The organism is Thioalkalivibrio halophilus, assembly GCF_001995255.1.
In the GTDB taxonomy this organism is placed as follows: domain Bacteria; phylum Pseudomonadota; class Gammaproteobacteria; order Ectothiorhodospirales; family Ectothiorhodospiraceae; genus Thioalkalivibrio; species Thioalkalivibrio halophilus.
The window spans coordinates 1-53,820 of sequence record NZ_MUZR01000010.1; the positions used below are offsets into that span (position 1 = coordinate 1).

The window sequence follows — 53,820 nt, forward strand, 5'->3', positions numbered from 1 at the left end:
CGCGCGCGAGGCTGCCCTGTCCACGGAGTCGGCGCGTTCGCGTGCCGCCGCCGGGGTCGGTTCGGTGGCGGAGGCGGCGGCGCTGGCGGTGGCCGGCGACGGGGCGCGCCTGCTGCTGCCGCGGCGGCTCTCCGCGCGGGCGAGCTGCGCGGTCGCGGTGCGCACGGTGAACGGGACGGACAAGCTTTTCGAGGAGGGATGATGACGGTTCATTTTGTCGGAGCGGGGCCGGGTGCGGCCGATCTGCTGACCTTGCGCGGGCGCGATCGTATCGCGGCCTGCCCGGTGTGCCTGTATGCCGGTTCGCTGGTGCCGGAGGCGGTGCTGGAGCATGCCCCGGAGGGGGCGCGCGTGGTCAACACCGCGCCGCTGACGCTGGACGCGATCATGGAGGAGATCGAACGCGCCCACGCGGCGGGCCAGGACGTGGCGCGCCTGCACTCCGGCGATCTTTCGGTCTACAGCGCGCTGGGCGAGCAGATCCGCCGGCTGGAGGCGGCCGGGATCGATTACAGCATCACGCCCGGCGTGCCGGCGTTCTCTGCCGCCGCCGCGACCCTGGGGCGGGAACTGACGGTGCCGGAGGTGGCGCAGTCGGTGGTGCTGACGCGCACGCCGGGACGGGCGTCCTCCATGCCGGAGCGCGAACGGCTGGCGAGCTTTGCCGCCACCGGGGCGACCCTGGCGATCCACCTGTCGCTGCACAATATCGAGACCGTGGTCGAGGACCTGCGGCCGCACTACGGCTGCGACTGCCCGGTGGCCATCGTCTTCCGTGCCAGCTGGCCGGACGAGACCGTGGTGCGCGGTTCGCTTGGGAATATCGCGGAACGGGCGCAGGCCCTGACCACGCGGCGCTCGGCGCTGATCCTGGTGGGCCCGGCGCTGGACCCGGGCGATTTCCGCGACAGTGCGCTGTACGACCCGGCGCACGTGCGCCGTTACCGCGGCATGGACGGGGACTGAACGCTGGATGCAGGATTGATCTGTATCAATCTTGTCCAGCATTGGTTCAAAAATACGCCCTTAAGAAGCGGCAGGTCTTTTAGACTGAGTCCATGTGGTGACGGTTTTCCGCCGGGCCGCATCCAGCCCAATAAGAAGGAGCGAACCATGCAGAAGAAGCGCATTTTCCGGGGCCTGCTCGTCTCGGCCTGTACGGCCGTGGCCCTGGGCCTTTCCGCCCCGACGTTCGCCGGTGACTACGACCAGTACCGCGACATGTTCGAGCCGCTGCCGGCCCTGCCGCCGATCCCGGCCGACAATTCCCTGACCGACGAGAAAGTGGAGCTGGGCAAGTTCCTGTTCTTCGAGCCGCGGATCTCCAGCTCGGGCGTGATCTCCTGCGCCACCTGCCACAACCCGGCGCTGGGCTGGGGCGACCGCATCCCGCGCGCAGTCGGCCACGACGGCCAGGTCGGCGAGCGCAACAGTCCGACGGTGCTGAACTCCGGCTTCTTCGAGGCCCAGTTCTGGGACGGCCGCGAAGATGACCTGGAAGGCCAGGCCCTGGGTCCGATCCAGGACGCCGTGGAAATGGCGATGCCGCTGGAAGAGGCGATCGCGCGTCTGGAGGAGTTCCCCGAATACATCGATATGTTCGACGCGGCGTACCCGGATTATGACGGCGACAACGTCGTGAACACCGATCACGTGGCCAAGGCCCTGGCCTCGTTCCAGCGCACCCTGAATACGCCGAACTCCGATCTGGACCGCTGGCTGGTGGGTGACGAGGATGCGATGACCGAGCAGCAGAAGCGCGGCATGGCCCTGTTCGCGGACAACGGCTGCGTGGCCTGTCATCGCGGCCCGGCGCTGACGGACTCGAACTTCCACCAGATCCAGGTGCCCGGTTCCGAGGACAAGGGGCGCTATCTGGTGACCGGGGAGGAACGCGACAAGTACGCCTTCAAGACCCCGACGTTGCGCAACGTGGCCCTGACCTACCCCTACATGAACAATGGCGAGACGGAAACGCTCAAGGAAGCCATTGAGATCATGGGGCAGGAGATGCTGGACACCGACTTCACGGAAGACGAGCTGGAAGACATCGAGGCGTTCATGCATGCCCTGACCGGCGAGATGCCTGATATCACCATCCCGGCCCTGCCGTGATGCACGGGGGGTCGCGCAGCGCCTGAGCGTTGATGCGAATCCCTGCATCGAAGCCCCCTCCATGCGTGGAGGGGGCTTTTTTGTGCGTTATGGAGCCCGTGTGGCCGTAACGGTTATTCGACGGTGATGGTGATCTCTTCGGAGACCAGTGGGGGATCGAAGCTGATATGGCGGTAGTCCATGAACAGGAGCTGCAGGGTGTGAGTCCCGGGCTCCAGCTCGATTTCCCCTTCGGTCTGGCCACCTCCGAAGTGGTGCTTGTGATCGGTGAATGGCAGGGAGGCGTCGAGATCAACCTCGTCCAGTGGTTTGTTCACGAGCAGGTGATGATGACCGGTGTCGTCGGCCTCCACACCAGCCGGAGCGATGCCCATGCCACGCAGGCCCATCTGGACGTGTACCGGGCCTTCCACGGTGTCACCGTCCTGCGGGCTGATGAAATAGACCTCGGCATCCTCCGGGGCGGCGATACGTTCGAGGTCGGCAAGGGCCCCGGAGGCCAGGGCCAGTCCGCCGGCCAGGAGGGCCAGGCTGGATACTCGGGGAAACGGGAAGCTTCTCATGGCAGTTCCTTGGATCCGCATTCGGGTCTGCTGGGGGTTCCATTCGAGTGTAGTCCATGAAAGGCGTATGGGGTCGGGTCGTTCTGCTACCCTAGGCGGCCCTTTTGACTACCGGAAGCGAGTGTTCGCGCATGGCCTTTCGTACCCGTTTTGCCCCCAGCCCGACCGGTTATCTGCACATCGGCGGTGCCCGCACCGCGCTGTTCTCCTGGCTGTACGCCCGTCACCACGGTGGCGAATTCGTGCTGCGCATCGAGGACACCGATCTCGAACGCAGCAGCGCGGAATCGGTGAACGCGATCCTCGAGGGCATGAACTGGCTGGGGCTGACCTATGACCACGGCCCGTTCTACCAGACCGAGCATTTCGACCGGTACCGCGAGGTGATCGACCAGCTCCTGGCCTCCGGGCACGCCTATCGCTGCTACTGCACGAAGGAAGAGCTGGATGCGATGCGCGAGGAACAGAAGGCACGCAAGGAAAAGCCTCGCTACGATGGCCGCTGCCGTGCGCGTACCGAACCGCGCGAGGGCGTGGATCCGGTGATCCGTTTCCGCACCCCGGACGAGGGCGCGACCGTCGTTGATGACATGGTGCGCGGCAAGGTAGCGTTCCAGAACAGCGAACTGGATGACCTGATCATTGCCCGCTCCGATGGTTCGCCGACTTACAACCTCACGGTGGTGGTGGACGACATGGACATGGGCATCAGCCATGTGGTGCGTGGCGATGACCACCTGAACAATACCCCGCGTCAGATCAATATCCTCAAGGCCCTGGGTGTGGAGCCGCCGCGCTACGGCCACCTGCCGATGATCATGGGCCCGGACGGCGCCAAGCTGTCCAAGCGCCACGGGGCGGTGTCGGTGATGCAGTTCCGCGAGGAGGGCTACCTGCCCGAGGCGCTGCTGAACTATCTGGTGCGTCTGGGCTGGGCCCACGGGGACCAGGAGATCTTTTCGCTGGACGAGCTGGTGCGGCTGTTCGATATCGAGGACGTCAATCAGTCGGCCTCGGCCATCAACCCCGACAAGCTGCTGTGGCTGAATCAGCACTACATCAAGAGCCTTGACCCCGACCATGTGGCGCTGGAGCTGGGCTGGCACCTGGGCCAGCTGGGCGTGGACCCCGCCGAGGGGCCGGAACTGCGGCAGGTGGTGCTGGCGCAGCGGGAGCGGGCGCGTACGCTGCGCGAGATGGCCGAGAACAGCGTGTATTTCTATCGCGACTTCGACGAATACGATCCGAAGGCCGAGCGCAAGCAGTTGACGCCGGAGGCCCGCGAGGTACTGCAAACCCTGCACGACGGCTTCAGTGCCCTGGGCGCCTGGGACAAGGAGGCACTGCACGAGGTGGTGCAGCATACGGCCGAACGCCTCGACCTCAAGCTCGGGAAGGTTGCTCAGCCATTGCGTGTGGCGCTGACGGGCGGTACTGTATCGCCTCCGATCGACGACACGCTCGTACTGATCGGGCGCGAGCGCTCGCTGGAACGGATCGAGCGGGCCATCGCGAAGATTTCCGCGCAAGCGGGTTGACAGAAAAAAGGGGTGTGGCTACATTACGCACCTCGCCGGTTACGGGGCCATAGCTCAGCTGGGAGAGCGCCTGCATGGCATGCAGGAGGTCGGCGGTTCGATCCCGCCTGGCTCCACCATTACGGCGAATGGCAGGATCAGCGATGCATCGTTTTGGAATGATCTCCATCTACGTTGGGCTGGTTTTGTCGATTGTGGGATTGTTCGGCGGTTTCGGGTTGATGTTTGCCGGTGAGCAGACATGGTCCAAGCCACTGGTCGCAATGGTCCCGCTGGGGTTCCTGCTGGTTTTCAACGGTGTGGTGACAACCATCCTGCATCGTCCGAAAGGCAGCCGCGGAAGTGAAAGGCCGCAAGGACCTCCTGACTAGTTTGCAACATGACGTTGCCTCTGCGTCCCCATCGTCTAGAGGCCTAGGACACTGCCCTTTCACGGCAGCGACCGGGGTTCGAATCCCCGTGGGGACGCCATATTCCGGAGGCCCGGATCCAGTACCGCTGGATCCGGGCCTTTTTCGTTCTGGTCCGGAATCGGAATCAGCCGCCGAAGATCTTTTTCTTCCAGCGCGACAGCCAGCCCCCTTCCAGGATCGGTCGGACATAGGGGACATAGTCGAGGTCATCGCGTTTGATGTGGTTCATCAACCACAGGCCCAGATCGGAGCGGATCTTGCGCGCCACGCCGAACGTGTCGTGCCCCTGTTCCAGTTCTCCGCGCAGCTTCTCGATGCGTGCGGCAAAGGCCTCGTGCACCTTGCGGTGGGCATCCAGGGCCGGGTAACCGGCCTTCTCCATCAGGCCCTCTTCGAACACCAGGTGGGACGAGGTGTAGTCGAGCAGTCCGTCCACCACCTCGCGCACTTCCTGTTCGTTCTCGGTGGCGATCGCATGTTCGGTCTGCTGCAGGTATTCGAAGATCCGCTTGTGCTGTTCGTCGATCACATCCAGGCCGAGTTCCAGATTGGAGCTCCAGTTGAGGCTGGTCATGGGGAACACCCTTTCCGATAGTGGAGAGATAACCCTCTACCGTGTAACAGAATGAGCCGGGTTGCGCATCGCAGACGGGATCCGGACCGCTTCTTTGTTGATCCGTGTCAATTGAAGGGGCGGCGGATGGGAAGGGCGAAAAAAAGAAGCCCGGCCGGAAGCCGGGCTCAAAGTACTGAAACAACCGTGTGACGGAGGGAGTCGGTTGTCTCGGTGTACCGGTCGGGGACCGGGTCAACACCATGCAGTGGCCACATCGTGACCGGGGTTACGGAAACACCCGTGGAGAGTTTTTCGTCACCACTCGTTAGCTGTGACGGGATAACCGGAGAGAGGTTCCGGTTGCGGGTGCGACATGCGATACAGTTCACGGTTTCTCTGGCGGTGAATCAATACGGAACGACGGACATGCGCGGACTGGAACAGATCCCCTGGCTTTACGATGGCTTCATGGTGCTGGCCGATGCGCTGGGCCTGCGTCGCTGGCGGATGCGCCTGGTATCCGGGGCCCGGGGACGGATCCTGGAGGTCGGTTGCGGAACCGGGCGCAATCTGCCGCTGTATCCGCAGGGGGCGGAAGTCATCGGCGTGGAGCCGGACTTCCTCGCGTTGCGGAGTGCGCGACGCCGCGCCCCCGGGGTGCCGCTGGTGGTGGCCCGCGCCGAGGCCCTGCCGTTCGTCGAGGGGCAGTTCGATGCGGTGGTATCCGGGCTGGTGTTCTGTTCGGTGCAGGATCCGCCGGCTGCTCTGGGCGAGGTGCGCCGGGTCCTGCGGGCAGACGGGGAACTGCGGATGCTGGAGCACGTGCGGCATACACGGCCGATGCTCGCCCGCATGCAGGACCGGGTGCAGCCGGCCTGGACCTGCGTGGCGGGGGGCTGTCATCCCAACCGGGATACCGAGGCGAGCGTGGAGGCGGCAGGGTTTGCCATCGATCCGCAGGATCGGGTCGCGCGGGGCGTGATGCGGCGGTTCACGGCGCGCCCGGTGGCAGAGGCAAAGATGGCCGGAGACGAGGCTCAAGGATGACCGGGACCTGCCGTTAGCGCCGGTGCGGGCGGTTTGTGTATTCGGAAGTGCCCGCCAATGCGAAGGAGGTGCCCATGGATGTCAATGCAGCGGTTTCTCAATCCGTGCAGCTGCAGCAGGCAAACCTGATGCAGCAGAAGGATATCGCGGTGATGAATCGTGCCATGGAGGCCGAAGAGGCTGCGGTGACGCAGTTGATCGAAGGCATGCCCGAAACTTTGGGGAATGCCGGTGTGCAGGCGACGGCCGGCGCGGCAGAGGCGTTGCCCGACAACGTCGGTACGCTGGTCAACACCACGGCCTGAAGGCAGTCTCGGAGACTCGGCTCGGGTCTCCGAATTTTCCCGGGCGGTTGCTGCGGGCAGCTACTGCCGCTGCGCTTCGAATTCGATGATCAGTTCCACCGTGTCCCCCACGATGTCCCGGATCAGACCGTAGTCCATGCCGAAGTCGCTGCGCTGGAATTCGCCCCGCATCGAGGCGCCCAGCACGTAGGGGCGGGAGAAGATGCCGCCCAGCGGAAACGGGTAGCGTCCGACCTTGTTGATGGTTACGTCCAGGGTGATCGGCCGGGTTTCGCCCAGCAGTTCCAGATCACCGGTCAGCTGCCCGCTGTCCTCCCCGGTGGGTTCGTAGTCCGTGGCGATGAAGCGCATCTCCGGATGGTTTTCCACGTCGAGGAAGTCATCGCTGCGCAGATGATCGTCGCGTTCCTCGTGGTTGGAGAACACGCTGTCGGTCTGTACCACGAAGTACCCTTCTCCCAGCTCGCCCGTGTCCGGATCGAACATGAAGGCCCCCTCGGCCTCGAGGAACATGCCGAGCACCCGGGCGTATCCGGCATGATCCACCAGAAACCCGACCGCGAAGTGCTCGGTGTCGATCTCCCATTCGTCCATCGCCAGGCTGGCGCCGGGCAACATCCACGCCAGGGTCAACAGGGCCGTGGCGGCCAGGGTGGGGAATCGATGGCTCATGGTGTCTCCTCCGGGGCCTGTGGGCGTGAACCGGACTTCTTCCGATACAGATAGACGATATCCACGGCAAATGAAACCGTCAGCGCGGCGAGGGCGAAGCCCGCGGTGGCGATGGCAACTGACGTCGAAACCGCCGGGGCGAGGGCGACCAGCAGGGCCGGGGTTTGCAGCACGCATACCGTCTGGCGCCGCCGACTGGGTGGCAGCTCCGCGCGCAGCCAGGGCAGTGCGCGCCCGGCCAGCACGAACAGATAGCGCATGGCCCCGATCGCCAGCACCCAGACGCCCGCGGGTCCGGGCTGCCACGCGAGCACGGACAGCGCGAGGATGAGTGCCGCGTCCAGCTCCATGTCGAAACGCGCGCCGAAGGCCGACGCGGTGCCGCTGCGTCGTGCCACCGCTCCGTCCACTCCGTCCAGCAACAGCACCAGCAGGGCGAGGGTCACGACCCAGGCCGGCAGCCAGTAAACGGGCAGGTCGACCGTTGGTATCAGGGCCAGCAGTGCGACCCCGCCAACCGGGGCGGCCAGGGCTGCGCGCACCAGGGTCACGCGGTTGCCGGGGCCCGGGATCCCGGACAGACCGTCCGCATGCGCGGCCCCCCGGACCAGCAGGGCCCACAGCAGCCCCCACAGGAAAGCGGTCGCCAGCAGCAGCGCGGGACCGATCGGTGTCAGGGTTGCGACGCCGATGGCAAGCAGTCCGGCGAGCGCCAGGTCGGCGGACCGGAGCGGCTTTCGCAGGGCGGCGGAGACGGACATCGGCGACCTTTCCTCGGTGGGATTGCGGCGGGTGGTGGAGACTCGGCACACTGCGGATTCCACATCTTCGGGAGCATGGCGCAGTGTCCCTCTGGTCGCGAAAGCCCGCATGAACCGCGCACGAGCCTTCTGGATTACAGCGCCCGGCGAGGGCGAGATCCGCGACATGGAACTGCCGCCTCCGTCCCCCGGGGAATGCCGGGTGCGAGCGCGTTATGGCGCGATCTCGCGCGGTACCGAGTCGCTGGTGTTCCGGGGCCGGGTGCCGCCGGATCAGTACGCCGCGATGCGGGCACCGCTGCAGGAAGGGGACTTCCCGGCACCGGTGAAATACGGCTACATCAGCGCAGGCGTGGTCGAGTCCGGCGGGCGTGCCGGCGAACGGGTCTTCTGCCTGCACCCGCACCAGGACCGTTACAACGCACCGGATTCCATGCTGGTGCCGATCCCGGACGCCGTCCCGGACGCGCGCGCGGTACTGGCGGCGAACATGGAAACGGCCGTGAACATCGTGTGGGACGCCGGGGTGGGTCCCGGCGACCGGGTGGCGGTGATCGGTGCGGGCGTGGTCGGGTTCCTGTGCGCCTGGCTGATCCGTGCGATCCCGGGCGCCCGGGTGGATCTGATTGACCCCGAGCCCGCGCGGGCGGAACCGGCGCGGGCGCTGGGGCTGACCCTGCACACACCGGCGGCGGCCCGCGAGACCCTGCCGGCCGCGTCGCGCGATGCGGTGATCCATTGCAGCGGTCAGGGCGACGGGCTGGTGCAGGCGCTGGAGCTGGCGGGCACCGAGGCCCGGGTGGTGGAGGCCAGCTGGTATGGCGATGCGCCGGTGAGTCTGCCGCTGGGAGCCGGGTTTCATTCGCGGCGTCTGGAGCTGCGCAGCAGCCAGGTGGGCCGTATCCCGCCGGCACGCGCCGCGCGCTGGGATTATCACCGGCGTCTGGCGCTGGCGCTGGAGCTGCTCGCCGATCCGGCGCTGGAGGTCCTGATCAGCGGCGAGGATCGTTTCGAGGACCTGCCGCGGGTGATGCCGCGGGTAGCCGGGCCCGAGGCCGCCACGACACTGTGCCATCGCATCCGTTATCCCGATCCCGACCCAGTGTGGGTCTGAACGAGCCCGACCGAATTACCAAGGGGAGACGCCCGCATGTACAGCCTGAATGTCCGCGATCACTTCATGATTGCCCACAGCTTCGCCGGCGAGGTGTTCGGTCCCGCGCAGAACCTGCACGGTGCGACCTACGTGGTGGACGTGACCTTCCGCCGGGCCGAGCTGGATGACGATGGTCTGGTGGTCGACATCGGCCGGGCCGGCGAGGTGCTGCGCAGCATCCTCGCCGAACTGAACTACCAGAACCTGGACGATCGACCCGAGTTCGAGGGGCAGAACACCACGACCGAATTCCTCGCCCGGGCGATTCACGGGCGCATCGCCACCGCCATCCACGAGGAGCGTCTGGGCGCTTCCGCACGGGGCCTGGACGCGGTCTGCGTGACCCTGCACGAATCCCACGTGGCCTGGGCCGCCTACGAGGCGGCTCCTTGAGCGAGGCCGCCGATCTGCGCCTGCTGGTTCCCGGGGCGCTGGATCAGCCCACCGGTGGCTACCGATTCGATGCGCGCATGCTGGCGGGCCTGCGCGAGCGCGGCTGGAAGACGGCAGTCGACGAGCTTCAGGGCGACTTCCCCGGACCTTCCGCGGACGCTGCGGCGGCGCTGGATGCGGCCCTGGCGGCGGCCCCCGACGGCCAGCGGGTGCTGGTCGACGGCCTCGCGGGCGGCGCCTTCCCCGAGGTGCTCGAGCGCCACGCGCAGCGGCTGCGTCTGCTCGCGCTGGTGCATCACCCGCTCGGGCTGGAGACCGGCCTGGAACCCGCGCGCAGCCGCGAGCTCCTCGCGCTGGAGCGGGCCGGGTTGCGAAGCAGCCGCGGGATCGTCACCACCAGCGCGTATACCGCCGACGTGCTGGCCGGATGGGGAATCGAGCGTCCGCGCCTGCGGGTGGTCCCGCCCGGTGTGGAACGTCAGGCGGCGGCATCGGGGCCCGGTCCCGGGGAGCCGCCCTGCCTGCTGGCGGTGGGGGCCCTGATCCCGCGCAAGGGGCAGCACCACCTGATCGCTGCGCTGGCCGGACTGACGGATCGCGCCTGGCATCTGGTGCTGGCCGGGCCGGCAGATCGTGACCCGGTATTCGTGCGTCGCCTGCGTGAACGGATCGAGGACAGCGATCTGCGCGACCGGGTCACCGTCACCGGAACCTGCGACGAGGCCGATCTCGATGCCTGGTTCGATGGCGCGTCGCTGTTCGTCCTGCCCAGCGAGTACGAGGGGTTCGGCATGGTGTATACCGAGGCCATGGCGCGCGGCCTGCCGGTGATCGCCACCACCGGTGGTGCGATCCCGTACACCGTGCCGGCCGCCGCGGGTGCCCGCCTGCCGCCGGGCGACGTCCCGGCGTTGCGCGCCGCGCTGACGGATTATCTGGAGCGCCCGCAGGCCTGGCTTGCCGCCGGGGCCGCCGGCCGGCGGGCCGCGCGGCAGATGCCCGACTGGCCCCAGGCGGTCGTCGCGATGGATCGGGCGCTGCGCGAGCTGACGCAGTGAGCGAGCACTTCGATCGCGAGTGGCTGGGCCTGCGCGAGCCCGTGGATCATGCGGCGCGCCCGGCGTCCCTGGCCGACGCACTTGCGGAGTGGGTGGTGCGGGTTCGGGGAGCGAACGAGGCACCGCTGCGGGTGCTGGATCTGGGCGCCGGCAGCGGTTCGAACCTGCGCTGGCTCGCTCCGCGGCTGCCGGACCCGCAGCTCTGGACCCTGGTGGATCATGATGCCTCCCTGCTGGACGCGGCCCGCCGCGACGCCGGCGGCGAACGCGTGGAACACCTGCGGGTGGAGGACTTCGCTGCCGCGCCTCCGGCCTTGCCGGGTGCGGCGCCCGCCCCGCTGCTGGTGACCGGCGCGGCGCTGCTGGATCTGGTCTCGGCCCGGTGGCTGGATGCACTGGTCGCTGCCTGTGCCGCGCGCGGGGCCGCGGTCCTGTTCGCGCTGAGCTACGACGGCCGGATCGAATGGTCGCAGCCGGACCCGGAGGATGCGGCCCTGCTGGCGGCGGTCAATCGCCACCAGGGCACCGACAAGGGTTTCGGGCCGGCGCTGGGGCCGGGGGCGGCGATGCACCTGGAGCGAGCGCTGGAGCGTCATGGTTATCGCGTGGAGGCGGCCGCCTCACCGTGGGAGCTGGATGCGGCCAGGCCGGCGCTGGTGCGGGCCCTGATCGACGGCTGGGCCGAAGCGGCGGCTGCCATGGAGCCGACACGGGCCGGGGACTTTCGGGCCTGGGCCGGGCGGCGCCGGGCTGCAGTGATCGGCGACGGCTGCCGCCTGCGCGTCGGGCATCGGGACGTTCTGGGGTTGCCCCCGGCCCCGGGCCGGGGCTCGGGCTCGGGGGTGGCTGCCGGGTGACGCCGCTCAGAAATTCTCGGTGGAGGTGAACAGGCCGACGCGCAGGTCACTGGCCTCGTAGATCGTGCGGCCGTCCACCTGCACCGTGCCGTCGCCGATTCCCAGCACCAGCTTGCGCGAGATCACCCGCTTCATCTCCACGTGGTAGGTGACCTTTTCTGCGGTCGGCAGGACCTGGCCGGTGAACTTCACCTCGCCCACGCCCAGCGCGCGTCCGCGCCCCGGGTTGCCCAGCCATGCCAGATAGAACCCCACCAGCTGCCACATCGCGTCCAGCCCGAGGCAGCCGGGCATCACCGGATCGCCCGGGAAGTGGCAGGCGAAGAACCACTGATCGGGGTGGATGTCCAGCTCGGCCACCATCTCGCCCTTGCCGAACTGCCCGCCGTCGCTGTTGATCTCCGTGACCCGGTCCATCATCAGCATGTTGGGCACCGGCAGCTGAGCATTGCCCGGGCCGAACATGTTGCCGTAGCCGCAGGCCAGGAGTTCGTCGCGATCGTACTGATTCTTCTGCATTGAAAGATGCTCGGGGGAAAAGCCCGGTATTGGACCGAAACCGGCGGGCAAAAGCAATTCCCGCCGCGTTGCACGGCGGCGGGAAAAGGCCGGTTCAGGCGTCGGCCGGGTAGCGCAGCAACTCCGCAAGGGTAAAGAAACGGTCCCCGCGCAGATAGCCGGCCTGGACTTCCGGGACCAGGGCGCCGGGGCGCCCCCGGGCGTCGCGTTCGGCCACCCACTCGGCGGGCAGGGTGTCCAGGATGTGGGCGCTGGCCAGGCGCCCGTCCTCCAGATGGCTGGCATGGACCTGGCCGTTGCCCCGGTGACGAAAGGCCGGAATCCAGCCCGCGGTGAAGCCGGTGTCCAGCCATTCCGGTTCCTCGCGGGTGGTCACCGACGGGCCGGACAGGAGATCGAGATCAAGCATCGCGGATCCTCCGAAGATTTACTCGGGGTATCGGCGCGGCCCCGCGGAACTTGAGGCCGGGACGATCGCCCTGCGTCGGTGGTGCGGGCGGCGAGCCGGGTACGGGTCGTGCATAATCGTGATCATCATACAGACCGCGAAACCGTTCCCGGGGACGCCGGCCTTCCGGTCGCTTCGGGTGCGGACCGAAAGGGGGAAGAGTGGCGGTTACCGTCCTGCTGTGGATCCTGGCGATCGTGATCGCCATCGGCGTGCTGGATCTTGCGCGACAACCGCTACGGCGTTTTCTCGTGGCGCTGGCGGGTGCGGTCGCACGGGGTGTGTGCGCCCTGCGACGCCAGGTCCTGCATCTGCGGGATGCGGTGCGCGACTGGCATGGGGGGCATCTGGAGCGCCTGGAGGCCGAACGCATCCATTCCGCGGTAGAGGCGCTGGAGCGTCGTTATGCCGAGATGGTCGGGCATGACCTCGCCCAGTTGCCGGCATTGCGGCAGCAGGCGCGCGACACGCTGCGCGTGCTGGACGAGGCCTATCAGCGCGACGAGCAGCGGCTGATCCAGGAGCCCGAATGGGTCGAACGGCTGGAGGCCCTGGCGCGCGGTCCTGCCAGTGATACGCCGGAAAGCCGGCGCCTGGCGCAGGACATGGAGGACACCATACTGCGTATCGCCCGCTCCGGACTGGAGGAGCAGCGTCGTTCGGCCAGCGCGCTGCTGTCGGCCCGGCGGCGCGCCGACAGCCCGTTGCGCGAGATGGTCGGCAGTCTGGAGCGGGTGCAGGAACGCCTGGCACGGCTCGAACGCCAGGGCGAGCGTCTGGACCGGGCACTGAACCGCTGCGAGGAGGTCGACCGTCCGGTCCGGCGCGCCCTCCCGGCCCATGCCCAGGCGGCGACCCAGTGGTTGATGGGGGCGGCCGGGCTGGCCCTGGCCGTGCTGGCTGTGGTGATCCACCAGCATGTGTTCGGCCCGGCGCTGGCCGGCATGTTCCCCGAGCCTTCGGATACCGGGATGCTCCTGGCACCGGGATCCGAATGGATGCTGTATTTGCTGCTGGGCATCGCGGTGCTGGCGGGGTGGATCCTGGCCGAGACCCGGGGCGTGACTCGCGTCCTGCCGCAGGCCCTGATGGAGGGCGGAGGATGGGCGCCCCGGGCGTTGGCTGCGCTGTCCATCGCGGTACTGATCCTGGTGGCCGGCGTGTCAGCACTCACCGGTTTTCATCTCGACTGGCTGGTGTACCAGCACGAACTGGTGTCCCTGCTGCTGGAAGGCGAGGAGCGCGGCCTCCCGCCCGGCATCCGTCATGCCGAACAGCTGGTGGGGGCGGCGCTGGGGCTGCTGATTCCGCTGCTGCTGGCGCTGGTGCCGGTGTGGGTGGTGGGCTTTCTGCAGGCGACCCGCATCCTCGCCGGGGGTGTGCTGAGTGCCGGGCTCGGCGTGCTCGCGGGCATCCTGTACCTGGCGGCGGTAGGGGCCTGTCAACTGCGGCGTCTGCTGCCGGCGACCTTCGAGCTGATCATCTTCGTGCCGGCCGCCATCCGGCGCTGGCTGGCCGCACGCCGCAACGGGGCGTGAACCGTGTCACCGGAAGCCGGAGGGATGCGTGCACATTCGCCGACGGCTGCCTAGGGAAACACTGATCAATGTACACGCTCGCGCTCGAGTCGCTTTTGCGTGCGAACAAGGCGCGGTGACTGCCGTGCAGTTACTCTGCACAAGGGAACCGCAACGCCGTGCGCGCGCAAAAGCGGCCGAGCCCCTGTGTTCAATGGCTTGTGGGGGTTGGCACCCCGGGTTCCCCGATCCTGCGTTGCGCCGCTTGCGGGTAGAACCACTACCCGCTGCACGACGCGCCTTGTCTCGGAAAACCCGGGGTGCCAACGCGAGCGTGTACATTGGTCAGTGTTTCCCTAGAATGATCCCTCTTCCGAAACATCGCCGCGCCCCGCTCGGGCGCGGCCAATGACGAGGCAAGGCATGGTGCGCAGGTTGCAGATCCGAAACGGGCTGGTGGTGCTGTCGCTGGCGGGGGCCCTGATGGTCGCAGGCACTGCGCCGGCTGCGGCGCAGACGCGATACGTCTCGGACAGTCTGGAGACGGCCGTTTACAGCAGTCCGCAGGGCGGGCGGATCGTCAGTTCGGTGGATGCCGGTGACCAGGTGCAGGTGCTGGAGGACGATGGCGGCTACAGCCGTATCCGTCTGCCCAGTGGCAACGAGGCATGGATCCTGACCCGCTACCTGCAGGACGAGCCGCATGCGCGCGAACGCCTCGCCGAGGTGGAAGAGGAACTGGCCGAGATCCGTTCCGGCGCCGACGACCAGGAAGGCCGCATCGCCGAACTGCTGGACGAGCGCAATGCACTGCAGCGCGAAGTCGAAGAGCAGTCCGAACGCATGGCCGGCATGCAGGAAGAGCTCGAGGAGCTGCGCGACATTGCCGAACGGCCGCAGGAAATCCAGCGGCGCAACGAGCGCCTGGAAGAGGAGCTCCTGGAGACCCGCGAAGCCGCCGAGGACTACCGGCGTCAGGTCGAAGTGATGCGCGCCGACAGCGACCGGCGCTGGTTCATGACCGGGGCCGCCGTGGCCGTGGGCAGCGCGATCCTGGGGATCATCCTCACACGGCTGCCGACCCGCCGCCGGCGCAGCGACTGGCTGAACTGACCCTCCGGCCGGGGGTGGGGTCTGTTGCGCTGTCGGGGTTGACCCGGTAGCCTTCCCGCTTCCGTGACGGGCGCCCGGCGGGCGCTCCCCGATCCCCTTTCAGGACCCCCGTCTGGATGCTGTTCGCGATTCTTTCAATCTTCGTGGTGGCGGCGCTGGCGCCCGTGGTGCATCGGGCGACCGGGCGCCACAGCGGCTGGGTTCTGGCCCTGCTGCCGGCGGCCCTGTTCGTTTATTTCGCGAGTTTCGTCCCGACTGTGGCGGCCGGCGAAACCGTGCGTCTGGCCTGGCAGTGGATGCCCGGGCTGGACGTCCAGTTCTCCTTCCTGATCGATGGCCTGTCGCTGATGTTCGCCCTGCTGATCGCGGGCATTGGCGTTTTCGTGGTCAGTTATGCCGGACGCTATCTGGAAGGCCACCGGGATCTCGGACGTTTCTATGTCCTGATCCTGTCGTTCATGGGCTCCATGCTGGGGCTGGTCCTGGCGGACAACATCATCCTGATGTTCATCTTCTGGGAGCTGACCAGCATCACCTCCTACCTGCTGATCGGCTTCAATCACGAGCAGCTGAAGGCGCGCAAGGCCGCCCTGCAGGGCCTGATCGTGACCGTCGGCGGTGGCCTGGCCCTGCTGGCCGGATTGGTGCTGCTGGGCGTGGCCTCCGGGTCCTGGGAGCTTTCGGAGATCCTCGCCGGCGAGGATTCGCTGCACGAGCATGCGCTGTATCTGCCGCTGGTGATCCTGATCCTGCTGGGTACCTTCACCAAGTCGGCGCAGTTCCCGTTCCATTTCTGGCTGCCGAATGCGATGGCCGCGCCCACGCCGGTGTCGGCCTACCTGCATTCCGCCACCATGGTGAAGGCGGGCGTGTACCTGATGGCCCGCCTGAATCCGGAGCTGGGCGGCACCGAACTGTGGACCTGGACACTCGGCCTGTTTGGCGCGGTGACCATGTTCACCGGCGCCTGGATGGCCATCCAGAGCACCGAGATCAAGAAGCTGCTGGCCTACTCCACGGTGATGGCGCTGGGCACGCTGACGATGCTGATCGGCATCGATTCGCCCTACGCCGCGATGGCCGGCGCGACTTTCCTTCTGGCGCACTCGCTGTACAAGGGCGCGCTGTTCATGCTCGCCGGTTCCATCGACCACGGCACCGGCGAGAAGGAAGTCCCGAACATGGGCGGGCTGCGCCGCGCGATGCCACTGACCGCCGCCTTCTCGGTGATTGCCGCGCTGTCGCTGGCCGGGCTGCCGCCGCTGTTCGGTTTCGTCGGCAAGGAGCTGATGCTCGAGGCGGCGCTGGGTGCGCCGGACGCGCTGGGCGTGGTCCTGCCGCTGCTGGCGGTGGCTTCGGCGATCCTGGTGGTGGCCGTGGCCGCCATCGTCGGCCTGCGGCCGTTCTTCGGCGCACGCCCGGAGTACGCGCGCACGCCGCATGAATCGCCCGGTGCGATGCTCGCCGGTCCGGCGGTGCTGGCCACCCTGGGCCTGATCTTCGGCATCTTCCCGGCCCTGGCGCAGCCGCTGGTGGTGGCCACGGCCACCTCCATCCACGGCGCCGATCCGGAGATGCAGCTCAAGCTGTGGCACGGCATCAACCTGCCGCTGGGCCTGTCCCTGCTGAGTCTCGCCGCGGGTCTGGTCATCTATCGCTTCTGGGATTCGGTGCGCGCCGGGATCGGCCGGGTCATGGCGCCGGCGTTCCGGGTTGCGCCGGAGCGCGGCTACGATCGTTTCATGGACGGGCTGGTGTGGTTCTCGGCGTTCCAGACCCGCGTTCTGCAGAACGGCTACCTGCGCACCTACGTGATGGTGACCATGCTGACCACCGTGGCCCTGGTGCTGGCGACCTTCGCCACCCTGGGCGGGCTTGAGATCACGGTCAGTTTCGCCGACATCCTGGTCCACGAGTGGGTGATCGCCGCGCTGGTGGCGCTGGCGGCGCTGTTCGTGGCGACCACCAACTCGCGTCTGGCGGCGGTGGCCTCGCTGGGCATCATCGGTTTCGGTGTGTCGCTGATCTACGTGTTCTTCAGCGCGCCGGACCTGGGCATCACCCAGGTCCTGGTGGAGACCCTGACCGTGATCCTGCTGGTGCTGGTGCTGTTCCGCCTGCCCGGGTTCCTGAAGTTCTCCAATCCGCTGACGCGGGTGCGTGACGTGATCGCCTCGCTGGTGGTGGGCGTGACCATGACCGCGGTCCTGATGGCCACCCTGGGCGTGCAGTACTTCCCGGCGATCTCCGAATACCACATCGCCGAGTCCGAGCCGTCGGCCTACGGGCGCAACATCGTCAACGTGATCCTGGTCGACTTCCGCGCCCTGGATACCCTGGGCGAGCTGTTCGTGCTCGCGCTGGCGGCGGTGGGCGTGTACGCGATGATCAAGTTCCGCGCGGAGGACCGCAAGTCATGATGGCCGGCTCGCTCATCCTGCAGACGGGGACGCGGCTGCTGCTGCCACTGCTGCTGCTGTTCTCGGTGTTCCTGCTGCTGCGTGGTCATGACGAGCCGGGCGGCGGGTTCATCGCCGGTCTGGTGGCGGCGATGGCGTTCGCGCTGTACATGTTCGCCTTCGATGTCTACAAGGCGCGCGCCATCCTGCGCATCGACCCGCGCAACATGCTGGGCATCGGTCTGCTGCTGGCGACCGTGTCGGGAGTGCCCGCGCTGTTGCAGGGGCGTGCCTATCTGACCTCGCTGTGGTGGGACGTGGAGGTCCCGCTGTTCGGCGAGCTCAAGCTCTCCACCCCGCTGGTGTTCGACATCGGCGTGTACCTCGTGGTGATCGGCACCGTGCTGACCATCGTCCTGGCCCTGGCGGAGGCGGAAGAATGACTGCGGAACCCCTGCTCGCGATCCTGGTGGGCGTGCTGTTTGCCACGGCCACCTACCTGATGTTGCGGCGCAGCCTGGTCAAGCTGGTGATCGGCCTGATCCTGCTGTCCAACGCCGCCAACCTGCTGATCTTTGCCACCTCGGGGCTGACCCGGGGTGCGCCGCCGCTGATCCCCGAAGGCATGCTCACGCCCGAAGGGCCGGTGGCCGACCCGTTGCCGCAGGCCCTGATCCTCACCGCGATCGTCATCAGCTTCGGTGTGCTCGCCTTTGCGGTGGTGCTGATCCATCGCGCCTATGAGGTCGTGGGTGCAGATGACCTGGACGAAATGAAGGATACGGACACGTGAGGATCGAGGTCGCCCTTCCGGTCATCATCCCCCTGTTTTTCGGGGCCCTCGCGCTTGCCGTCTGGCAATGGCGCGGGGTCCAGCGCGCGGTGGGCGTGCTGGGCAGCGCGGCGCTGACCGCGTCCGGTATCTGGCTGCTGGTCGCGGTGTGGAATGATGGCGTCCTGGCCATGCACATGGGGAGCTGGCAGGCGCCGTTCGGCATCGTGCTGGCGGCCGATCTGCTGAGCGCGACCATGGTCCTGCTCACCGGGGTGATGGGGCTGATCGTGGCCCTGTACTCGCTGGTGTCGATGACGCCGGATCACGAGCGCTTCGGCTACCACCCGCTGCTGCAGCTGCTGCTGGCCGGGGTGGCAGGGGCCTTCCTGACCGGGGACATCTTCAACCTGTATGTGTGGATCGAGGTCCTGCTGGTCGCGTCCTTCGCCCTGCTGATCCTGGGCGGGGAACGCGCACAGATGGAGGGGGCGATCAAGTACGTCACCCTCAATCTCATCTCCTCGCTGATTCTGCTGGCGGCGGTAGGCCTGACCTACGGCATGTTCGGTACCCTGAACATGGCGGATCTTGCCGCGAAGATGGGCGAGGCCGAGAATACCGGGCTGGTAACCGTGGTCGGCGTACTGTTCATGGTCGCCTTCGCCATCAAGGCCGCAGCCTTCCCGCTGTTCTTCTGGCTGCCGGCCTCCTACCACACCCCGCCGGTGGCGATCTCCGCGATCTTCGCCGCACTGCTGACCAAGGTCGGGGTGTATGCGCTGATCCGCTTCTTCACCCTGATGTTCACCGAGGCCCCGGAGGTCACCCAGACCATCCTGCTCTGGGGTTCCGGCTTCACCATGCTGGTAGGCGTGCTGGGCGCGGCGGCGCAGTTCGAGTTCCGCCGCATCCTGGCCTTCCACAGTGTCAGCCAGATCGGCTACATCATCATGGGGCTGGCGCTGCATACGCCGCTGGCGCTCGCCGGATCGCTGTTGTTCATCATCCATCACAGCGTGGTCAAGACCAACCTGTTCCTGATCAGCGGGATCTCCTATTTCGCCCGCGGGACGCACGAGCTGAAGGACCTGGGTGGCCTGTACCGTACCCACCCCGGGCTGTCGGTGCTGTTCCTGATCTCGGCCCTGTCGCTGGCCGGCCTGCCGCCACTGTCCGGCTTCCTGGTCAAGCTGATGCTGGTGCGCGCCGGTCTGGAGATCGAAGCCTACTGGATCGTGGGCATCGCCCTGCTGACCGGCCTGCTGACGTTCTACTCGATGGTGAAGATCTGGGCCGAGGCGTTCTGGAAGGCCGATCCACGTGGCGAGGAGGCCCCCGCCAACGGGGCCGCCTGGCCCGGCCGCGGCGGCCTGTGGCTGCTGTACGGTCCGGTGGCGGCGCTGGCGGCGCTGGCGGTGCTGATGGGCGTGGCGGCCGAGCCGTTCCTGCAGCTGTCGATCGCAGCGGGTGAGCAGATGCTGGATGTGGATGCCTATGTCGAGGCGATTCTGGGGGCCGACGCGCGATGAACCTGCTCGCACTCAACCTGCTGCTGGCGGTGGCCTGGATGATGCTGACCGGCAGCTTCACGGCCAACAGCCTGCTTGCCGGGCTGGTTTTCAGCTATCTGGCGCTGTGGGTCGCGTTCAACCGCAAGGCGGATCACAGCAGCTTCTTCTGGAAGGTGCCGAAAGTGATCTCGTTTATCGGCTTCTTCATCTATGATCTGGTCAAGGCCAACCTGGTAGTGGCCTGGGACGTGCTCACGCCCACCCATTTGATGAAGCCCGGCGTGATCGCATTCCCGCTGCGCGCCCATACCGATGCCCAGATCACCGTGCTGGCCAACCTGATCTCGGTGACACCGGGCACCCTCAGCCTGGATGTCTCCACCGATCGCAAGGTGCTGTACATTCATGCGATGTATCTGCAGGACGAGGACAAGCTGAGGCGCGAACTGCAGGACCTGGAAAGCCGCGTGATGGAGCTGATCGACTGATGCCGATTCTCGACTGGGCCGTGACCGCGACCTTCGTGATCCTCAGCCTGGCGCTGGTGATCATCTTCATCCGTCTGATCAAGGGACCGAGCCTGCCCGACCGGGTGGTGGCGCTGGAGCTGATCGCATCGTTGACGGTCGGGTTCATCGCGACCCATGCGGTGGCCACGCGCATGGCCAACTTCCTCGACGTGGCCGTGGTCCTGGCACTCACCGCGTTCCTCGCCGCGGTGGGCTTCGCGCGTTATCTGGAAAAGGGAGGGGAGCGTAGTGATGATTGAACTGCTCACCGCGTTCCTGTTGCTGCTGGGTTCGTTGCTGATGCTGCTGGCTGCCCTGGGCGCCCTGCGCATGCCGGACCTGCTGACGCGCATGCACGCGACGACCAAGGCGGGTGCTCTGGGGGGCGGGACCATGGTGGTAGCCGTCGCCGTGTTTTTCGATGATGGTGCGGTAACCGCGCGGGCGCTGGCGATCGTGGTGTTCATCATCCTCACCGCGCCGGTGGCCGCGCACCTGATCGGTCGCGCCGGGTATTTCGTCGGCATCCCGCTGTGGGAAGGCACCCTCAAGGACGAACTGAAGAATCGCTACGATCCCGAGACCCATACCCTTGCCTCGGAGGATTCCGAGGCCTCGTCCGGCTCCACCGAAAAACGCGACCACGACTGACTTCCCGCTCCCCGCAGGACGCCCGTCGGACTCGGTGATCCCCGCCGGAGCCGCTCGCGCAGAACCGCTCGCGCACAAAAAAGCCGGGGCCCGAAGGCCCCGGCAAGTTCACGCTTCTCGTACGAAGGGGTGTCCGGAGAGATGCCCGAATCAGGCTGCGTGGGTCTCCTTGGCCTCGCGCGCGGCCTTCGCCTCTTCGGGATCGTAGGCCGCGCCGGACCACAACATCTCGTAGGCGATCTCCTCGTTGCCGTTCTCGCACAGGTCCAGGACCTCCTGGAACAGCGGCTGGAAGGTCTCGCTGCGGTGCGACTCCTCGTGCTCCTCGAAGCTGCGCCAGAAGGTGATGATCAGCGCTTCCTTGTCCTTCATCGGGCTCTCCACGGCCTGGCCGATGGTGGAACCCTCGTTGGACACCGAGCCCGAGTTCAGGGCCACGAAGCCGCCGACAAAGCCGCTGTCCGAGTGGTAGGTCTTCACGTTCTCGCACAGTACGGCCACGCGTTCCTGCAGGTCGTCGATGCTGTATTCCGGCTTGAGGATGACCCGGTTGATGGTCACCACGCCGTCCGGCGGAAAGTTCTGGATCAGGTTGCTCATAACGTCCTCCTTGGTTTGAGGAAGATGCCCGGGGGCATTGTGGCTTCATTCAGCGAATCAGAATGTGCTGAATGAATTGTTGACCAATTTACTCAGAAATAGGTGGCACGCAACAAAGGCACAAGGGCCGAAGGGCCTGTGGAAACCGGGGTTGTGTCGCCGGGCCGGTCTCGGTATCGTTCATTCCAAAGAATATTGGAATGATAGTTACACCGGGATGGACGAGCGCGAACTGAAGGATGTGCTGTACGAGCAGGTGGCGCGGATTACGCGCGCCGCGGCCAGCCCCAGGCGCCTGGAGCTGATCGAGGTGCTGGTGCAGGGCGAGAAGACCGTCGAGCAGTTGGCGGCGGACACCGACATCAGCGTCAAACTGGCCAGTGCCCACCTCAAGGCCCTGCGCGAGGCCCGTCTGGTGGAGGCTCGTCGCGCCGGGCGTCATGTCCACTATCGTCTCGCTGGCCGCCACGTCGCGGACTTCTGGGTGGTGCTGCGTTCGCTGGCCGAGGAGCGCCTTCTGGAGCTGCAGGCGGCCACCCGCGAGCTGACCGAGTGCGCCGACGAGCTGGCCCCGGTCGCCGGTCCGGAACTGCTGGAACAGGCCCGGCGCGGCGACGTGGTGGTGCTGGACGTGCGCCCCGGGGTCGAGTACGCCGCCGGGCATCTCCCCTGCGCGCGCTCCATCCCGCTGCAAGAGCTGAATCAGCGCCTGCAGGAACTGCCGGCCGACCGCCCGGTGGTCGCTTACTGCCGTGGCCCCTACTGCCTGATGGCGAAAGAGGCCGTCGCCCTGCTGCGCGAGCACGGGATCGCTGCGCAACGCGTGGAGGAGGGCGTGGCCGAATGGCGCCACGCGGGCCTGCCGCTGACCGACGAGCGGGACTGACGCGGCCGGGCCCCGGCCGCGAGACAACGCATTTCCAGAGGAAACCGGAACATGGACAAGCACAAGGCCGCCGAGGCCTACGATCACATCACGCACGGGATCCGCGAGAACCTCGGGCAGTTCAGCCAGCAGCTGATCCAGGTTTTCTTCGTCGGCCTGACGATCGGGATGATGCGTACGGTCATCCCGGCGCTGGCCGAGGAGGAGTTCGGCGTCGCCGAGGGCTCGTTCATGCTGCTGACGGCCTTCGTGGTGGCCTTCGGTATCGTGAAGGGGGCGCTCAATTTCGTCGCCGGCCGGCTGTCCGAGCGCATGGGCCGCAAGAATGTCCTGCTGCTGGGCTGGCTGTCGGCCATCCCGATCCCGTTCATGATCCTGTACGCCCCGACCTGGGGCTGGATCGTGGCGGCGACCGTGTTGCTGGGCGTGAACCAGGGTCTGGCCTGGTCGATGACCCAGACCGCCAAGATGGACATCACCCGGGCCGACGAGCGCGGCTTCACCATGGGGATGAACGAGTTCTCCGGCTATGTCGGGGTGGCGGTCGCCGGGATTGTTACCGGCTACATGGCGGCGGCGTTCGGTCCGCGTGTCGGTCTGCTGATCTTCGGTCTGGTGGTGATCGCGCTGGCGATCCTCATGACCGTGCTGCTGGTGCGCGAGACCCTGGATTGGGCGAAGGCCGAAGGGGCTCGCCACGCGGCCGGCCGCAACGACGGGCCGGTGGCGCGCTATCCGCAGAACATCGCGGATTCACCCACGACCTGGCAGGTGTTCACCCTGATGTCCTGGCGCGATCGCCGCATGGCCGCGTTTTCCCAGGCCGGCCTGGTGGAGAAGTTCGTGGATGCCCTGGTGTGGGTGTTCTACCCGGTGTTCCTCTATCAGCAGGGGCTCAGCCTTGCGGCCATTGGCTGGGTGGTCGGGATCTACGGTTTCGTCTGGGGCGGTTCCCAGTTTGCCACCGGACGGCTGTCTGACCACATTGGCCGCATGAAGCCGATCGTCTGGGGCATGTGGATCTGCGGTGCCGGGGTGGCCCTGACCCTGCTCGGCCAGGGCGTGTTTTGGTGGTCGTTCGCTGCGGCCGTGACCGGCTTCGGCATGGCGTTGCTGTACCCCAACCTGAGTGCCGCGGTGGCCGACATCGCGCATCCGAACTGGCGCGGTTCGGCGATCGGCACCTACCGTTTCTGGCGTGACCTGGGTTACGGGATCGGTGCGCTGGGGCTGGGTATCGTGGCCCATGTGGGCGGTACGGTGGACTGGGGTTTCTGGTTCGTGGCCATCGCCATGTTCTTGTCCGGTGCAGCCGTCTGGTGGTGGGGCGAGGAGACCCATCCGCGCCTGAACCCGGCCGACCCGCAGTAGGCCACCGCCGGGGTCGCAGCGGGCCGCACCGACCCCCGGCCGGAGCCCGGTCGGAGCCCGGCGCGTGCAGGCACGCCGGGCCGGCTTTTCCGTCACGGGATCGGGGCGTTGGCGCGGGGCGACCGCGGTCCGTACACTGCCCGCACATGACGGAATCCAACCCCCTGACCCGGCTGCGCGAGATCATGGCGCGACTGCGCGACCCCGAGCACGGCTGTGCCTGGGACCGTGCGCAGACTGCCGCCAGCATCGTCCCGCATACCCTCGAAGAGGCCTATGAGCTGGCCGACGCCGTCGCGCGTGACGCCGGTGACGCGGCCTCCACCGCCGAGCTGCGGGAAGAACTCGGGGACCTGCTGTTTCAGGTGGTCTTCCAGGCGCGCATCGCCGAGGAAGCCGGGCGCTTCGATCTGGATGACGTCGCGCGCGGGATCGCCGACAAGCTGGTGCGGCGCCATCCGCACGTGTTTGCCGGCCACGCCTTCGGTGACGATGCCGAACGCGAGGCAGCCTGGGAGGACGACAAGGCCGCCTCCCGCGAGCAGCGGGGCCATGCCAGCGCGATGGACGACATCCCGCTGGCGCTGCCGGCGCTGGCGCGCGCGGTCAAGACCCAGCGGCGGGCCGCGCGTGACGGCTTCGACTGGGACGACGCCGGGCCTGTGGTCGACAAGATCCATGAGGAAATGGCCGAGGTGAGCGTGGCCGTGGCCGAGGGCGTGGACCCGGATGCGGTGGCCGAGGAGGTGGGCGACGTGCTGTTCGCCGTGTCCAACTGGGCGCGCCACCTGGGCGTGGATCCCGAGGGCGCCCTGCGCGGGAGTACCCGCAAGTTCGAGGCGCGCTATCGGCGCATGGAGGCCCTGGCGGCTGCCGAGGGGCAGTCGCTGGATGCGCTGGGATTCGACGCCCAGGAGCGCCTGTACCAGCGGGCCCGTCGCCAGCTGCGCGGCGAATCGGACGAACCCGAAGACCCGCAAGCCTGAGCGCGCGGACCGTCAGCCCGCCGTCCGCCCCGGGCCACCGTGCCGGTGGACCAACCCCCTGAACGATCCCGACAACCCACAAGGAATCCCGAATGGAACATGGCCCGGACTCGTTGCCCGACCACTTCATGCCGGCGCGCATCGAGCGCATCGAACAGGTTACCCCGCTGATCCGGACCTTCACCCTGGCGGCGGATCCGCAGCGTTTTGTCTCGCGTGCCGGGCAGTGGCTGGATCTGGTGATCCCGCAGGGCGAGGCGAAGCCGTTCGTTGGCGGGTATTCGGTGGTCTCGCCGCCGCGCGACGACGGCCGGTTGCAGCTGGCCATCAAGTACGCCGATCACCACGCCGCGACCCATCACCTGCATACCGCCGCGCGCGAGGGCGATACCGTCTACATCACCGCGGGGCAGGGCGATTTCTTCTTCGAGCGCGGCATGGCCGACAACGTGGTGCTGCTGGGCGCCGGTATCGGCGTGACGCCGCTGTTCAGCATCCTGCGCTACGTGCACGAATCGGCCCCCGAGGTGAACGCGCATCTGGTCTACAGCGTCGCGCGGCGCGACGAGGTCCTGTTCCCCGAGGAGCTGGAGCGCCTCGCTTCAGCGTCGAATATCGACGTGACCCTGACCGTAACGCGTGAAGCCGAGGACTGGCTGGGGCATACCGGGCGCATCTCGCACCCGTTGCTGGAGTCGCTGGAGCTGCCGCGCGACGCGCTGTTCTATTTCTGCGGCTCGCGCGAGTTCATCGAGGACATGGCGACCCTGCTGGGCGACTGGGGTATCCCCGAGACGCAGCTCAAATACGAGAAGTGGTGGTAGGCACTGCGCGGGCGGCGGTTCAGCGGTCGTCGTCCAGCCGCAGCGACAGGTCCACCGCCCGCAGGTGCTTGGTCAGCGCCCCCACCGAGATGTAGTCCACGCCGGACGCGGCGACCTTTAGCAGGGTATCGGCCGAGACTCCGCCGGAGGCCTCGGAGATGGCGCGCCCGCGGATGCGCCGCACCGCCTCCGCGCGATCGCCGGTCTTCAGCTCGTCCAGCATGATCACGTCGGCCCCGGCCTCCAGTGCCTGGTCGACCTCGTCCAGGTTCTCGGTCTCCACCTCCACCCAGCGACCCGCGCCCAGTGTCCGGGCCTGCTGCACCGCGGCGGCGATGGAGCCGCAGGCGGCGATGTGGTTTTCCTTGATCAGCACCGCGTCCCACAGGCCCAGGCGGTGGTTGTGGCCGCCGCCGATGCGCACCGCGTACTTCTGCGCGTGGCGCAGGCCGGGCAGGGTCTTGCGGGTGTCGAGGATGCGCGCGTGGTGGTCCTGCAGGCGCGCTACCCAGCGAGCGGTTTCGGTGGCGGTGCCGGACAGGGTCTGCAGCAGGTTGAGGGCGGCGCGCTCGCCGGCCAGCAGCGCGCGGGCCGGGCCCTCGATGCGGGCGATCCGGGTCTCGGCCGCGCAGGCCTCGCCCTCGGCGACCGCCCATTCGATGCGCAGGTTCGGGTCCAGGCGGGCAAGCACGCGTTCCGCCCAGGGCTGGCCGCAGATGACGGCGTCCTCGCGCAGCCACAGCGAGGCGCGCGCATGGCGCCCGGCCGGCACCAGCGCTGCGGTCACGTCGGCGGCCATGCCTCCGGGGCCGAGATCCTCCTCCAGTGCCGCGGCCACCTCGCGTTCCAGTGCGGCGGGGTCGGGTGCGGCAGGGCCGCGGACGAACGGGTCGCGGGGGGCGGTGTCGGTCATGACGGGTCTCCGTCGGAGCGGGATGCCGGGCGGTTGCTGGCGGTCCCGGGGGCTGCCTTGCGGTCTGACTCGGCGCCGGCATCCGTTCCCTGCGGATGTGTACCCGTTACGGCCAGCTCCAGCGAGCCGCGGGCCAGGCGGGCATGGACCGCGCTGCCGGTGGAGACCGCCGCGGCATCGCGCAGGAGCTCGCCGGCCTCGGTGGCGAGGATGGCGTAGCCGCGTTGCAGCACCGCGGTCGGGTCCAGGGAGCGCAGCTGGCGCCGGCTGGCCTCGAACTGGCGTCGTTGCGCGTCCAGTTGCCGGCGGGTCGTCCCCTCGAGACGTGCCTGCAGGCGTCGCAGGTGTTCGCGCCGCGCGGCCAGATCCCGATCGGGCCGCTGGTGCTGCAGGCGGTTGTGCAGGTGCTCCAGGCGCAGCCGGGCCTGCTGCAGGCGCGCCCCGGGGGAGGCGCCGGCCAGCCGCAGCCGAGCCCGATGCACCCGTTGCTCGGCCCGTTCATGGTTCAGGCGCCAGGCTCTTTGCAGGCGTTCGCGCTGTTCATCCAGGCGCTGGTCGTGGCGCTCGAGGAGCTGGCGCGGATGGCGGCGCTGCAGCCGTGTGGCCAGGGCCTCCAGGCGCGCGCGGTCGGTGGTGATGCGGCGCTCCAGGCGTTGTTCCAGGCGGGCGCGGATCTCGCCGAGCTGCTGGCGCAGGGCCGGGCCGTCGGGGCTGACCGCCTCGGCCGCGGCAGTGGGGGTGGAGGCGCGCAGGTCGGCGACGAAATCGGCGATGGTGACGTCGCTTTCGTGGCCCACGCCGGTCACCACGGGGATCGGACAGGCGGCGATCGCGCGCGCCACGTTCTCCTCGTTGAATGCCTGCAGATCCTCCAGCGAGCCGCCGCCGCGGGCCAGCAGTAGTACGTCCACTGCCTGCTCCGCGCCGGCGCGTTCCAGCGCGGCGACGATCTGGTCGGCGGCGGCCGCGCCCTGCACCGCGGTGGGGTAGAGGGTGACCGGCAGCAGCAGCGGGAAGCGCCGCGCCAGGGTGCGTTCGATGTCGTGGCGCACGTCGCCCTGGGCGGAGGTGATGACCCCCAGGCGGTGGGTCCAGGCGGGCAGCGGGCGCTTGCGCGCCGGGTCGAACAGGCCCTCGGCTTCGAGCTGCTTCTTCAGCCGCTGGAAGGCGGCCAGCAGCCGGCCCTCGCCGGCCGGCTCCAGCCGCTCGACCACGATCTGGAACTGCCCGCGGGCCGGGTAGATGCCCGCGCGCCCGCCCACCTGCACCGCGTCGCCGTCGGCGAAGGGCGCCGCGCGCCGGGCGTTGCCGCGGAACAGCACGCAGTTGACGCTGGCGTTCTCGTCCTTCAGCGAGAAGTACTGGTGGCCCGACGGGTAGCGGCGCAGGTTGGAGACCTCGCCCTCGACCCGCACCGATCCCAGCCCGTCGCGCAGCAGTCCGTCCGCGCACTGGTTCAGCTGGGCCACGGTCAGGACCGCGGCGGAATCATTCATTCGCCGCCTCCGAATACGCGTTCCAGCAGTTCGGTGCCGCGCCCGACCGGGTCGGCCCGCAGCGCCGCCTCTTCCTTTGCCAGGGTGTCGAACAGACCGGACATCGCGTAGCCCAGTACGTGGTCCACCGGATCGAAGGCGATGTCGGCGACGAACGGGATGTCCTCGACCTCGGCCAGCAGGTCGTTGTAGGCGCTGATGGCACCGGATTCGCGCAGGGCTTCGTCGATGACCGGTTCCATGCGCGCGGCCAGCGGGTCGCTCATGCGGGTCTCGAAGTGGCGGGTGGCGGCATCGTCGGGGCCCCGGATGATCTCGCGGGCCTCGTCCAGGGTCAGGTCCTCGATGGCGTCCAGGAACAGTTCGCGGGCCTGCGGGGCGGCATCCTCGGCGGCCCGGTTCATGCGTTCGTGCAGGTCGTCGACCGGGCCCGCCGCACCGAAGCGGTCGAGGGTGTCGCGCGTGGACTGCACCAGCCCGGGCAGCGGGATGCGCACCTCCGGGTTCCCCCAGAAGCCGTCGTGGCGCGCCAGTTCGCCGGTGGCGTTGCGGGTGGCGATGGACAGCGCCTCGCGCAGGGCGTCGATGCGCTCGTCCTGGCTTAGAGCGCTGCCATTGTCGCCCCCGGTCAGGCTTCCCAGGGCCTCGCGGCCGCGTTCCCACCAGTCGGCGCCGGCGGGTGCGGCGGCCAGCAGCGCGGTTGCCGGCAGGAGGCGGAACAGGAACCGGCGGCGGCCGGCAAGACGGGATGTCGATGACATGTCTGGACCCTTCGGAATGCGGAGATACAAGGGTAACTTCGCAGCGCTGCGGATGCGACGCACCTGCCCGATCCGCCTTTACCCGTCAAGCCCCGGATTCTATACTGTTCGGCTCTTTCCTCCCGGTCCCCGGGCCCTGTCTGGAGTGGTGCATGCGGATACTCGGTGAAGCCCTGACCTTCGATGACGTTCTGCTGATTCCCGGGCATTCGAACGTCATCCCGCGCGACGTCGATATCTCCACCCGGATCAGTCGCGGCATCACCCTCAGCGCGCCGCTGGTCTCCGCGGCCATGGATACGGTGACCGAGGCCAGCCTGGCGATCGCCATGGCGCAGGAGGGTGGCATCGGCATCGTGCACAAGAACATGCCGGCCGAGGCCCAGGCCCGCGAGGTCTGGCAGGTGAAGAAGTACGAGAGCGGGGTGATCAGCGAGCCGATCACCGTGGGGCCGAACGCCTCCATTGGCGACGTGGTGCGGCTCACACGGGACAGCCACATCTCCGGGGTGCCGGTGGTGGACGGCACCGATCTGCACGGGATCGTCACCTCGCGCGACCTGCGCTTCGAGACCCGTATGGAGGCCCCCGTCTCCGAGATCATGACCCCGCGCGAACGGCTGGTGACGGTGCGCGAGGGTGCCGGGCGCGAGGAGATCCTCGGGCTGCTGCACAAGCACCGCATCGAGAAGGTGCTGGTGGTCAACGACGCCTTCGAGCTGCGCGGCATGATCACCGTGAAGGATATCCAGAAGTCCACCGAACACCCGTATGCCAGCAAGGACGAGCGCGGCCGCCTGCGCGTGGGTGCCGCGGTGGGCGTGGGCGAGGGAACCGACGAGCGCGTGGCCGCGCTGGTCGAGGCCGGTGTGGACCTGGTCGTGGTGGATACCGCGCATGGCCACTCGCAGGGCGTGCTCGACCGCGTGGCCTGGGTGAAGAAGCACTACCCGGACGTGCAGGTGGTGGGCGGCAACATCGCCACCGCCGATGCGGCGAAGGACCTGGTGGCCGCCGGCGCCGACGGAGTGAAGGTCGGTATCGGCCCGGGCTCGATCTGCACCACCCGCGTGGTGGCCGGGGTCGGCGTGCCCCAGATCACCGCGATCTCCGAGGTGGCCGGGGCCCTGGAAGGGACCGACGTGCCGCTGATCGCGGATGGCGGCGTGCGCTTCTCCGGCGATCTCGCCAAGGCGGTGGCCGCCGGCGCCCATTGCGTGATGCTGGGCTCGATGTTCGCCGGCACCGAGGAGGCGCCGGGCGAGGTCGAGCTCTACCAGGGGCGTTCGTACAAGATCTACCGCGGCATGGGGTCGCTGGGCGCGATGCAGCAGGGTTCCTCCGACCGCTACTTCCAGGATCCGAATGCCCCGGCCGACAAGTTCGTCCCCGAGGGCATCGAGGGCCGGGTGCCGTACAAGGGCTCGATCGTCGCCATCATCTATCAGTTGATGGGCGGCCTGCGCTCCTCGATGGGCTACGTGGGCGCGCAGAACATCGCCGAAATGCGCAGCAAACCACAGTTCGTGCGCGTGACGGCCGCCGGCATGCGCGAGAGCCACGTGCATGACGTGGCGATCACCAAGGAAGCCCCGAACTATCGCATGGACTGATTCGGCCCGCCGGCCGGATCCCCGACACACCCCCCGGCCGCCCGGCCGGGGCAGTGGATGACCTCATGACCCAGGATCTGCACGCCCACCGCATTCTGGTACTGGACTTCGGTTCCCAGTACACCCAGCTGATCGCCCGCCGCGTCCGCGAGGCCGGAGTCTATTCCGAGGTGCATGCCTGGGACATGCCGGCGGAGGACATCCGCGCGTTCGCGCCCACCGGCATCATCCTTTCGGGCGGGCCCGAATCGGTGAACGTCGAGGCACCGCCGCGCGCCGAGGACGTGGTGTTCGAGCTGGGCGCGCCGGTGCTGGGCATCTGCTACGGCATGCAGACCATGGCCGCACAGCTGGGCGGGCGCGTCGAACCCTCCGAACGCCGCGAGTTCGGCTATGCCCAGGTGCGTGCCCGCGGCCATACCCCGCTGCTGCGCAATATCGAGGACCACACCACGCCCGAGGGCTACGGGATGCTCGACGTGTGGATGTCGCACGGCGATCACGTGACCGAGCTGCCGGAAGGCTTCCGCCTGATGGCCTCCACCGACTCCGCGCCGATCGCCGGCATGGCCGACCCGGACCGCGGCTTCTACGGCGTGCAGTTCCACCCCGAGGTCACGCATACCACCCAGGGGCAGCGGATCCTCGAACGCTTCATCTACGAGATCTGCGGCTGCGAGGCGCTGTGGACCGCCGACAACATCATCGAGGACATGGCCGCGCGGGTGCGCGAGCAGGTCGGCGACCAGCGCGTGGTGCTGGGCCTGTCCGGCGGGGTGGATTCCTCGGTGGTCGGCGCGTTGCTGCACAAGGCGATCGGTGATCAGCTCACGTGCGTGTTCGTGGACACCGGCCTGCTGCGCGAGGGCGAGGGCGACCAGGTGATGGCGACCTTTGCCCGTCATCTGGGCGTGAACGTGATCCGCGTGGATGCCGAGGACCGCTTCATGAGCGCCCTGGCCGGTATCGAGGACCCCGAGGCCAAGCGCAAGATCATCGGCGGGCTGTTCATCGACGTCTTCGACGAAGAGGCGGGCAAGCTCGAGAACGTGAAGTGGCTGGCCCAGGGCACGATCTACCCGGACGTGATCGAGTCGGCCGACTCCAAGACCGGCAAGGCCCACGTGATCAAGTCGCATCACAACGTGGGCGGCCTGCCGGAGAACATGAAGCTGGGGCTGGTCGAGCCGCTGCGCGAGCTGTTCAAGGACGAGGTGCGCAAGATCGGCGTCGAGCTGGGCCTGCCTACCGAGATGGTCTACCGCCATCCGTTCCCCGGGCCCGGCCTGGGCGTGCGCATCCTCGGCGAGGTGAAGAAGGAATACGCCGATCTGCTGCGGCGGGCGGATGCGATCTTCATCGAGGAACTGCGCAAGGCCGACCTGTACGACCGGACTTCGCAGGCGTTTGCGGTCTTCCTGCCGGTCAAGTCGGTGGGGGTCATGGGCGACGGCCGGCGCTACGACTACGTGGTCGCGCTGCGCGCGGTGGAGACCATCGACTTCATGACCGCCCGCTGGGCTCATCTGCCGTACGAATTCCTCGACCACGTCTCGCGGCGCATCATCAACGAGATCCCCGGGATCTCGCGCGTCACCTACGACATCTCCGGCAAGCCCCCCGCTACCATCGAGTGGGAGTGACCGGAACGGGCGGGCATCGCAGCCGGGGCTTCATGACCCGGCAGTCGAGCGATGCCCATGCCGCAGGTGACGGCCAGGACAGCCATTACCGGCTCGTCCCGTCTTGCTCTCCCTCCTCCTTCTCGGGCTCTGGTTCGCCCGGCTGCGGGTCGGGCCAGGGCGGGGCAACCGGGACGGCGACCTCGACGTCCTCGGCCATGCCCTTGCCGGTCGCCGATTCCATCGCGATGTAGTAGTACAGGTCGTCGAATTCGTCGCCCTGTATGTCCCGCCGGCCCTGCGCATCCAGCCACTTGCGGAACGCCTGCTCGTCCATGGCCCCCAGGTCGTCGATGGTCTCCCGGCCGAAATGCCCGTTGCCGCGCGGCCCGTGGACCAGCTCCAGCGCCGGGCGGTACGGGGACGGCGCACGCCGGAAGGCACGGCGACCGCGCTTGTACCTGGCGTTGTTGATCTTTGGGTCGCTCTCGCGTTTGCGAGTGACACGCATGAGGCCGGTATTGCCCCCGTACCACATGGCGCCGCGCCCGACGATGCACAGGTTGTTGTATTTCATCCGGCTGGCGCGGTTCCAGTCGCGGTCATAGCCCCCGCCGTCCGGAAAGAAGCTGGGGATGCCGAGGTTCTCCCCGTCTACGCTGAACAGCACGTCGGAACGGTCGTCGCCGGCGGTGACGATGAAGTCGTCCACCGCGTACAGCGAACCCTCCCGGTCCACCGAGACGGTCATGTACTCCTTCCGGTAGTACTGGACGTCGCCCAGGTGCTCGATCGTCACGGGATCGCCCAGGCGGATCCTGGAGATCGAGAATTGCAGGTCGTGCGTGCAGATCAGGTCGCCGGTGGAGGTGAAGTCGATCTGCGTCGGGTACAGGAACGCGGCCTTGCCGGCTTCGCCCCACACCGCCCGCTCGCGCATCACTTCGACGTCCTGGTCGAAATGTACGTCGATCTCCTGGGTGCCGTCCCAAAAGGGGAAGTCCTGTCTCCGCGACAGGCCGCTCGGACGCATGCTGGCAATGACTTCCTCGAGTCCTCCGCTGCCGTCCAGGGGCGTCCGGACGATACGCAGGTTGCGGTAGTCGCTGATGTAGAGCCAGCCGTCGCGGGCGGCGACGCCGCGAGGCTCGGACAGGCCGCGCTGGTAGCCCTTTTCGTGCTCGGTCCCGGCGAACACCTCGATCTCGCCCGTGCGCCGGTCGCCCCGATAGATGCAGTGATGGTGGGACGCCGCGATGAACACGATCCCCTCGTCGTCCGGGTGCGGGCAGATCTGCCAGCAGTGCCCGATGTCCTTGCGAACCGTCTCGAAATGGTCGGGGTGGTGCACCGTCCAGACATGCGGGTTGCCCGGCGCCGGAGTGATCAGGTCTTTCTTGTTCCGGACCCCCCACAGGGTTTTCATCGTGCCGTGGACGTCCACCTCCACCACACGCCCCGGGGCGCTCAGGATCACGGCGGTCTGGTCCTCGTCGATGAATCCGGAGCAGGTGGACTGGATCGTGCTTTGATTCCGGTGGCCGTCGCGGAACAGGCCTACTTGCAGGTGCAGGGGTTTGAAGTAGTCGTGCCGGCGGTACTCGTGCTTGAAGTGACTCGCGACGTGGCCCTTGTCGGTATACTGGAATTCCGAGCGCTGATAGACGGTGCAGAACGTCATGCGCTGCGCCCACAGGTCGTGCTCGCCCGGCCGGCCCCGGACAATCAGGGGGTCACGGCGCTTGTGGTAGCTGGGGGTGATGTCGGGGAACCGCCCCGGATACCAGACGTAGCCGACACCCCGCCAGATGTCTCCGTCGCCCGGATTCCGGGTAAAGCGCACGGCTACCCAGCGCGGGGTTTCCAGCGACGCAGGCGCCCCGATGTAGACCGGCTCGCAGCGCGGCCAGACGGCAAAGTCGCCGTTGTCGCGGATCTCGGTCGTCAGGATGAGGGCATCGGTCGGCTCGAACTCCAGGTCGGCAGGGAGCGTCCCGGTAAAGGTCGTCCCGGTCTGCCACTCGCCTGCCCAGATGCGCTCCTGTTCGGGGCCCTTGTAGAGGACGACACGCCCCGTGCGGGCTTCGTCGACATTCTGTCCGCGCTCCCGCGTGATGCGGGCCTCGATGTCGTAGGGAAGGTCGATCTCGGTGGCGCGCCCGCGACGCTGCGTTTGTCGATAGGACCTGGTCCCGGTTTCGGGGCTGTAGAACTGAACAAGATGGCGTTCACTCATGGGGATCTCCGGACGGCGCTGGCAAACCGGATCCGCTTACCCGCGCGTTACCTCCGAACAGAGAGCTGGCCGGAGCGATTCGGGCGTCGATCTCCCTTATGTAGCCCGGGCTCGCGCGCGAGCGTGCGCATTCATCCGTGTTTCCTTAGACCAATTCGGGGCGATTTTCCGCTGTCGGCGGATTTGACGTTGTGGGTGGCCTGCCGGAGAACCTGTAGCCAGGGCGGGACGAGCGCGCTGCGCTACTCGAAGATCTGGTTGATGTGCTTGAGCCCGGCCTCGTCGGTGTCCCAGTCCAGGGTCAGACGGTCGGGATCGCCGGTCAGCCGGCGGAAGGCCGGGATTTCGTGGCGGTCCACCGCCGCCAGGCGGTGCCCGGTAGCGCCGTAGGATTCGACGTTGGCGGCCTGCAGGATGTCGGTGTAGGAGACGGGTTCGCTGTCTCCGGGATCCTGGCGGATCTTTTCGTGGTCCCCGACCGCGCGCACGATCTCCGGGTCGAAGTTCCAGCTCTTGAGCATGGCACGGCCCATCGCGACGTGGGCCGCGTCGATGGCCGCCTGCACCGCGCGCGGGTCCTCGTAGATGACTTCCACCTTCTCCGCGCGCCGCAGGATCGGAACCGCGCCGATGTCGTGGACCAGTCCCGCGAGCAGCGCGATGTCCGGGTCGAGGTGCCGCTGCTTGCGCGCCAGCAGGTAGCTGAGTATGGCGACCTCCAGGCTGTGTTCCCACAGCTGCTCCATGCGCTCGCGGATCGCCTCGTTGCCGGTCTGGAAGACCTCCTTCATGGAATGGGTCAGCACGACCTGCCGCACCCGCTCCATGCCCAGGCGGGTGACCGCCGAGTGGATGGTGGAGCAGCGATGGAGTCCGCGGTAGGCGGGGCTGTTGGCCTGACGTACCAGGCGGGAGGCGAGCGCGGTGTCGCGCGAGATCAGGTTGACCAGATCGGCGATCGTGCTGTTGTCATCCTGCACGATGAACAACGCCTGGACCGAGATGTCCGGCAGGGTGGGGATATCCACCAGCTGCCGGTCCAGGTCCCCGCGCAGTTTTTCAAGGAAGTTTTCGACGTCCGTGCGGGTAGCCAAAAGATGCACTCCGGGCGGCTTTTTCCGTAGCGCGGAGTATGCCACAGGCGTGCGCGTTCGGGGGGTCCCGGGCCTGCCGGACGTCTGTCCGGGCGCGACCCGCGACCCTGTGGCGCGGGGGAGCTCAGGCGGCTTCGGCCAGACCCTCGGCGCGACCGGGACGGCCCTGCTTGAGGGTCACCAGTTCCTCGGCGCTGGTCGGGTGCAGCGGGATGGTCAGGTCGAGGTCGCGCTTGGTGGCGCCCATGCGCACCGCGACCGCGAAGCCCTGCAGCATCTCGTCAACGTGGGGGCCGATCATGTGGATGCCGACGACCTTTTCGTCATTCCCGGCGCACACCAGCTTCATCACCACCGGCGGGACCTCGCCCTCGGCAAACGCCCGGTCCAGCCCCCCGAAGCTCGTCTCGTAGACCCGCACCGAGTCGCCGTGACGCTCCACGGCCTCGGGCTCGGTCAGTCCGACCATGCCGGCGGTGGGATGGGTGAAGGTCACCGTGGGGATCTGTTCGTAGTCCACCGGCACCGGGTCGTTTTCGGGGGCATACCAGTGCTCGGCCAGACGCCGCCCGGCGGCGATCGCCACCGGGGTCAGCGGGGCCTTGCCGATGATGTCGCCCAGGGCGTAGATCCCCTCGACATTGGTGGCCTGCCACTCGTCCACCGGGGTGGTGCCGTCGCGTGCGAGCTCGACCCCGGCTTCTTCCAGCCCCATGTCCGCGGTGGCCGGTTTGCGGCCGACGGCCCACAGCACCTGCTCGAACGGGCCCAGTTCCTGTCCGCCTTCCAGCTGCACGGTGACCGCGCCCGGTTCGCCGCCCAGCCCGGCCACCTTCACCCCGAGGTGACGGCCGATGCCCTGGTGCTCCATGTGCTGGTCCAGGGCCGCGCTGATGGCGGGATCGAACATCTCCAGCACGCGGTCCTCCATCGCGACCACGTCGGTCTTCACGCCCATGGAGCGCAGCATCCCGGCCATCTCCAGGCCGATGTAGCCGGCCCCGATCACTGCGATGGATTCCGGCAGTTCGGTCCACTGGAAGAAGTCGTCCGAGGTCGCGCCCAGTTCGGCCCCCTCCAGCGGCGGCACCACCGGCGCGCCGCCCATGGCCAGCACGATGCGGTCGGCCCGGTATTCGGCCCCGCTTTCGCTGATCACGCGGTCGCTTCCGTTCAGCCGGGCACGCTCGGCGATGTGGGTCACGCCCAGCTTCTCCAGGTGGCCAGCCCAGAAGTCGTTGAGGTTGCCGAGCAGCTTTTGCCGACGCTCGGCCAGCTCGCCGTAGCGAATGCCCCGGATGTCCACGTCGACGGCAAATTCGCCGGCCTGGCGGGCCTGGCCCATGTGTTCCGCGGCGTACCAGGTGAGCTTTTTGGGCACGCAGCCCTCGTTCACGCAGGTCCCGCCCAGCGGCTTCGGGTCGAACACGGCGACGCGGGCGCCATGGGGCGCGGCGCGCTCGGCCACCGCCAGGCCGCCGCTGCCGCCGCCGATCACGATGATGTCGTAGTGTTCCATGCTCTGTTCCCTGTTCGTTGTCGGTCTGATTCGAAGTCTGCCACGGCGAGCGCTCAAGGAGCGGTCGCCGGGGTCCGCCATCCGTGTCCGCACGTCCGGCGAACCGTCGTGAAACCTGCGGACACGGATGGCCACCCGGGGTGGCCGGGGCCGGAACGGGCGCGGGCCCGTCCCGGCCGGGGGGTTACGCTGCCCGGCGCTCGCGGTGGATCCACTGCTCCAGATCTTCGGAGCCGCCGATGCGGTGGCCGCCGACGAACACCTGGGGCACGGTCATCGCGCCGGTGGCGGCGCGCAGGCTGCGCAGACTGGCGTCACGGCCGAGGACGATCTCCTCATAGTCCAGGTCCGCGTCCTCCAGCATCTGCTTGGCGCTGGCGCAGTAGGGGCAGCCCGGCTTGGTGAAGACCACCACGTCCTCGGGGCAGGCCGCATCCGGCGCCACGTGCGACAGCATGGTGTCGGCATCGGAGACTACGAAGGGGTCGCCCGGTTCATCCGGCTCGATGAACTGTTTCTCGATCACGCCGTCGCGCACCAGCATGGAATAGCGCCAGGAACGCTCGCCGAAGCCCAGGTCGCTCTTGTCCACCAGCATGCCCATCTTCTCGGTGAACTCGCCGTTGCCGTCCGCCAGGAAGGTGATGCGGTCGGCCTCCTGGTCGGCCTGCCAGGCCTCCATCACGAAGCCGTCGTTCACCGAGATGCAGACGATCTCGTCGATGCCGTGTTTCTTCAGCACCGGCGCCAGCTCGTTGTAGCGGGGCACGTGGGCCGAGGAGCAGGTCGGGGTGAACGCGCCCGGCAGGGCGAACACCACCACGTTGCGGCCGCTGAAGATGTCCGCGCTGCGGACGTCGTTCCAGTCGTTGTCCTTGCGGCAGCGGAAGGTGACTTCCGGGACGCGCTGACCTTCGCGATTTTCCAGTTCCATGTTCTCTCTCTCCTGTTGCAGATTGCGGTTACGGAAACGGGTGAAAAGTCATGTGCCGGCCTGTGGCCGACGACAGGTGCAAGATTAAGGGCGCTCGATTGGTAAATCCAATCTTGATTAGTTAATTGATAGTTAGGCTCATCCTATCGTCGCGGCTCCGCCCGGCTTGTGCCCATGATGCCGGGGTCGGCGTTCGGGCGGAATCCTCTCCGGAGTGGAGGTCCACGGAACTTGACGCAATGGCCCGAAACCCGGACCCTTGCGCATCTGGCCGGACTCGCGGCCAACAGCGTTATGGTGGTCCGTATCAGTCCCCTCGCGACGACAGGTTGTGAACCCCGCCAGGCCCGGAAGGGAGCAACGGTAGCAACTGCGTCGGGCGCCGGGGTGTGGCGGGTGCGGGCCACCTCCCTTCCAGTTTCGCTTTCCGGTGGGGCCGTGTGCCCGGAGGTCACGGTGACTGCTCCATTAATCAGCGTTTCCTTAATGGGGGAGGCATGAGTCACCAGGTTCTGGCCCGCAAGTGGCGGCCCGCGCGTTTCGGGGATCTCGTCGGTCAGCCGCATGTGGTGCGCGCACTCACTAACGCCCTGTCCGGGGAGCGGCTGCATCACGCCTATCTGTTTGCCGGCACCCGCGGGGTGGGGAAGACTACCGTCGCGCGGATTCTCGCGCGCTGTCTCAACTGCGAGACCGGGGTCACCGCCGAGCCCTGTGGTCAGTGCCGTTCCTGCGTGGAGATCGCCGAAGGCCGGCACCTTGACCTGATCGAGGTCGACGCCGCGTCGCGCACCCGGGTGGACGACACCCGTGAGCTGCTGGACAACGTGTCCTATGCCCCCACCACCGGCCGCTTCAAGGTGTACCTCATCGACGAGGTGCACATGCTGTCGGAGAAGAGCTTCAACGCGCTGCTCAAGACCCTGGAGGAACCGCCGGAACACGTGAAGTTCCTGCTGGCGACCACGGATCCGCAGAAGCTGCCGGTGACGGTGCTGTCGCGCTGCCTTCAGTTCAATCTCAAGCCGATGCCGGCGCCCCTGATCGCCGAATACCTGACCGGGGTGCTGGAGACCGAGGGCGTGACCGCCGAATCCGGCGCCCTGCTGCGTCTGGCCGAGGCGGCCGAGGGCTCGATGCGCGACGCCCTCAGTCTTACCGATCAGGCGATTGCCTACGCGGGCGAGGAGCTGACCGAGGGCGCGACCTGCGACATGCTGGGGCTGCTGCCGCGCACCCGACTTACGGGGCTGCTGGATGCGGTGTTCGCCGGTGACGGCGCGGCCCTCGTCCACGGTCTGGCCGAGCTGGATACCCTGGGGCCGGACTGGTCTCGCCTGCTGGACGAACTGGCCGCGCTGTTGCACCGGGTGGCGGTGCTGCAGGTGGCGGGCGAGGTGGCCGACAGTGGCGAGGCGGGGCTGGATTGGGTCCGGGATGCCGCCGGCCGCGAGGATCCCGAGCTGATCCAGCTCGCCTATCAGATCCTGATCCACGGCGTCCGTGACCTGCCGTATGCCCCGGACCCGCGAATGGGGGTCGAGATGACCCTGCTGCGGCTGCTGGCCTTCCGCCCCGAGGGGGCGCCGGACACGGAGCCCGGGGGCGCCCCGTCGGGAGGTACGACTGCCGGCCGGAGCGCGGGCACGGGGAGCTCCCCGGCTGCAGCGCCGGTATCCCCCTCGGGATCGGGATCGGGATCGGGGTCGGCGGTCGCATCGCGCCCGGTCCCGCCGGCGGAGGAAGAGGAAAAGGCCGGAGATGCGGCCGTGGCTCCGGACCGGGATTCGGTGCCCGCGGCGTCGCGCGCCAGCCCCCGGTCGGAATCCGGGGGGGCGGCCGCGGTACGGGAACCGCGGGCCGAAGCGAAGCCGGAACCGGCCGCGGGCGCCGGTGCCGTGCCACCGTCGTCGGAGCCCGTCGGGGATCCCGACGGTCCGGCCGTGCCTGCCGGCGAGTTCGACTGGCATGCGTTCGCTGCACGTCTTCCCGCAGGCACCGCGCGCGAGCTCGCGTTGCAGGCCGAATTTCGTTCGCTGGACACGGAGCGGCTGACCCTCGCCCTGCCACCCGACTACCGCATGCTGTGTACGGAACGGGCCAGGGAACGCTTGTCCAGGTCCCTGGAGGCGCATCTCGGTCGCAGCGTGCGTCTGGAGATCGTGGACCAGGAAGAAGCCGGCGGCGACACGCCGGCCGCGCGTCTTGCGGCAAATGCCGAGGCGCGTCAGGCTGAGGCCGAGTCCGCCATGCGGCAGGATCCGGTGGTGCAGGCGCTGCATGAACGCTTCGGCGCCGAGCTTGGCCCGGTGCGCCTGCACGATGACGACCCGACACTTAATCAGGACCCCGGAGCAGCGGGACAGGAGAACCGAAAATGATGAAAGGCGGCATGGGCAACATGATGAAGCAGGCCCAGAAAATGCAGGAAGAAATGCAGCGCGTGCAGGCCGAGCTGGCCGAGATGGAGGTCGAGGGTCAGGCTGGCGGCGGGCTGGTGAGCGTGACCCTGACCGGCAAGCACGAGGCGCGCAAGGTTCGGATTGATCCGAGCCTGTTTCAGGATGATCCGGACATGATCGAGGACCTGGTGGCCGCGGCGATCAACGATGCGGTGCACAAGGTGGACACCACCAGCCAGGAACGCATGAGTGAACTGACCAGCGGCATGGGCCTGCCGGCGGGCATGAAGCTGCCTTTCTGAGCCGGGTCGCGGTGGATACCGAACTCGACGATCTGGTGCAGGCGCTGCGCTGTCTGCCGGGCGTGGGCGGCAAGTCCGCCCGGCGCATGGCGCTGCACCTGCTGGAACGCGACCGCGAGGGCGCGCGGCGCCTGGCGCGGGCGGTGGACGCCGCGGTGGAGAACATCGGCCACTGCTCGGTGTGCCGGACGCTGACCTCGGCCGAGACCTGCGAACGCTGCCTCGATCCCGATCGCGACGACCAGGTCCTGTGCGTGGTCGAGAGCCCCGGCGACGTGATGGCGATCGAGGCGGCCACCGATTTCAACGGTCGCTTCCACGTGCTGCTCGGACGGCTCTCGCCGCTGGACGGGATCGGCCCGGAGGAGCTGGGGCTGGACCGGCTGGAGGAACGTCTGCGCCAGCAGGGCACCGAGGAGCTGATTCTCGCCACGAACACCTCGGTGGAGGGTGAGGTTACCGCTCACTATCTGGCCGAGATGGCCGGGCGCCTGGGAATCCGCGCCACGCGCATCGCGCAGGGGATCCCCAGCGGCGGGGAGCTGGAATACACGGATGCGGGGACCCTGGCGCACGCCTTGTCGGGGCGCCGCGATTACTGATATAAACCGCGCCGGCCGGGCGCGGTGGAGGCACCATGGAAGACTGTATCTTCTGCAAGATCGTCGCCGGGGAGATCCCCGCGACCATCGTCCGCGAGACCGATGACGTGATCGCCTTCGAGGATCTGCATCCCCAGGCGCCGCACCATGTGCTGGTGATTCCGCGGCGGCACATCGCGACCCTCAACGACCTTACCGCCGAGGATGCCGTGACGGTGGGCAACATGGCCCGGGTTGCGGCGGAGGTCGCGGCCGAACGCGGCTTTGCGGAGGCCGGATACCGGACTGTGATGAATTGCAACCAGCAGGGCGGTCAGACGGTCTATCATATACATATGCACCTGCTCGGCGGTCGGCCCCTCGGCTGGCCCCCGGGCTAGCGAACGCGACGGTCCGGGGAGGCCGGCGCGGTGACAAACGGGGGAACGGGCGTGACGCAACGCGGATATCATGACGGGACAACGGCCATGGGCGGGGGGGGAAATGCCCCGGGCCGTGCGCGCGTCGTTGCCCGGCTGGCGGTGCCGCTGATGCTGGTCGTGGTTTTCGCGACGCCGATGGTTGCGGCGGCCGAAGACGACACCACCCGCTATTCTCTGACCCGCACCCTGAATCTCGACGGCGGCGATCAGGTTGCGGCCGTGGGCGACCTGTCCTCCTTTTCCGGCGCGGCGGGTGCGGGCGGGGAGGCCCGGCCCGACCCGCGTTACCGCCTGATGCTGGATGCCGACGCGGTGTCGCGTCCGGCGGACGACATCACCGGCCTGGGCGATCGTTTCGAGGCGACCGGCGCTTTCCGTCAGCGCCTGGGGGCCAGTGGCCTGGGGTACGGGATCGATCTGGGCTTCGGCATGGAGTCGCGCAGTGCGCCGGGGCAGCTGCGGGAGGATGCGGGTACCACTTCCTATTTCACCGACTTCAGTTTCGGACCCACCTTCGAGTCGGGCGGTTTTGACAGCCAGCTGCGGGTCGGCGTGCGTCAGCCGCTGGCGGGCGATTCGCGGGAAACGGTCGGTGCGGGGACTGGCCTGCAACCGCGCGACCACACGCGCGGCGCCAGCTATCTGAGCCTGGACGGCAGCCTCCGCCTGCGCAACGACAGCGAGCTGTCGATGAGCCTGTTCTACGATGACTATTCGCTGGAATCGTCCGAAGGCTGGATGGAGGAGCGGCTGGAATTCGACGGCATGCGTCCCGAATCCGGCGGTTCCTCGTCGGTGTTCGGCGTGGAGATGGGCCTGACCTTCTGATTCGTTCTGAATCGTGCCGCGGGGCCGCTGCCGGGCTCAGTCCCGGCGCCGGGTCTCCGCCCGCAGCTCCTGCCAGGCCTCCAGCCGTTCCCGCGGCAGCTCGCAGGCGGCGACCGCCGCTCCCACCGCACACCCCGGTTCGGCCGCGTGCCGGCAGTCGCGAAAGCGGCATTCCCGGGCCCGTTCGGCGATGTCCGGGAAGCCGCGCTCGAGCGCGTCAGCGTCGTCCAGCTCCGGTGTGAAGTCGCGCACCCCGGGGGAATCGATCCACGCGCCATTGCCCGCCAGCGGATACCAGCGCGCCGTGGTCGTGGTGTGGCGCCCTTCGCCGGTCTGCCCCAGGGTCGCGGTTTGCAGGGCCTGGTCCGGCGCGTTGCCGGCGCGGCGCAGCAGCGCATCGATCAGCGATGACTTGCCGGTTCCGGACTGGCCAACCAGGATGTTGCTGCCCCCCTCGGCGGCCGCCGCCAGGGCGTCCAGCCCGGTGCCTTCGTGCACGCTGACCGGCAGCGCGTGCAGGCCCAGATGGCCGTACTGCCGGTCCAGCCGCCGCGCCCCCCCGGGGTCCAGCTCGCATTTGTTGAACAGCAGTCGTGGCTCGGCTGGCAGGTTGTGGATTGCGACCAGGAAGCGGTCGATCAGGAAACGTGCCGGGGCCGGTTCCGGCGCCACCACGATCCAGACCCGGTCCACTCCGGCGGCGATGGTCTTGCGGCGGCCGTAGCCGTCGCGCCGCACCAGCGCATTGCGGCGCGGCTCGCGGCGCAGGATGCGGTGGCCGTCGGTTTCCACGCGGTCCCCGCAGACCAGATCCCCCGTGCGGCGCTGCAGCTGCACGCGATGCAGATGGCCGTCCTCGTCGAGGAGGTCGGCCCTCTGGTTGAGGCGGGCGGCGACACGCGCGCGGGCGGGCAGGGGATCCGCAGTCGTGCTGTCCGCGGATCCCGGGTTCCGGGCGGACCGGCTCATGCAGGCTGCATCGACGGGTCAGTCGAACAGCGCATCCACGCGCGCGGCGCAGATGAAATCATTTTCGGTCAGTCCGCCCACCGCGTGGGTGGAGAACTGGACCCGGCAACGGTTGAAGCCGACTTCCATGTCGGGATGGTGATCCTCGACATGGGCGATCCAGGCCACCGCGTTCACGAAGGCCATGGTCTCGTGGAAGTTGCGAAAGCGGAACTCGCGCCGGATGTCCTTCGTGTTGCCGCCCAGTTCCCAGGATTCGTGCAGCTGGCCCAGGGCCCGGGTCGCCTCCTCGGCCGGCATCGGGTCGGTAAAGCCTTCGCAGGCCTGGCAGTGACGCGTCTTCAGGTCGCTCATGGGGGTTCAGTCGAATCCGTAGTATTCATCGTTGAGGTAGGCCACGATGGCTTCGATCTCGTCATCGAAGAAGGCGGTGCCGATGTTGGCATCGCATCGCCGGACCATCGCGACGAGTTCTTCGCGGTCACCGACCATGCGTCCGTCGCGGGTATAGATGTCGGAGCCGTCACCGCCGTGCATGTCGGCATGGCAGCTGACGCAGTTGTTGTCGTGCAGATCCTGGCCCATCCGGATGTCGTCGGCCTGCGCGGTGGCGGCCATGCCGCCGGCCAGCGTCAGGGCGGCCAGACTGGTGGTGAGGTGTCGCATGTGGCCCTCCTTCTTCGTCGGTGCCGGTCTTGTTCGTTGTTCGATGCGACGGGCCCCCGGGGCCCGTCCCCATGATGATAGACTGCATCGCGCCATCATAGGGCACCACCGAGTGCCGCAGAGGAGAGACAATGACGGCGAGTGCGGAAAATCTGATCTGGATCGATCTGGAAATGACCGGCCTGGAGCCGCAAACGGACCGGATCATCGAAGTGGCGACCATCGTAACCGACAAGCACCTCGAGATCCTGGCCGAGGGCCCGGTGATCGCGGTGTTCCAGTCGCTGGAGGTCCTGGACGGGCTGGACGCCTGGAACCAGCGCACGCACGGCGAATCGGGCCTGCTGGATCGCGTCCGCCACAGCGACCACGACGAGGCCGCCGCGGAGCGCGAGACGCTGGCGTTTCTGGAAAAGTGGGTACCGAAGGGGCAGTCGCCGATGTGCGGCAATTCCATTTGTCAGGACCGGCGTTTCCTCGCCCGCTGCATGCCCGAGCTGGAGGCCTGGTTCCACTATCGCAACCTCGACGTATCCACGCTCAAGGAGCTGGCGCGGCGCTGGGCGCCGGACGTGCTCCAGGGGCTGTCGAAGAACGCTTCGCACCAGGCCCTGCAGGACATCCGTGACTCGATCGACGAGCTGCGCCACTACCGCGAAAAGTTCATTCAGCTCCCGCCGGCCGCGCGCCCGGCCAGCTGACCGGCGGGCGAGGGCGGCACCAGAACCGTGGGGATGCCGTCCAGTTCCGGGTCACGCTCGGGGTAGTCCAGCAGATAGTGCAGGCCGCGGCTCTCGCGTCGGGCCAGCGCGCTCTGCACGATGATCTCGGCCACCATGCCGAGGTTGCGCAGCTCGATCAGGTCGGGCGAGATCCGGTAGTGGCTGTAATATTCGTGGATCTCTTCCTGCAGGATGCGGATTCGGCGCTGCGCGCGCAGCAACCGGCTACGGGTGCGCACGATCCCGACATAGTCCCACATCAGCCGACGCAGTTCGTCCCAGTCGTGCGCCACCACCACTTCTTCTTCCGATTCGGTTACCCGTGATTCGTCCCAGGCCGCCGGTACCGGCAGGGCCTCCGGAGCGGGCAGATCGGTCTGCGACAGGATGTGCTCGGCCGCGGCGCGGGCGTAGACCAGGCATTCCAGCAGCGAATTGCTGGCCATGCGGTTGGCGCCGTGCAGCCCGGTGCATGAGACTTCACCGGCGGCATACAGGCCCGGAAGATCGGTCTGGCCGAAATGATTCACCACAACCCCGCCGCAGGTGTAGTGCGCGGCGGGAACCACCGGCAACGGCTCGCGCGTCATGTCGAAGCCGTATTCGAGGCAGCGTTCGTGAATGGTAGGGAAGTGCTCGCGGATGAAATCCGCCGCCTTGTGGCTGATGTCGAGATAGACATGGTCGATCCCGAGGCGTTTCATCTCGTGGTCCACCGCGCGCGCCACGATGTCGCGCGGGGCCAGTTCGGCGCGCTCGTCGAAGCGCGGCATGAAGCGTTCCCCGTCCGGCAGCTTCAGTAGCCCGCCTTCGCCGCGCACTGCCTCCGAGATCAGGAACGACTTGGCCCGGGGGTGGTACAGGCAGGTCGGGTGGAACTGCATGAATTCCATGTTGGCGATGCGGCAGCCGGCGCGCCAGGCCATCGCAATCCCGTCGCCGGTGGCGCCGTCGGGATTGGAGCTGTAGAGATAGACCCGGCTGGCGCCCCCGGTAGCCATGATCACCGTGGGCGCCATGATCGTCTGTACCTCGCGGGTCGCGGTATCCTGGACATAGGCCCCGACCACACGGCGCACGCCGTCCACCCGCGAGGTGATCAGATCCACCGCCACATGGCGTTCGAGTACGTCGATGCTGGCGGTGTCGCCGGTGCTGCGCACCAGCGCGTCCTCGATCGCGCGGCCGGTGGCATCGGCGGCATGTGCCACGCGGCGGGCGCTGTGCCCGCCCTCGCGCGTCAGATGCAGCCGGCTGCGGCCCTCGAACGATTCGCGCGTGAACGGCACCCCGAGGTTGAGCAGCCACTGGATCGCCTCGGGCCCGGCCGCGACGGTGCGGCGCACCGCGTCCGCATCGCACAGCCCGGCACCGGCGTCGATGGTGTCGTCGATATGGGCGTCGAAGGAATCCTGGCGGTCGAGCACTGCCGAGATGCCGCCCTGGGCATAGCGGGTCGAGCCCTCGTCCACCGGGCCCTTGCTGAGGACCACGACCCGGCGATGCGGGGCGAGATGCAGGGCCGCGCTCAGTCCGGCCGCACCGCTGCCGATTACCAGCACGTCGGCTTTGCGGGCTTGTTGTGCTGTATCCATGCGTCAGGTAACGTTTTGCGCTTGTTGCGCAATGGCCGGGAAGCCGGGAGCAATCCCCGGCGAGCGGGTTTCGAACTTCATGCAGGTCAGGCGGTCCATGAACCCTAGAATACTGGAGACGAGTCGCCGAACGGGAGTCCCCGGATGAGCGAGAAGGCTTCCGACGAGGCCCTGGTTCGGCGTGTCCAGAATGGCGAGAAAGAGGCCTTCGATATCCTGGTCCTGAAGTATCAGCACAAGATCGTGAATCTTGTCGGCCGCTATGTGCACGACCACGCCACGGCCCTGGACATCGCCCAGGAAGCCTTTATCAAGGCCTATCGCGGTCTCGCGAACTTTCGCGGCGAAAGTGCGTTCTACACCTGGCTGTACCGGATCGCCATCAACACCGCGAAGAATCATCTCGTCTCCCAGGGGCGCCGCCGGCCCGAATCCGAAGTCGATGCGCAGGATGCCGAACAAATGGGGGGCGATTCCGCTCTCAAGGATAATGCAACCCCCGAGGGGGAAGCGCTGTCGCAGGAGATAGAGGCGGCCGTCCAGCGCACGATCGACGAGCTGCCGGACGATTTGCGGACCGCGATCACTCTGCGCGAGATCGAAGGTCTGAGCTACGAGGAAATCGCGCAGACCATGGGATGTCCGATCGGCACGGTCCGGTCGCGCATCTTCCGGGCGCGCGAGGCCATCGACGAGACCTTGCGACCATTGTTGAACGACTGAATGAGCATGATCGTATGAGTGAACAAGTCAGCAAGACGGAGCGTCTCTCGGCCCTGGTGGACGACGAGACCGAGGCGTTCGAGACGCGTCGCCTGGTGGACGAGCTGCTGCAGTCGGAGGAAGATCGCAAGCAATGGGAACGCTATCACCTGATCGGGGACTCGCTGCGCGGCGGGATGCGCATGACCGCGCCACCGGACCTGCTTGAGGGCGTGCGCGAACAGCTGGCCGAGGAAGAGCCGCTGCATGTCGCGCCGGCTCCCGCCGGCGTCGAGCAGGCAACCCGTTCGCGGTGGTTCCGGCCGGTGGTCGGTACCGGGGTCGCGGCCGCCGTGGCGGTGGTGACCCTGGTGGGCATGCAGATGATGGGTGCCGGCCAGCCCGGTGGTGACGCGACGCCCGGCATGGCCGAAGGCGGGGCGCCCCCGGCCGAGGTGCAGACGGCGCGCTCGGCCGAGGGCCCGGAGCAGGCGTCCGCCGGCGCCGGCATGCCCGAGGCCGACGGACCTGGCGAGGAGCTGGACCCGCGCTTCGTGCGCTACTTCGAGAACCACGCCGATCTGACCGGTCCGGGCTCCGCGGCCTTCGGGCGCGTACGTTATTCGGTTGGCGAAGAGTAAACCATGATGTACGGAGGTCTGCCCTGGGTGCTGGCGGCTTCCGTCGCCCTGCTCCCGCTGCCGGTGATCGCCAGTGATCCCGGCCCCGCCGAGTGGCTGGAACGCATGTCCGCGAGCGTCCACTCGGAAAGTTACCGGGGGACATTCGTCCTGCAGCGCAAGGATCGCCTCGATACGGTGCGCGTGATCCACGCCGTCGAGGACGGAGGCTATCGCGAGCGGCTGCATACCCTCAGTGGCCAGGAGCGCGAGGTTGTGCGCTCGGTGGACCGTCTCAGTGCCCAGTCCGGGACCGGGGCCGCCTCCGGCGGGCAGGCTGCGGAGGCCGGCTCCACCCCGCGCTGGCCGGTAAGTTCCCCGGTTCACCTGCTTGCGGAACACGATGGCTATTCCCTCAAGGATCAGGGTCGCAGCCGCGTGGCCGGGCATGCCTGCCGCATGCTGCTGGCCCGCGCCGGTGACCTGCTGCGCTACAGCCACCGCTACTGCCTGCACGAAGACACCGGCCTGCCGCTGCTCAGCGAACTCTATTCCGGGAGCGGCCAGCTGCTCGAACGCCTGGCGTTTACCGATCTCGAACTGCTGGACCGCGTGCCGGACGCCGCCCTCGAGCCGGTCAGTGAAGGGGCTGACCGCATCGAGGTGCGCGCCGAGCGCGGACATCTGCGCCCCGACCCCGACGGCCGGGACTGGGGCTTCAGTGAACTGCCGTCGGGCTTCCGCCTGGTGGTGGCGCGTGAACGCAGCAGCGATGATCCGGAACAGCCCGGCCGCTATTTCGTGGTCAGCGATGGCCTGGCCTCGGTCTCGGTGTACGTAGAGCCGGTGGAAGGTGAGCGCCGGTTCGAGGGCGCGACCCGCGCCGGTGCCACGCACGCGGTGGCCCGGATCGAAGGCGATTATCAGATCACGGCCGTCGGCGACGTGCCCCGCGAAACCGTGGAGCGCCTCGCTGCTGCCATGCATCCGCCGCAGCCCGTTGGGGGGCGGCATGAGTGACTGGATCGAGGAACAGGGTGAAGTCATCGAAGTGGACGGGCACACCGCCCGCGTGCGCATCCAGCGCCGTTCCACCTGTGGCAGCTGTTCCGCGCGCAGCGGTTGTGGCAGCGGGATTCTGTCGGACGTCCTCGGGCGCAAGCCCATCGAAGTTCGGGTCGGCCATTCCGGCGACCTGCAGGCCGGCGATACCGTCACTCTCGGCGTGCGCGATACCGCGCTGGTTGCGGGTGCGCTGATGATGTATCTGCTGCCGCTGGCCGGACTGATCGGCGTGCCCGCACTGGGCATGGCCCTGTTCCCCGGGGCCGGCGAGGGCATGCTGCTCCTGGCGGGCCTCGCGGGACTGGGGGCAGGCCTGCTCAGCGTGCGCCGCTGGATGAGCCAGCGCGATGCCGCGTTCCAGCCGGTGGTGCTCGCGCGCCAGCCGGGCAGCGGCGTAGTGCGGCCGGTTGCCACCCGCACCGGCTGATCCTGCCGCGGCCCGCGGGGAACTTGCGCGCTTTCGCGGCGTCCAGAGGCATGTCCTTTCAAGCTTCCCGGAGAGGGGTTCAATGATGCTGAAACCGATGCAATGGGCGCTGGTCGCCCTGGTCTTTCTGGCCCTGTCCCTGCCCGCTTCGGCGCGGCCTCTGCCTGATTTCGTGCCGCTGGCGGAAGAACACAGCCCGGCGGTGGTGAACATCTCGGCCACCCGCACCACCGAGGTGCCCGAGCACGGCGGCATGCGCCAGTTCGAAGGGACACCGTTCGAGGACCTGTTCGAGCGTTTCTTCGGCGAGCCCCCGGGGTCCGGTGGCGACCCGCGCCAGCGCGAGCGTGATTCGCTCGGCTCCGGCTTCATCTACAGCGAAGACGGCTACATCGTGACCGCCAACCACGTGGTCGAGGGTGCCTCGGAGATCGTGGTCCACCTGTCCGATCGCCGCGTGTTCAATGCCGAGGTCGTCGGTACCGACCCGCAGAGCGACGTGGCCCTGCTGAAGATCGACGCCGAGGACCTGCCCACGCTGGAGCTGGGTTCCTCCGAGGAGCTCCGGGTCGGCGAATGGGTCCTGGCGATCGGCTCGCCGTTCGGCTTTGATCATTCGGTCACCGCCGGGATCGTCAGCGCCAAGGGGCGCAGCCTGCCGAGCGAGAACTACGTGCCCTTCATCCAGACCGACGTGGCCATCAACCCGGGCAACTCCGGCGGCCCGCTGATGAACCTGGACGGCGAGGTGATCGGCATCAACGCCCAGATCTACAGCCGTACCGGCGGGTTCATGGGGCTGTCGTTCGCAGTGCCCATCGAAGTGGTGGGCGACGTGGTGACCCAGCTGCGCGACCATGGCGAAGTCACCCGCGGCTGGCTGGGCGTGCTGATCCAGGAGGTTACCCGGGATCTGGCCGAGTCGTTCGGCATGGACAAGCCCTCTGGTGCTCTGGTGGCCCGCGTGCAGGCGGACAGCCCCGCGGAGAAGGCGGGGTTCGAGGCCGGTGACGTGATCCTGCGCTTCAATGGCCTGGACGTGCCGAATTCCAGCGCGCTGCCGCCGATCGTCGGCCGCACGCCGGTGGGTGCCGAGGTCGAAGTGGACATTCGGCGCGGTTCCGAGGACAAGACCCTCGAGGTCACCATCGAGGCGCTGCCCGAAGACATTGCCGAACGCCGCGCGGCCCCCGAACAGCCGGGCGAGGCCCGGCCCGAGCCGCAGAGCCTTCTGGGCATGCGCCTCGAGCCGCTGGATGCCGAAACGCGCGAGGAGCTCGGCGTCGACAACGGCCTGGTGGTGCTGGAGGTCGAGGACAACCCCGCGCGCAGCGCCGGCGTGCGGCCGGGCGACGTGATCGTGCAGTTCGCGCGGCAGCCGGTGGGATCGCTGGAAGAGCTGGAAGAGCGCGTCGAGCAGGCCGGCCCCGGCACGACCGTGCCGGTGCTGATCCAGCGCGGTGGCAACCCCACCTTCATCGCCCTGCGCATTCCGCAGGATTGACGGCCATCACGCGCCGGCCTCGGGCGCTCCCGGGGCCGGCCCATCGCACATGAAGCAACTGACGGTGTACCATCGAGAAGGTTGCGGGCTCTGCGAGCACATGCTCGCGGAGCTTTTTGCTTTGCAAAGCCGTTATACTTTCACGCTCGACGTCGTCGACATCGACGAGGACCCGGACCTGCGGGAGCGCTACAACACCAAGGTGCCGGTGCTCGCGGTCGACGGCGACATTCTCTGCTGCCACTTTCTTGATCGAGAGGCACTGCTGGACCTGCTGGGGCCCGCATGAGTGATACCCGTCTGACCCGCAATTTTTCCATCATCGCCCACATCGACCACGGCAAGTCGACCCTGGCGGACCGCCTGATCCAGGGCTGTCGCGGGCTGACCGAGCGCGAGATGTCGGAGCAGGTGCTGGACTCCATGGATCTCGAGCGCGAGCGCGGGATTACCATCAAGGCGCAGAGCGTGTCGCTGTACTACGACGCCAACGACGGCCAGCGCTACCAGCTGAACTTCATCGACACCCCGGGCCACGTGGATTTCTCCTACGAGGTCTCGCGCTCGCTGTACGCCTGCGAGGGCGCGCTGCTGGTGGTGGATGCCTCCCAGGGCGTGGAGGCGCAGAGCGTGGCCAACTGCTACACGGCCATCGACCAGGGGCTGGAGGTCGTGCCGGTCCTCAACAAGATCGACCTGCCCGCGGCCGAACCCGACCGCGTGGCCGACGAGATCGAGGACGTGATCGGGATCGAGGCCACCGACGCCCTGCGGGTGTCGGCCAAGACCGGCGAGGGCATCAGCGAGCTGCTGGAGGAGCTGGTGCGGCGCATCCCCCCGCCGCAGGGCGATTCGGAGGCCCCGCTGAAGGCGCTGATCATCGACTCGTGGTACGACAACTACCTGGGCGTGGTGGCCCTGGTGCGGGTCAAGGCCGGGCGCCTGCATGCCGGCCAGAAGATCAAGGCGATGGCGGTGGAGCGCCCGCACGAGGTCAATCGCGTGGGGGTATTCACGCCCAAGCCGGTGGATCGCGAGTATCTGGACGTCGGCGAGGTGGGCTACATGATTGCCACCATCAAGGACATCTCCGGGGCCAAGGTCGGTGACACGATCACCGACTTCAACAACCCGGCGGACGAGCCGATCCCCGGGTTCCAGGAGATCCAGCCGCGGGTGTTCGCCGGCCTGTTCCCGGTCTCCGCGGACGACTTCAACGACCTGCGCGACGCGCTCGACAAGCTGCGCCTGAACGATGCCGCGCTGTCATTCGAGCCGGAGACCTCGGCGGCCCTGGGCTTCGGCTTTCGCTGCGGCTTCCTCGGCATGCTGCACATGGAGATCGTGCAGGAACGCCTGGAGCGCGAATACGGCCTGGACCTGATCAATACCGCCCCCACCGTGGTCTACGAGGTGGAAAAGAACGACGGCAGCGTGGTGTCCGTGCACAATCCCTCGGAGCTGCCGCCGAACAACGAGGTCGCCGAGATCCGCGAGCCGGTCATCGAGGCGAATATCCTCGTGCCGCAGGAGTACGTCGGCGCGGTCATGACCCTGTGCGTGGAAAAGCGCGGGGTGCAGACCCGCATGGCCTATCACGGGCGTCAGGTGCAGCTGTCCTACGAACTGCCGATGGCCGAGGTCATGCTGGACTTCTTCGACCGGCTCAAGTCCGCAACCCGAGGCTATGCCTCGTTCGACTACCACCCGCTGCGTTTCCAGGCGGCCCCGCTGGTGCGGGTCGATATCCTGATCAACGGCGACCGGGTGGATGCGCTGTCGGCCATCGTGCACCGGGATCAATCCGAGTCGCGTGGACGCGAGATCACCGAGCGCATGGCGAAGATCATTCCGCGGCAGATGTACGAGGTGGCCATCCAGGCGGCGATCGGCTCCAAGATCATCGCGCGCTCGACGGTCAAGGCGATGCGCAAGAACGTGCTCGCCAAGTGCTACGGCGGGGACGTGAGCCGCAAACGCAAGCTGCTGGAGAAACAGAAGGAAGGCAAGAAGCGGATGAAGTCCATCGGCAAGGTGGACGTTCCGCAGGAGGCCTTTCTCGCGGTACTCTCGGTGGACGAGAAATGACGGGAACCACCGGGCCGTCGGGCCGGTAGCGGGGGCGGGGAAACAACATGGCGAATCTGGAACTGATCCTGGTCGTGGCGACCGCGGTAACCGGCCTGATCTGGCTGGCATGGGCGGTGCTGCGCCGACGGCTGAGCCCCGAACGTCGGGCGAAGATGCCGTGGTACGTGGACTACTCGCGCTCGTTCTTCCCGATCCTGCTGATCGTGCTGGTCCTGCGCTCGTTCGTTGCCGAACCGTTCCGCATCCCCTCGGGCTCCATGATGCCGACCCTGCTGGTGGGCGATTTCATCATGGTGAACAAGTTTTCCTATGCCGTACGCCTGCCGGTGACGCGCACGAAGATCCTCGACACCGGGGCCCCGGAACGCGGCGAGGTCGCGGTGTTCAAGTATCCGCGCAACCCGGCCGAGGACTACATCAAGCGCGTCGTGGGCCTGCCCGGCGACGAGATCGAGTTTCGCGACCGCGTGCTGTACGTCAACGGCGAGCCGCAGCCGGCCGAAGAGGTCGGTACCTTCGACGGCGAGGGCTCCGGTGCGGTGATGTCCGGTGCCACGCTGTTCGAAGAAAACATGGGCGACCGGACGTACAACACCCTGATGCGCGAGGATCGCCCGACCGCGGAAGGGCGCGTGGTCGTGCCGGAGGGGCACTACTTCATGGTCGGGGACAATCGCGACAACTCCAACGACAGCCGGTCGTGGGGCTTCGTGTCCGAGGAGCTGCTGGTGGGGCGCGCGCTCTTCATCTGGCTGCACTGGGATTACAATGGTAACCATAGGGACTTTTCCCGAATCGGACAGACCATACGCTGATACATGACAGGGACGGGGGTAACCATGCAATCGAAGACCAGAATGAAGGGCGCCGGGGCAACCACCATCATGGCCATGATCTTCCTGGCCCTGATCGTGCTGACCTTCATCATCCAGATGGGCACGCAGTACACCCAGTACATGACGGTGCGCTCGATCATGCAGGACGTGGCGGAGCAGCCGGGGGCGGCCGACAAGAGCGAAGACGAGCTGTGGAGCGAGATGAACCGGCGCTTTCAGCTGAACACGGTGCCGGAGGAGATCGAGGAGGAGCACTTCTCGGTTGGCGAGGGCGACGAAGGCCCGGCGATGATGATCGACTACGAGATCCGGCGCGGCTTTCTGGGCAACATCGAC

At 67.8% G+C, this 53,820-nt stretch carries 59 protein-coding genes, 2 tRNA genes and 1 other RNA gene (1 of these 62 only partly in view); 44 read left to right on the plus strand and 18 right to left on the minus strand.

What is annotated here, in order from left to right; all coding sequences use genetic code 11:
• The 3 genes from B1A74_RS03940 to B1A74_RS03950 form a co-directional block, all read left to right on the plus strand.
• On the plus strand, positions 1 to 202 hold a 202-nt coding region (locus tag B1A74_RS03940; RefSeq protein ID WP_208855978.1), incomplete at its 5' end, for a cobalamin biosynthesis protein.
• Positions 202 to 966: a precorrin-4 C(11)-methyltransferase gene (gene cobM, locus B1A74_RS03945; protein WP_018946976.1), complete on the plus strand. Its 765-nt coding sequence runs from the start codon at positions 202 to 204 to the stop codon at positions 964 to 966. The genes B1A74_RS03940 and cobM, both read left to right, overlap by 1 nt.
• A gap of 147 nt (positions 967 to 1,113) precedes the next feature.
• Positions 1,114 to 2,115, plus strand: coding sequence for a cytochrome-c peroxidase (locus B1A74_RS03950; RefSeq protein ID WP_077243832.1), 1,002 nt, complete (start codon positions 1,114 to 1,116; stop codon positions 2,113 to 2,115).
• Positions 2,116 to 2,228: 113 nt separating this feature from the next.
• On the opposite strand, the gene B1A74_RS03955 is transcribed toward B1A74_RS03950, so the two are convergent.
• Positions 2,229 to 2,678 carry a DUF4399 domain-containing protein gene (locus B1A74_RS03955; RefSeq protein ID WP_018946980.1) on the minus strand — a complete coding sequence of 150 codons (450 nt, stop codon included), beginning with the start codon at positions 2,676 to 2,678 and terminating at the stop codon, positions 2,229 to 2,231.
• Positions 2,679 to 2,809: 131 nt separating this feature from the next.
• Here B1A74_RS03955 and gltX point away from each other — a divergent pair, with 131 nt between their 5' ends.
• The 4 genes from gltX (at position 2,810) to B1A74_RS03975 (ending at position 4,687) form a co-directional block, all read left to right on the plus strand.
• A complete protein-coding gene (gene gltX, locus B1A74_RS03960) occupies positions 2,810 to 4,216 on the plus strand; it encodes a glutamate--tRNA ligase (protein WP_077243833.1) in 1,407 nt (468 codons plus the stop codon).
• A 43-nt stretch (positions 4,217 to 4,259) separates the two neighbouring features.
• Positions 4,260 to 4,335, plus strand: a tRNA-Ala gene (locus tag B1A74_RS03965).
• A gap of 24 nt (positions 4,336 to 4,359) precedes the next feature.
• Positions 4,360 to 4,587: a hypothetical protein gene (locus B1A74_RS03970; RefSeq protein WP_024329038.1), complete on the plus strand. Its 228-nt coding sequence runs from the start codon at positions 4,360 to 4,362 to the stop codon at positions 4,585 to 4,587.
• A 24-nt stretch (positions 4,588 to 4,611) separates the two neighbouring features.
• A tRNA-Glu gene (locus B1A74_RS03975) sits at positions 4,612 to 4,687 on the plus strand.
• A 66-nt stretch (positions 4,688 to 4,753) separates the two neighbouring features.
• Here B1A74_RS03975 and B1A74_RS03980 read toward each other — a convergent pair.
• Complete coding sequence (locus tag B1A74_RS03980; RefSeq protein ID WP_077243834.1) at positions 4,754 to 5,203, minus strand: bacteriohemerythrin; 450 nt, start codon at positions 5,201 to 5,203, stop codon at positions 4,754 to 4,756.
• A 408-nt stretch (positions 5,204 to 5,611) separates the two neighbouring features.
• Between B1A74_RS03980 and B1A74_RS03985 the strand changes: the two genes are divergently transcribed.
• Together B1A74_RS03985 and B1A74_RS03990 are read left to right on the plus strand one after the other, a co-directional pair.
• A complete protein-coding gene (locus B1A74_RS03985) occupies positions 5,612 to 6,232 on the plus strand; it encodes a class I SAM-dependent methyltransferase (protein ID WP_077243835.1) in 621 nt (206 codons plus the stop codon).
• Between the two features lie 74 nt (positions 6,233 to 6,306).
• A complete protein-coding gene (locus tag B1A74_RS03990; protein WP_077243836.1) occupies positions 6,307 to 6,537 on the plus strand; it encodes a putative motility protein in 231 nt (76 codons plus the stop codon).
• A gap of 60 nt (positions 6,538 to 6,597) precedes the next feature.
• Here the strand turns inward: B1A74_RS03990 and B1A74_RS03995 are convergent, their stop codons facing one another.
• Together B1A74_RS03995 and B1A74_RS04000 are read right to left on the minus strand one after the other, a co-directional pair.
• Positions 6,598 to 7,209 (minus strand): YceI family protein, encoded by a 612-nt coding sequence (locus B1A74_RS03995; RefSeq protein ID WP_077243837.1) that lies wholly within the window; start codon positions 7,207 to 7,209, stop codon positions 6,598 to 6,600.
• Positions 7,206 to 7,970, minus strand: coding sequence for a CDP-alcohol phosphatidyltransferase family protein (locus tag B1A74_RS04000; RefSeq protein WP_077243838.1), 765 nt, complete (start codon positions 7,968 to 7,970; stop codon positions 7,206 to 7,208). The genes B1A74_RS03995 and B1A74_RS04000 overlap by 4 nt, the downstream gene beginning before the upstream one ends.
• Before the next feature lie 109 nt (positions 7,971 to 8,079).
• On the opposite strand from B1A74_RS04000, the gene B1A74_RS04005 reads away from it, so the two are divergent.
• Genes B1A74_RS04005 through B1A74_RS04020 form a run of 4 tightly spaced genes read left to right on the plus strand, consistent with a single transcriptional unit; the run spans position 8,080 to position 11,434 of the window.
• Entirely contained in the window at positions 8,080 to 9,084 is a 1,005-nt protein-coding gene (locus B1A74_RS04005) for a zinc-dependent alcohol dehydrogenase (RefSeq protein WP_024329043.1), read from the plus strand.
• A gap of 36 nt (positions 9,085 to 9,120) precedes the next feature.
• Positions 9,121 to 9,519 carry a 6-pyruvoyl trahydropterin synthase family protein gene (locus B1A74_RS04010; protein WP_018870196.1) on the plus strand — a complete coding sequence of 133 codons (399 nt, stop codon included), beginning with the start codon at positions 9,121 to 9,123 and terminating at the stop codon, positions 9,517 to 9,519.
• The gene (locus B1A74_RS04015; RefSeq protein ID WP_077243839.1) at positions 9,516 to 10,577 is read left to right on the plus strand and encodes a glycosyltransferase family 4 protein; all 1,062 of its coding nucleotides are present in this window, start codon (positions 9,516 to 9,518) and stop codon (positions 10,575 to 10,577) included. The genes B1A74_RS04010 and B1A74_RS04015 overlap by 4 nt, the downstream gene beginning before the upstream one ends.
• Entirely contained in the window at positions 10,574 to 11,434 is an 861-nt protein-coding gene (locus B1A74_RS04020; RefSeq protein ID WP_077243840.1) for a class I SAM-dependent methyltransferase, read from the plus strand. The genes B1A74_RS04015 and B1A74_RS04020 overlap by 4 nt, the downstream gene beginning before the upstream one ends.
• A gap of 6 nt (positions 11,435 to 11,440) precedes the next feature.
• Here the strand turns inward: B1A74_RS04020 and fabA are convergent, their stop codons facing one another.
• Positions 11,441 to 11,953 carry a 3-hydroxyacyl-[acyl-carrier-protein] dehydratase FabA gene (fabA, locus tag B1A74_RS04025; protein ID WP_024329045.1) on the minus strand — a complete coding sequence of 171 codons (513 nt, stop codon included), beginning with the start codon at positions 11,951 to 11,953 and terminating at the stop codon, positions 11,441 to 11,443.
• A 94-nt stretch (positions 11,954 to 12,047) separates the two neighbouring features.
• Positions 12,048 to 12,362, minus strand: coding sequence for a hypothetical protein (locus B1A74_RS04030; protein ID WP_018946990.1), 315 nt, complete (start codon positions 12,360 to 12,362; stop codon positions 12,048 to 12,050).
• A 200-nt stretch (positions 12,363 to 12,562) separates the two neighbouring features.
• Here B1A74_RS04030 and B1A74_RS04035 point away from each other — a divergent pair, with 200 nt between their 5' ends.
• The 9 genes from B1A74_RS04035 to mnhG all read left to right on the plus strand — a co-directional run bounded on the left by B1A74_RS04035 (position 12,563) and on the right by mnhG (position 20,876).
• On the plus strand, positions 12,563 to 13,939 hold the full coding sequence (locus tag B1A74_RS04035; RefSeq protein WP_077243841.1) for a hypothetical protein: 1,377 nt from the start codon (positions 12,563 to 12,565) through the stop codon (positions 13,937 to 13,939).
• A 402-nt stretch (positions 13,940 to 14,341) separates the two neighbouring features.
• Positions 14,342 to 15,031 (plus strand): TIGR04211 family SH3 domain-containing protein, encoded by a 690-nt coding sequence (locus B1A74_RS04045; protein ID WP_018946992.1) that lies wholly within the window; start codon positions 14,342 to 14,344, stop codon positions 15,029 to 15,031.
• Positions 15,032 to 15,147: 116 nt separating this feature from the next.
• A complete protein-coding gene (locus B1A74_RS04050; protein ID WP_077243842.1) occupies positions 15,148 to 17,451 on the plus strand; it encodes a putative monovalent cation/H+ antiporter subunit A in 2,304 nt (767 codons plus the stop codon).
• Complete coding sequence (locus tag B1A74_RS04055) at positions 17,448 to 17,873, plus strand: Na+/H+ antiporter subunit B (RefSeq protein ID WP_018946994.1); 426 nt, start codon at positions 17,448 to 17,450, stop codon at positions 17,871 to 17,873. The genes B1A74_RS04050 and B1A74_RS04055 overlap by 4 nt, the downstream gene beginning before the upstream one ends.
• A complete protein-coding gene (locus B1A74_RS04060; RefSeq protein WP_018946995.1) occupies positions 17,870 to 18,223 on the plus strand; it encodes a Na+/H+ antiporter subunit C in 354 nt (117 codons plus the stop codon). The genes B1A74_RS04055 and B1A74_RS04060 overlap by 4 nt, the downstream gene beginning before the upstream one ends.
• Positions 18,220 to 19,734 carry a Na+/H+ antiporter subunit D gene (locus tag B1A74_RS04065; protein WP_018946996.1) on the plus strand — a complete coding sequence of 505 codons (1,515 nt, stop codon included), beginning with the start codon at positions 18,220 to 18,222 and terminating at the stop codon, positions 19,732 to 19,734. Before B1A74_RS04060 ends, B1A74_RS04065 begins: the two co-directional genes overlap by 4 nt.
• On the plus strand, positions 19,731 to 20,204 hold the full coding sequence (locus B1A74_RS04070; protein WP_018946997.1) for a Na+/H+ antiporter subunit E: 474 nt from the start codon (positions 19,731 to 19,733) through the stop codon (positions 20,202 to 20,204). The genes B1A74_RS04065 and B1A74_RS04070 overlap by 4 nt, the downstream gene beginning before the upstream one ends.
• Complete coding sequence (locus tag B1A74_RS04075) at positions 20,204 to 20,485, plus strand: MrpF/PhaF family protein (protein ID WP_018946998.1); 282 nt, start codon at positions 20,204 to 20,206, stop codon at positions 20,483 to 20,485. Before B1A74_RS04070 ends, B1A74_RS04075 begins: the two co-directional genes overlap by 1 nt.
• Positions 20,478 to 20,876: a monovalent cation/H(+) antiporter subunit G gene (mnhG, locus tag B1A74_RS04080; RefSeq protein WP_018946999.1), complete on the plus strand. Its 399-nt coding sequence runs from the start codon at positions 20,478 to 20,480 to the stop codon at positions 20,874 to 20,876. The genes B1A74_RS04075 and mnhG overlap by 8 nt, the downstream gene beginning before the upstream one ends.
• A 150-nt stretch (positions 20,877 to 21,026) precedes the next feature.
• Here the strand turns inward: mnhG and B1A74_RS04085 are convergent, their stop codons facing one another.
• Positions 21,027 to 21,476 carry a hypothetical protein gene (locus B1A74_RS04085; RefSeq protein WP_018947000.1) on the minus strand — a complete coding sequence of 150 codons (450 nt, stop codon included), beginning with the start codon at positions 21,474 to 21,476 and terminating at the stop codon, positions 21,027 to 21,029.
• 217 nt (positions 21,477 to 21,693) lie between these two features.
• Here B1A74_RS04085 and B1A74_RS04090 point away from each other — a divergent pair, with 217 nt between their 5' ends.
• The 4 genes from B1A74_RS04090 (at position 21,694) to B1A74_RS04105 (ending at position 25,543) form a co-directional block, all read left to right on the plus strand.
• On the plus strand, positions 21,694 to 22,362 hold the full coding sequence (locus B1A74_RS04090) for an ArsR/SmtB family transcription factor (protein ID WP_077243843.1): 669 nt from the start codon (positions 21,694 to 21,696) through the stop codon (positions 22,360 to 22,362).
• A 51-nt stretch (positions 22,363 to 22,413) separates the two neighbouring features.
• Positions 22,414 to 23,733 carry an MFS transporter gene (locus tag B1A74_RS04095; protein WP_018947002.1) on the plus strand — a complete coding sequence of 440 codons (1,320 nt, stop codon included), beginning with the start codon at positions 22,414 to 22,416 and terminating at the stop codon, positions 23,731 to 23,733.
• A 146-nt stretch (positions 23,734 to 23,879) separates the two neighbouring features.
• Entirely contained in the window at positions 23,880 to 24,719 is an 840-nt protein-coding gene (gene mazG, locus B1A74_RS04100) for a nucleoside triphosphate pyrophosphohydrolase (RefSeq protein ID WP_077243844.1), read from the plus strand.
• 92 nt (positions 24,720 to 24,811) lie between these two features.
• On the plus strand, positions 24,812 to 25,543 hold the full coding sequence (locus tag B1A74_RS04105) for a ferredoxin--NADP reductase (protein ID WP_077243845.1): 732 nt from the start codon (positions 24,812 to 24,814) through the stop codon (positions 25,541 to 25,543).
• 19 nt (positions 25,544 to 25,562) lie between these two features.
• Here B1A74_RS04105 and nadC read toward each other — a convergent pair whose 3' ends face one another.
• Genes nadC through B1A74_RS04120 form a run of 3 tightly spaced genes read right to left on the minus strand, consistent with a single transcriptional unit; the run spans position 25,563 to position 28,713 of the window.
• Positions 25,563 to 26,456, minus strand: a complete 894-nt coding sequence (gene nadC, locus B1A74_RS04110) for a carboxylating nicotinate-nucleotide diphosphorylase (RefSeq protein WP_077243846.1) — start codon at positions 26,454 to 26,456, stop codon at positions 25,563 to 25,565.
• Positions 26,453 to 27,952 carry an exodeoxyribonuclease VII large subunit gene (gene xseA / locus B1A74_RS04115; protein WP_018947006.1) on the minus strand — a complete coding sequence of 500 codons (1,500 nt, stop codon included), beginning with the start codon at positions 27,950 to 27,952 and terminating at the stop codon, positions 26,453 to 26,455. The genes nadC and xseA overlap by 4 nt, the downstream gene beginning before the upstream one ends.
• Complete coding sequence (locus tag B1A74_RS04120) at positions 27,949 to 28,713, minus strand: DUF4197 domain-containing protein (protein WP_018947007.1); 765 nt, start codon at positions 28,711 to 28,713, stop codon at positions 27,949 to 27,951. Before B1A74_RS04120 ends, xseA begins: the two co-directional genes overlap by 4 nt.
• Before the next feature lie 152 nt (positions 28,714 to 28,865).
• Here B1A74_RS04120 and guaB point away from each other — a divergent pair, with 152 nt between their 5' ends.
• The gene (gene guaB, locus B1A74_RS04125; protein ID WP_077243847.1) at positions 28,866 to 30,326 is read left to right on the plus strand and encodes an IMP dehydrogenase; all 1,461 of its coding nucleotides are present in this window, start codon (positions 28,866 to 28,868) and stop codon (positions 30,324 to 30,326) included.
• Between the two features lie 65 nt (positions 30,327 to 30,391).
• Complete coding sequence (gene guaA, locus B1A74_RS04130) at positions 30,392 to 31,969, plus strand: glutamine-hydrolyzing GMP synthase (RefSeq protein ID WP_077243864.1); 1,578 nt, start codon at positions 30,392 to 30,394, stop codon at positions 31,967 to 31,969.
• An 85-nt stretch (positions 31,970 to 32,054) separates the two neighbouring features.
• On the opposite strand, the gene B1A74_RS04135 is transcribed toward guaA, so the two are convergent.
• The 4 genes from B1A74_RS04135 to B1A74_RS04150 form a co-directional block, all read right to left on the minus strand.
• On the minus strand, positions 32,055 to 34,184 hold the full coding sequence (locus tag B1A74_RS04135; protein WP_018947010.1) for an NHL repeat-containing protein: 2,130 nt from the start codon (positions 34,182 to 34,184) through the stop codon (positions 32,055 to 32,057).
• 242 nt (positions 34,185 to 34,426) lie between these two features.
• Positions 34,427 to 35,278, minus strand: coding sequence for an HDOD domain-containing protein (locus B1A74_RS04140; protein WP_018947011.1), 852 nt, complete (start codon positions 35,276 to 35,278; stop codon positions 34,427 to 34,429).
• Positions 35,279 to 35,402: 124 nt separating this feature from the next.
• Complete coding sequence (gene gorA / locus B1A74_RS04145) at positions 35,403 to 36,797, minus strand: glutathione-disulfide reductase (RefSeq protein ID WP_077243848.1); 1,395 nt, start codon at positions 36,795 to 36,797, stop codon at positions 35,403 to 35,405.
• Positions 36,798 to 36,981: 184 nt separating this feature from the next.
• Positions 36,982 to 37,731: a glutathione peroxidase gene (locus tag B1A74_RS04150; protein WP_018947013.1), complete on the minus strand. Its 750-nt coding sequence runs from the start codon at positions 37,729 to 37,731 to the stop codon at positions 36,982 to 36,984.
• A 305-nt stretch (positions 37,732 to 38,036) separates the two neighbouring features.
• Between B1A74_RS04150 and ffs the strand changes: the two genes are divergently transcribed.
• From ffs to B1A74_RS04180, 6 genes are all read left to right on the plus strand, one after another.
• Positions 38,037 to 38,133: signal recognition particle sRNA small type (gene ffs / locus B1A74_RS04155), an RNA gene on the plus strand.
• A gap of 95 nt (positions 38,134 to 38,228) precedes the next feature.
• A complete protein-coding gene (gene dnaX / locus B1A74_RS04160) occupies positions 38,229 to 40,112 on the plus strand; it encodes a DNA polymerase III subunit gamma/tau (RefSeq protein WP_018947014.1) in 1,884 nt (627 codons plus the stop codon).
• Positions 40,109 to 40,435: a YbaB/EbfC family nucleoid-associated protein gene (locus B1A74_RS04165; RefSeq protein WP_018870167.1), complete on the plus strand. Its 327-nt coding sequence runs from the start codon at positions 40,109 to 40,111 to the stop codon at positions 40,433 to 40,435. Before dnaX ends, B1A74_RS04165 begins: the two co-directional genes overlap by 4 nt.
• 11 nt (positions 40,436 to 40,446) lie before the next feature.
• Positions 40,447 to 41,037: a recombination mediator RecR gene (gene recR / locus B1A74_RS04170; RefSeq protein ID WP_018947015.1), complete on the plus strand. Its 591-nt coding sequence runs from the start codon at positions 40,447 to 40,449 to the stop codon at positions 41,035 to 41,037.
• 35 nt (positions 41,038 to 41,072) lie between these two features.
• The gene (locus B1A74_RS04175; RefSeq protein WP_077243849.1) at positions 41,073 to 41,417 is read left to right on the plus strand and encodes a histidine triad nucleotide-binding protein; all 345 of its coding nucleotides are present in this window, start codon (positions 41,073 to 41,075) and stop codon (positions 41,415 to 41,417) included.
• 87 nt (positions 41,418 to 41,504) lie between these two features.
• A complete protein-coding gene (locus tag B1A74_RS04180) occupies positions 41,505 to 42,287 on the plus strand; it encodes a hypothetical protein (RefSeq protein WP_077243850.1) in 783 nt (260 codons plus the stop codon).
• A 36-nt stretch (positions 42,288 to 42,323) separates the two neighbouring features.
• Here B1A74_RS04180 and rsgA read toward each other — a convergent pair whose 3' ends face one another.
• Genes rsgA through B1A74_RS04195 form a run of 3 tightly spaced genes read right to left on the minus strand, consistent with a single transcriptional unit; the run spans position 42,324 to position 43,922 of the window.
• A complete protein-coding gene (rsgA, locus tag B1A74_RS04185) occupies positions 42,324 to 43,256 on the minus strand; it encodes a ribosome small subunit-dependent GTPase A (RefSeq protein WP_077243851.1) in 933 nt (310 codons plus the stop codon).
• 18 nt (positions 43,257 to 43,274) lie between these two features.
• On the minus strand, positions 43,275 to 43,610 hold the full coding sequence (locus B1A74_RS04190) for a 4a-hydroxytetrahydrobiopterin dehydratase (protein WP_077243852.1): 336 nt from the start codon (positions 43,608 to 43,610) through the stop codon (positions 43,275 to 43,277).
• A gap of 6 nt (positions 43,611 to 43,616) precedes the next feature.
• Positions 43,617 to 43,922, minus strand: coding sequence for a c-type cytochrome (locus tag B1A74_RS04195; RefSeq protein WP_018947020.1), 306 nt, complete (start codon positions 43,920 to 43,922; stop codon positions 43,617 to 43,619).
• A gap of 131 nt (positions 43,923 to 44,053) precedes the next feature.
• Here B1A74_RS04195 and orn point away from each other — a divergent pair, with 131 nt between their 5' ends.
• Positions 44,054 to 44,623 (plus strand): oligoribonuclease, encoded by a 570-nt coding sequence (gene orn, locus B1A74_RS04200; RefSeq protein ID WP_077243853.1) that lies wholly within the window; start codon positions 44,054 to 44,056, stop codon positions 44,621 to 44,623.
• Here orn and nadB read toward each other — a convergent pair.
• Positions 44,590 to 46,239, minus strand: coding sequence for an L-aspartate oxidase (nadB, locus tag B1A74_RS04205; protein ID WP_024329067.1), 1,650 nt, complete (start codon positions 46,237 to 46,239; stop codon positions 44,590 to 44,592). The genes orn and nadB overlap by 34 nt on opposite strands.
• 144 nt (positions 46,240 to 46,383) lie before the next feature.
• On the opposite strand from nadB, the gene rpoE reads away from it, so the two are divergent.
• The 9 genes from rpoE to B1A74_RS04250 form a co-directional block, all read left to right on the plus strand.
• Positions 46,384 to 46,962, plus strand: coding sequence for an RNA polymerase sigma factor RpoE (gene rpoE, locus B1A74_RS04210; RefSeq protein WP_018870158.1), 579 nt, complete (start codon positions 46,384 to 46,386; stop codon positions 46,960 to 46,962).
• A 14-nt stretch (positions 46,963 to 46,976) separates the two neighbouring features.
• On the plus strand, positions 46,977 to 47,582 hold the full coding sequence (locus tag B1A74_RS04215) for a sigma-E factor negative regulatory protein (protein WP_024329068.1): 606 nt from the start codon (positions 46,977 to 46,979) through the stop codon (positions 47,580 to 47,582).
• Positions 47,583 to 47,585: 3 nt separating this feature from the next.
• Positions 47,586 to 48,581, plus strand: coding sequence for a MucB/RseB C-terminal domain-containing protein (locus tag B1A74_RS04220; RefSeq protein ID WP_018947023.1), 996 nt, complete (start codon positions 47,586 to 47,588; stop codon positions 48,579 to 48,581).
• Entirely contained in the window at positions 48,574 to 49,053 is a 480-nt protein-coding gene (locus B1A74_RS04225; RefSeq protein WP_024329070.1) for a SoxR reducing system RseC family protein, read from the plus strand. Before B1A74_RS04220 ends, B1A74_RS04225 begins: the two co-directional genes overlap by 8 nt.
• A gap of 82 nt (positions 49,054 to 49,135) precedes the next feature.
• Entirely contained in the window at positions 49,136 to 50,557 is a 1,422-nt protein-coding gene (locus B1A74_RS04230; RefSeq protein WP_077243854.1) for a DegQ family serine endoprotease, read from the plus strand.
• Positions 50,558 to 50,606: 49 nt separating this feature from the next.
• Positions 50,607 to 50,846, plus strand: a complete 240-nt coding sequence (locus B1A74_RS04235; RefSeq protein WP_026288980.1) for a glutaredoxin family protein — start codon at positions 50,607 to 50,609, stop codon at positions 50,844 to 50,846.
• On the plus strand, positions 50,843 to 52,645 hold the full coding sequence (gene lepA / locus B1A74_RS04240) for a translation elongation factor 4 (RefSeq protein WP_018947027.1): 1,803 nt from the start codon (positions 50,843 to 50,845) through the stop codon (positions 52,643 to 52,645). The genes B1A74_RS04235 and lepA overlap by 4 nt, the downstream gene beginning before the upstream one ends.
• A 47-nt stretch (positions 52,646 to 52,692) precedes the next feature.
• The gene (lepB, locus tag B1A74_RS04245; protein ID WP_018947028.1) at positions 52,693 to 53,463 is read left to right on the plus strand and encodes a signal peptidase I; all 771 of its coding nucleotides are present in this window, start codon (positions 52,693 to 52,695) and stop codon (positions 53,461 to 53,463) included.
• Positions 53,464 to 53,505: 42 nt separating this feature from the next.
• Positions 53,506 to 53,820: the 5' portion of a DUF4845 domain-containing protein gene (locus tag B1A74_RS04250; protein WP_018947029.1), read on the plus strand. Its footprint extends 42 nt past the window's final position; only the first 315 of its 357 coding nucleotides appear in the window; its start codon is at positions 53,506 to 53,508; the stop codon falls past the right edge of the window.

Bases quoted from the DNA above. Each gene is read 5' to 3' on its own strand.
- cobM (WP_018946976.1), top strand. From the start codon at position 202: ATGACGGTTCATTTTGTCGGAGCGGGGCCGGGTGCGGCCGATCTGCTG.
- B1A74_RS03950 (WP_077243832.1), top strand. From the start codon at position 1,114: ATGCAGAAGAAGCGCATTTTCCGGGGCCTGCTCGTCTCGGCCTGTACG.
- B1A74_RS03955 (WP_018946980.1), bottom strand. From the start codon at position 2,678: ATGAGAAGCTTCCCGTTTCCCCGAGTATCCAGCCTGGCCCTCCTGGCC.
- gltX (WP_077243833.1), top strand. From the start codon at position 2,810: ATGGCCTTTCGTACCCGTTTTGCCCCCAGCCCGACCGGTTATCTGCAC.
- B1A74_RS03970 (WP_024329038.1), top strand. From the start codon at position 4,360: ATGCATCGTTTTGGAATGATCTCCATCTACGTTGGGCTGGTTTTGTCG.
- B1A74_RS03980 (WP_077243834.1), bottom strand. From the start codon at position 5,203: ATGACCAGCCTCAACTGGAGCTCCAATCTGGAACTCGGCCTGGATGTG.
- B1A74_RS03985 (WP_077243835.1), top strand. From the start codon at position 5,612: ATGCGCGGACTGGAACAGATCCCCTGGCTTTACGATGGCTTCATGGTG.
- B1A74_RS03990 (WP_077243836.1), top strand. From the start codon at position 6,307: ATGGATGTCAATGCAGCGGTTTCTCAATCCGTGCAGCTGCAGCAGGCA.
- B1A74_RS03995 (WP_077243837.1), bottom strand. From the start codon at position 7,209: ATGAGCCATCGATTCCCCACCCTGGCCGCCACGGCCCTGTTGACCCTG.
- B1A74_RS04000 (WP_077243838.1), bottom strand. From the start codon at position 7,970: ATGTCCGTCTCCGCCGCCCTGCGAAAGCCGCTCCGGTCCGCCGACCTG.
- B1A74_RS04005 (WP_024329043.1), top strand. From the start codon at position 8,080: ATGAACCGCGCACGAGCCTTCTGGATTACAGCGCCCGGCGAGGGCGAG.
- B1A74_RS04010 (WP_018870196.1), top strand. From the start codon at position 9,121: ATGTACAGCCTGAATGTCCGCGATCACTTCATGATTGCCCACAGCTTC.
- fabA (WP_024329045.1), bottom strand. From the start codon at position 11,953: ATGCAGAAGAATCAGTACGATCGCGACGAACTCCTGGCCTGCGGCTAC.
- B1A74_RS04030 (WP_018946990.1), bottom strand. From the start codon at position 12,362: ATGCTTGATCTCGATCTCCTGTCCGGCCCGTCGGTGACCACCCGCGAG.
- B1A74_RS04045 (WP_018946992.1), top strand. From the start codon at position 14,342: ATGGTGCGCAGGTTGCAGATCCGAAACGGGCTGGTGGTGCTGTCGCTG.
- B1A74_RS04050 (WP_077243842.1), top strand. From the start codon at position 15,148: ATGCTGTTCGCGATTCTTTCAATCTTCGTGGTGGCGGCGCTGGCGCCC.
- B1A74_RS04055 (WP_018946994.1), top strand. From the start codon at position 17,448: ATGATGGCCGGCTCGCTCATCCTGCAGACGGGGACGCGGCTGCTGCTG.
- B1A74_RS04060 (WP_018946995.1), top strand. From the start codon at position 17,870: ATGACTGCGGAACCCCTGCTCGCGATCCTGGTGGGCGTGCTGTTTGCC.
- B1A74_RS04070 (WP_018946997.1), top strand. From the start codon at position 19,731: ATGAACCTGCTCGCACTCAACCTGCTGCTGGCGGTGGCCTGGATGATG.
- B1A74_RS04075 (WP_018946998.1), top strand. From the start codon at position 20,204: ATGCCGATTCTCGACTGGGCCGTGACCGCGACCTTCGTGATCCTCAGC.
- mnhG (WP_018946999.1), top strand. From the start codon at position 20,478: ATGATTGAACTGCTCACCGCGTTCCTGTTGCTGCTGGGTTCGTTGCTG.
- B1A74_RS04085 (WP_018947000.1), bottom strand. From the start codon at position 21,476: ATGAGCAACCTGATCCAGAACTTTCCGCCGGACGGCGTGGTGACCATC.
- B1A74_RS04090 (WP_077243843.1), top strand. From the start codon at position 21,694: ATGGACGAGCGCGAACTGAAGGATGTGCTGTACGAGCAGGTGGCGCGG.
- B1A74_RS04095 (WP_018947002.1), top strand. From the start codon at position 22,414: ATGGACAAGCACAAGGCCGCCGAGGCCTACGATCACATCACGCACGGG.
- mazG (WP_077243844.1), top strand. From the start codon at position 23,880: ATGACGGAATCCAACCCCCTGACCCGGCTGCGCGAGATCATGGCGCGA.
- B1A74_RS04105 (WP_077243845.1), top strand. From the start codon at position 24,812: ATGGAACATGGCCCGGACTCGTTGCCCGACCACTTCATGCCGGCGCGC.
- nadC (WP_077243846.1), bottom strand. From the start codon at position 26,456: ATGACCGACACCGCCCCCCGCGACCCGTTCGTCCGCGGCCCTGCCGCA.
- xseA (WP_018947006.1), bottom strand. From the start codon at position 27,952: ATGAATGATTCCGCCGCGGTCCTGACCGTGGCCCAGCTGAACCAGTGC.
- B1A74_RS04120 (WP_018947007.1), bottom strand. From the start codon at position 28,713: ATGTCATCGACATCCCGTCTTGCCGGCCGCCGCCGGTTCCTGTTCCGC.
- guaB (WP_077243847.1), top strand. From the start codon at position 28,866: ATGCGGATACTCGGTGAAGCCCTGACCTTCGATGACGTTCTGCTGATT.
- guaA (WP_077243864.1), top strand. From the start codon at position 30,392: ATGACCCAGGATCTGCACGCCCACCGCATTCTGGTACTGGACTTCGGT.
- B1A74_RS04135 (WP_018947010.1), bottom strand. From the start codon at position 34,184: ATGAGTGAACGCCATCTTGTTCAGTTCTACAGCCCCGAAACCGGGACC.
- gorA (WP_077243848.1), bottom strand. From the start codon at position 36,797: ATGGAACACTACGACATCATCGTGATCGGCGGCGGCAGCGGCGGCCTG.
- B1A74_RS04150 (WP_018947013.1), bottom strand. From the start codon at position 37,731: ATGGAACTGGAAAATCGCGAAGGTCAGCGCGTCCCGGAAGTCACCTTC.
- dnaX (WP_018947014.1), top strand. From the start codon at position 38,229: ATGAGTCACCAGGTTCTGGCCCGCAAGTGGCGGCCCGCGCGTTTCGGG.
- B1A74_RS04165 (WP_018870167.1), top strand. From the start codon at position 40,109: ATGATGAAAGGCGGCATGGGCAACATGATGAAGCAGGCCCAGAAAATG.
- B1A74_RS04175 (WP_077243849.1), top strand. From the start codon at position 41,073: ATGGAAGACTGTATCTTCTGCAAGATCGTCGCCGGGGAGATCCCCGCG.
- B1A74_RS04180 (WP_077243850.1), top strand. From the start codon at position 41,505: ATGGGCGGGGGGGGAAATGCCCCGGGCCGTGCGCGCGTCGTTGCCCGG.
- rsgA (WP_077243851.1), bottom strand. From the start codon at position 43,256: ATGAGCCGGTCCGCCCGGAACCCGGGATCCGCGGACAGCACGACTGCG.
- B1A74_RS04190 (WP_077243852.1), bottom strand. From the start codon at position 43,610: ATGAGCGACCTGAAGACGCGTCACTGCCAGGCCTGCGAAGGCTTTACC.
- B1A74_RS04195 (WP_018947020.1), bottom strand. From the start codon at position 43,922: ATGCGACACCTCACCACCAGTCTGGCCGCCCTGACGCTGGCCGGCGGC.
- orn (WP_077243853.1), top strand. From the start codon at position 44,054: ATGACGGCGAGTGCGGAAAATCTGATCTGGATCGATCTGGAAATGACC.
- nadB (WP_024329067.1), bottom strand. From the start codon at position 46,239: ATGGATACAGCACAACAAGCCCGCAAAGCCGACGTGCTGGTAATCGGC.
- rpoE (WP_018870158.1), top strand. From the start codon at position 46,384: ATGAGCGAGAAGGCTTCCGACGAGGCCCTGGTTCGGCGTGTCCAGAAT.
- B1A74_RS04215 (WP_024329068.1), top strand. From the start codon at position 46,977: ATGAGTGAACAAGTCAGCAAGACGGAGCGTCTCTCGGCCCTGGTGGAC.
- B1A74_RS04220 (WP_018947023.1), top strand. From the start codon at position 47,586: ATGATGTACGGAGGTCTGCCCTGGGTGCTGGCGGCTTCCGTCGCCCTG.
- B1A74_RS04225 (WP_024329070.1), top strand. From the start codon at position 48,574: ATGAGTGACTGGATCGAGGAACAGGGTGAAGTCATCGAAGTGGACGGG.
- B1A74_RS04230 (WP_077243854.1), top strand. From the start codon at position 49,136: ATGATGCTGAAACCGATGCAATGGGCGCTGGTCGCCCTGGTCTTTCTG.
- B1A74_RS04235 (WP_026288980.1), top strand. From the start codon at position 50,607: ATGAAGCAACTGACGGTGTACCATCGAGAAGGTTGCGGGCTCTGCGAG.
- lepA (WP_018947027.1), top strand. From the start codon at position 50,843: ATGAGTGATACCCGTCTGACCCGCAATTTTTCCATCATCGCCCACATC.
- lepB (WP_018947028.1), top strand. From the start codon at position 52,693: ATGGCGAATCTGGAACTGATCCTGGTCGTGGCGACCGCGGTAACCGGC.